At 63.9% G+C, this 55,451-nt stretch carries 59 protein-coding genes (1 of these 59 running past the window's edge); 34 read left to right on the top strand and 25 right to left on the bottom strand.

The genetic code is table 11. The features are described 5' to 3' along the window. Positions 1-535 carry the 3' portion of a YhdP family protein gene (locus MWN76_RS19205; protein ID WP_250464504.1) on the top strand. Its footprint begins 3,671 nt before the window's first position, so only the last 535 of its 4,206 coding nucleotides appear in the window; the start codon falls outside the window, past its left edge; the stop codon is at positions 533-535. Between the two features lie 142 nt (positions 536-677). Then, positions 678-1,508: a hypothetical protein gene (locus MWN76_RS19200; RefSeq protein WP_250464502.1), complete on the top strand. Its 831-nt coding sequence runs from the start codon at positions 678-680 to the stop codon at positions 1,506-1,508. Between the two features lie 342 nt (positions 1,509-1,850). On the opposite strand, the gene yjgA is transcribed toward MWN76_RS19200, so the two are convergent. The 13 genes from yjgA to MWN76_RS19135 form a co-directional block, all read right to left on the bottom strand. Next, entirely contained in the window at positions 1,851-2,366 is a 516-nt protein-coding gene (gene yjgA / locus MWN76_RS19195) for a ribosome biogenesis factor YjgA (protein WP_250464500.1), read from the bottom strand. A 20-nt stretch (positions 2,367-2,386) separates the two neighbouring features. Next, positions 2,387-3,754, bottom strand: a complete 1,368-nt coding sequence (gene mgtE / locus MWN76_RS19190; protein WP_250464498.1) for a magnesium transporter — start codon at positions 3,752-3,754, stop codon at positions 2,387-2,389. A 155-nt stretch (positions 3,755-3,909) separates the two neighbouring features. Then, the gene (locus MWN76_RS19185; protein ID WP_250464496.1) at positions 3,910-4,179 is read right to left on the bottom strand and encodes an HPr family phosphocarrier protein; all 270 of its coding nucleotides are present in this window, start codon (positions 4,177-4,179) and stop codon (positions 3,910-3,912) included. Positions 4,180-4,207: 28 nt separating this feature from the next. Further along, positions 4,208-5,089, bottom strand: a complete 882-nt coding sequence (gene rapZ / locus MWN76_RS19180) for an RNase adapter RapZ (RefSeq protein WP_250464494.1) — start codon at positions 5,087-5,089, stop codon at positions 4,208-4,210. A gap of 110 nt (positions 5,090-5,199) precedes the next feature. After that, positions 5,200-5,661 (bottom strand): PTS IIA-like nitrogen regulatory protein PtsN, encoded by a 462-nt coding sequence (gene ptsN / locus MWN76_RS19175; RefSeq protein ID WP_250464493.1) that lies wholly within the window; start codon positions 5,659-5,661, stop codon positions 5,200-5,202. A gap of 3 nt (positions 5,662-5,664) precedes the next feature. Continuing rightward, positions 5,665-5,955 (bottom strand): ribosome hibernation-promoting factor, HPF/YfiA family, encoded by a 291-nt coding sequence (gene hpf, locus MWN76_RS19170; protein ID WP_250464491.1) that lies wholly within the window; start codon positions 5,953-5,955, stop codon positions 5,665-5,667. Positions 5,956-6,246: 291 nt separating this feature from the next. Further along, positions 6,247-7,701, bottom strand: coding sequence for an RNA polymerase factor sigma-54 (locus MWN76_RS19165; protein ID WP_250464489.1), 1,455 nt, complete (start codon positions 7,699-7,701; stop codon positions 6,247-6,249). Between the two features lie 144 nt (positions 7,702-7,845). After that, the gene (lptB, locus tag MWN76_RS19160; RefSeq protein ID WP_250464487.1) at positions 7,846-8,571 is read right to left on the bottom strand and encodes an LPS export ABC transporter ATP-binding protein; all 726 of its coding nucleotides are present in this window, start codon (positions 8,569-8,571) and stop codon (positions 7,846-7,848) included. Between the two features lie 41 nt (positions 8,572-8,612). Further along, positions 8,613-9,155 (bottom strand): lipopolysaccharide transport periplasmic protein LptA, encoded by a 543-nt coding sequence (gene lptA, locus MWN76_RS19155; RefSeq protein ID WP_250464485.1) that lies wholly within the window; start codon positions 9,153-9,155, stop codon positions 8,613-8,615. Beyond that, positions 9,142-9,708: an LPS export ABC transporter periplasmic protein LptC gene (gene lptC, locus MWN76_RS19150; RefSeq protein WP_250464483.1), complete on the bottom strand. Its 567-nt coding sequence runs from the start codon at positions 9,706-9,708 to the stop codon at positions 9,142-9,144. The genes lptA and lptC overlap by 14 nt, the downstream gene beginning before the upstream one ends. Continuing rightward, complete coding sequence (locus MWN76_RS19145) at positions 9,708-10,262, bottom strand: KdsC family phosphatase (protein ID WP_250464481.1); 555 nt, start codon at positions 10,260-10,262, stop codon at positions 9,708-9,710. The genes lptC and MWN76_RS19145 overlap by 1 nt, the downstream gene beginning before the upstream one ends. Before the next feature lie 216 nt (positions 10,263-10,478). Further along, complete coding sequence (locus MWN76_RS19140; RefSeq protein WP_250464479.1) at positions 10,479-11,450, bottom strand: KpsF/GutQ family sugar-phosphate isomerase; 972 nt, start codon at positions 11,448-11,450, stop codon at positions 10,479-10,481. A gap of 60 nt (positions 11,451-11,510) precedes the next feature. After that, positions 11,511-12,476, bottom strand: a complete 966-nt coding sequence (locus MWN76_RS19135; RefSeq protein ID WP_250464477.1) for a calcium/sodium antiporter — start codon at positions 12,474-12,476, stop codon at positions 11,511-11,513. 242 nt (positions 12,477-12,718) lie between these two features. Between MWN76_RS19135 and MWN76_RS19130 the strand changes: the two genes are divergently transcribed. From MWN76_RS19130 to hisD, 5 genes are all read left to right on the top strand, one after another. After that, positions 12,719-13,369 (top strand): MlaC/ttg2D family ABC transporter substrate-binding protein, encoded by a 651-nt coding sequence (locus tag MWN76_RS19130; RefSeq protein WP_250464475.1) that lies wholly within the window; start codon positions 12,719-12,721, stop codon positions 13,367-13,369. 89 nt (positions 13,370-13,458) lie between these two features. Next, positions 13,459-13,692 (top strand): BolA family protein, encoded by a 234-nt coding sequence (locus tag MWN76_RS19125; RefSeq protein ID WP_250464473.1) that lies wholly within the window; start codon positions 13,459-13,461, stop codon positions 13,690-13,692. Positions 13,693-13,704: 12 nt separating this feature from the next. Next, complete coding sequence (gene murA, locus MWN76_RS19120) at positions 13,705-14,967, top strand: UDP-N-acetylglucosamine 1-carboxyvinyltransferase (protein WP_250464471.1); 1,263 nt, start codon at positions 13,705-13,707, stop codon at positions 14,965-14,967. Between the two features lie 78 nt (positions 14,968-15,045). Further along, positions 15,046-15,675, top strand: coding sequence for an ATP phosphoribosyltransferase (gene hisG, locus MWN76_RS19115; protein WP_250464469.1), 630 nt, complete (start codon positions 15,046-15,048; stop codon positions 15,673-15,675). Next, positions 15,665-16,990 carry a histidinol dehydrogenase gene (gene hisD, locus MWN76_RS19110; protein WP_250464467.1) on the top strand — a complete coding sequence of 442 codons (1,326 nt, stop codon included), beginning with the start codon at positions 15,665-15,667 and terminating at the stop codon, positions 16,988-16,990. The genes hisG and hisD overlap by 11 nt, the downstream gene beginning before the upstream one ends. Positions 16,991-17,006: 16 nt before the next feature. On the opposite strand, the gene MWN76_RS19105 is transcribed toward hisD, so the two are convergent. Both MWN76_RS19105 and MWN76_RS19100 read right to left on the bottom strand, forming a co-directional pair. After that, the gene (locus MWN76_RS19105) at positions 17,007-17,444 is read right to left on the bottom strand and encodes a nuclear transport factor 2 family protein (protein ID WP_250464466.1); all 438 of its coding nucleotides are present in this window, start codon (positions 17,442-17,444) and stop codon (positions 17,007-17,009) included. A gap of 36 nt (positions 17,445-17,480) precedes the next feature. Further along, positions 17,481-18,620, bottom strand: a complete 1,140-nt coding sequence (locus MWN76_RS19100) for a S1C family serine protease (RefSeq protein WP_250464464.1) — start codon at positions 18,618-18,620, stop codon at positions 17,481-17,483. 204 nt (positions 18,621-18,824) lie between these two features. Here MWN76_RS19100 and sat point away from each other — a divergent pair, with 204 nt between their 5' ends. Then, entirely contained in the window at positions 18,825-20,015 is a 1,191-nt protein-coding gene (gene sat / locus MWN76_RS19095; RefSeq protein WP_250464462.1) for a sulfate adenylyltransferase, read from the top strand. A gap of 50 nt (positions 20,016-20,065) precedes the next feature. Here the strand turns inward: sat and MWN76_RS19090 are convergent, their stop codons facing one another. Continuing rightward, on the bottom strand, positions 20,066-20,512 hold the full coding sequence (locus MWN76_RS19090; RefSeq protein ID WP_250464459.1) for a Z-ring associated ZapG family protein: 447 nt from the start codon (positions 20,510-20,512) through the stop codon (positions 20,066-20,068). Positions 20,513-20,720: 208 nt separating this feature from the next. Here MWN76_RS19090 and zapE point away from each other — a divergent pair, with 208 nt between their 5' ends. The 9 genes from zapE (at position 20,721) to MWN76_RS19045 (ending at position 29,564) form a co-directional block, all read left to right on the top strand. After that, entirely contained in the window at positions 20,721-21,845 is a 1,125-nt protein-coding gene (gene zapE / locus MWN76_RS19085; protein ID WP_250464458.1) for a cell division protein ZapE, read from the top strand. Between the two features lie 351 nt (positions 21,846-22,196). Beyond that, positions 22,197-22,625, top strand: coding sequence for a 50S ribosomal protein L13 (gene rplM, locus MWN76_RS19080; RefSeq protein WP_250464454.1), 429 nt, complete (start codon positions 22,197-22,199; stop codon positions 22,623-22,625). Between the two features lie 14 nt (positions 22,626-22,639). Continuing rightward, positions 22,640-23,032, top strand: coding sequence for a 30S ribosomal protein S9 (gene rpsI, locus MWN76_RS19075; protein WP_250464452.1), 393 nt, complete (start codon positions 22,640-22,642; stop codon positions 23,030-23,032). A 394-nt stretch (positions 23,033-23,426) separates the two neighbouring features. Further along, entirely contained in the window at positions 23,427-24,026 is a 600-nt protein-coding gene (gene petA / locus MWN76_RS19070) for a ubiquinol-cytochrome c reductase iron-sulfur subunit (RefSeq protein WP_250464450.1), read from the top strand. Next, positions 24,023-26,224, top strand: coding sequence for a ubiquinol-cytochrome c reductase (locus MWN76_RS19065; RefSeq protein WP_250464448.1), 2,202 nt, complete (start codon positions 24,023-24,025; stop codon positions 26,222-26,224). The genes petA and MWN76_RS19065 overlap by 4 nt, the downstream gene beginning before the upstream one ends. Positions 26,225-26,408: 184 nt before the next feature. Further along, positions 26,409-27,035 carry a glutathione S-transferase N-terminal domain-containing protein gene (locus MWN76_RS19060; protein ID WP_250464447.1) on the top strand — a complete coding sequence of 209 codons (627 nt, stop codon included), beginning with the start codon at positions 26,409-26,411 and terminating at the stop codon, positions 27,033-27,035. A gap of 103 nt (positions 27,036-27,138) precedes the next feature. Then, positions 27,139-27,534, top strand: coding sequence for a ClpXP protease specificity-enhancing factor (locus MWN76_RS19055; RefSeq protein ID WP_250464585.1), 396 nt, complete (start codon positions 27,139-27,141; stop codon positions 27,532-27,534). Positions 27,535-27,617: 83 nt separating this feature from the next. Further along, positions 27,618-28,820: a GGDEF domain-containing protein gene (locus MWN76_RS19050; protein ID WP_250464445.1), complete on the top strand. Its 1,203-nt coding sequence runs from the start codon at positions 27,618-27,620 to the stop codon at positions 28,818-28,820. Positions 28,821-28,949: 129 nt separating this feature from the next. Further along, entirely contained in the window at positions 28,950-29,564 is a 615-nt protein-coding gene (locus MWN76_RS19045; RefSeq protein ID WP_250464443.1) for a Yip1 family protein, read from the top strand. Positions 29,565-29,569: 5 nt separating this feature from the next. Here the strand turns inward: MWN76_RS19045 and MWN76_RS19040 are convergent, their stop codons facing one another. Then, positions 29,570-31,534: a M48 family metallopeptidase gene (locus tag MWN76_RS19040; RefSeq protein WP_250464441.1), complete on the bottom strand. Its 1,965-nt coding sequence runs from the start codon at positions 31,532-31,534 to the stop codon at positions 29,570-29,572. 23 nt (positions 31,535-31,557) lie between these two features. Beyond that, positions 31,558-32,154 carry a LemA family protein gene (locus tag MWN76_RS19035; protein ID WP_250464439.1) on the bottom strand — a complete coding sequence of 199 codons (597 nt, stop codon included), beginning with the start codon at positions 32,152-32,154 and terminating at the stop codon, positions 31,558-31,560. 174 nt (positions 32,155-32,328) lie between these two features. On the opposite strand from MWN76_RS19035, the gene MWN76_RS19030 reads away from it, so the two are divergent. After that, positions 32,329-33,519: an acetyl-CoA C-acyltransferase gene (locus MWN76_RS19030; RefSeq protein ID WP_250464437.1), complete on the top strand. Its 1,191-nt coding sequence runs from the start codon at positions 32,329-32,331 to the stop codon at positions 33,517-33,519. 369 nt (positions 33,520-33,888) lie between these two features. Here MWN76_RS19030 and MWN76_RS19025 read toward each other — a convergent pair whose 3' ends face one another. Beyond that, positions 33,889-35,712 carry a DUF885 domain-containing protein gene (locus tag MWN76_RS19025; protein ID WP_250464435.1) on the bottom strand — a complete coding sequence of 608 codons (1,824 nt, stop codon included), beginning with the start codon at positions 35,710-35,712 and terminating at the stop codon, positions 33,889-33,891. A gap of 257 nt (positions 35,713-35,969) precedes the next feature. Between MWN76_RS19025 and MWN76_RS19020 the strand changes: the two genes are divergently transcribed. From MWN76_RS19020 to MWN76_RS19010, 3 genes are all read left to right on the top strand, one after another. Then, complete coding sequence (locus tag MWN76_RS19020) at positions 35,970-36,314, top strand: 4a-hydroxytetrahydrobiopterin dehydratase (protein WP_250464433.1); 345 nt, start codon at positions 35,970-35,972, stop codon at positions 36,312-36,314. A gap of 100 nt (positions 36,315-36,414) precedes the next feature. Then, complete coding sequence (locus MWN76_RS19015) at positions 36,415-36,645, top strand: DUF1272 domain-containing protein (protein WP_250464431.1); 231 nt, start codon at positions 36,415-36,417, stop codon at positions 36,643-36,645. Between the two features lie 64 nt (positions 36,646-36,709). Then, positions 36,710-37,171 (top strand): OsmC family protein, encoded by a 462-nt coding sequence (locus MWN76_RS19010; protein WP_250464429.1) that lies wholly within the window; start codon positions 36,710-36,712, stop codon positions 37,169-37,171. Between the two features lie 78 nt (positions 37,172-37,249). Here MWN76_RS19010 and MWN76_RS19005 read toward each other — a convergent pair whose 3' ends face one another. Then, positions 37,250-38,005 carry a TlyA family RNA methyltransferase gene (locus MWN76_RS19005; RefSeq protein WP_250464427.1) on the bottom strand — a complete coding sequence of 252 codons (756 nt, stop codon included), beginning with the start codon at positions 38,003-38,005 and terminating at the stop codon, positions 37,250-37,252. Between the two features lie 111 nt (positions 38,006-38,116). Between MWN76_RS19005 and nhaA the strand changes: the two genes are divergently transcribed. Continuing rightward, entirely contained in the window at positions 38,117-39,565 is a 1,449-nt protein-coding gene (gene nhaA, locus MWN76_RS19000) for a Na+/H+ antiporter NhaA (protein ID WP_250464425.1), read from the top strand. Here nhaA and MWN76_RS18995 read toward each other — a convergent pair whose 3' ends face one another. Beyond that, positions 39,566-40,309 carry an RES family NAD+ phosphorylase gene (locus tag MWN76_RS18995; RefSeq protein WP_250464423.1) on the bottom strand — a complete coding sequence of 248 codons (744 nt, stop codon included), beginning with the start codon at positions 40,307-40,309 and terminating at the stop codon, positions 39,566-39,568. Positions 40,310-40,327: 18 nt separating this feature from the next. Next, complete coding sequence (locus MWN76_RS21225) at positions 40,328-40,732, bottom strand: antitoxin Xre/MbcA/ParS toxin-binding domain-containing protein (RefSeq protein WP_250464422.1); 405 nt, start codon at positions 40,730-40,732, stop codon at positions 40,328-40,330. Between the two features lie 336 nt (positions 40,733-41,068). Here MWN76_RS21225 and MWN76_RS18985 point away from each other — a divergent pair, with 336 nt between their 5' ends. Both MWN76_RS18985 and MWN76_RS18980 read left to right on the top strand, forming a co-directional pair. Beyond that, entirely contained in the window at positions 41,069-42,346 is a 1,278-nt protein-coding gene (locus MWN76_RS18985) for a pectate lyase family protein (RefSeq protein WP_250464420.1), read from the top strand. Further along, on the top strand, positions 42,343-42,729 hold the full coding sequence (locus tag MWN76_RS18980; RefSeq protein WP_250464418.1) for a VOC family protein: 387 nt from the start codon (positions 42,343-42,345) through the stop codon (positions 42,727-42,729). Before MWN76_RS18985 ends, MWN76_RS18980 begins: the two co-directional genes overlap by 4 nt. Positions 42,730-42,734: 5 nt before the next feature. Here MWN76_RS18980 and MWN76_RS18975 read toward each other — a convergent pair whose 3' ends face one another. After that, the gene (locus MWN76_RS18975; RefSeq protein ID WP_250464416.1) at positions 42,735-43,475 is read right to left on the bottom strand and encodes a Mut7-C ubiquitin/RNAse domain-containing protein; all 741 of its coding nucleotides are present in this window, start codon (positions 43,473-43,475) and stop codon (positions 42,735-42,737) included. Between the two features lie 55 nt (positions 43,476-43,530). On the opposite strand from MWN76_RS18975, the gene MWN76_RS18970 reads away from it, so the two are divergent. The 4 genes from MWN76_RS18970 to MWN76_RS18955 all read left to right on the top strand — a co-directional run bounded on the left by MWN76_RS18970 (position 43,531) and on the right by MWN76_RS18955 (position 48,801). Further along, positions 43,531-44,412: a LysR family transcriptional regulator gene (locus MWN76_RS18970; RefSeq protein ID WP_250464413.1), complete on the top strand. Its 882-nt coding sequence runs from the start codon at positions 43,531-43,533 to the stop codon at positions 44,410-44,412. 77 nt (positions 44,413-44,489) lie between these two features. Continuing rightward, the gene (locus tag MWN76_RS18965) at positions 44,490-45,155 is read left to right on the top strand and encodes an ABC transporter ATP-binding protein (protein ID WP_250464411.1); all 666 of its coding nucleotides are present in this window, start codon (positions 44,490-44,492) and stop codon (positions 45,153-45,155) included. Then, positions 45,152-47,644, top strand: coding sequence for an FtsX-like permease family protein (locus tag MWN76_RS18960; RefSeq protein WP_250464409.1), 2,493 nt, complete (start codon positions 45,152-45,154; stop codon positions 47,642-47,644). Before MWN76_RS18965 ends, MWN76_RS18960 begins: the two co-directional genes overlap by 4 nt. Next, positions 47,641-48,801: a lipocalin-like domain-containing protein gene (locus tag MWN76_RS18955; RefSeq protein WP_250464407.1), complete on the top strand. Its 1,161-nt coding sequence runs from the start codon at positions 47,641-47,643 to the stop codon at positions 48,799-48,801. Before MWN76_RS18960 ends, MWN76_RS18955 begins: the two co-directional genes overlap by 4 nt. 42 nt (positions 48,802-48,843) lie before the next feature. On the opposite strand, the gene MWN76_RS18950 is transcribed toward MWN76_RS18955, so the two are convergent. Next, a complete protein-coding gene (locus MWN76_RS18950) occupies positions 48,844-49,740 on the bottom strand; it encodes a LysR family transcriptional regulator (RefSeq protein ID WP_250464405.1) in 897 nt (298 codons plus the stop codon). 125 nt (positions 49,741-49,865) lie between these two features. On the opposite strand from MWN76_RS18950, the gene MWN76_RS18945 reads away from it, so the two are divergent. From MWN76_RS18945 to MWN76_RS18920, 6 genes are all read left to right on the top strand, one after another. Continuing rightward, the gene (locus tag MWN76_RS18945) at positions 49,866-50,084 is read left to right on the top strand and encodes a hypothetical protein (RefSeq protein WP_250464403.1); all 219 of its coding nucleotides are present in this window, start codon (positions 49,866-49,868) and stop codon (positions 50,082-50,084) included. Positions 50,085-50,173: 89 nt separating this feature from the next. Next, on the top strand, positions 50,174-51,529 hold the full coding sequence (locus tag MWN76_RS18940; RefSeq protein WP_250464401.1) for a hypothetical protein: 1,356 nt from the start codon (positions 50,174-50,176) through the stop codon (positions 51,527-51,529). A gap of 5 nt (positions 51,530-51,534) precedes the next feature. After that, complete coding sequence (locus tag MWN76_RS18935) at positions 51,535-51,915, top strand: MmcQ/YjbR family DNA-binding protein (RefSeq protein WP_250464399.1); 381 nt, start codon at positions 51,535-51,537, stop codon at positions 51,913-51,915. A gap of 9 nt (positions 51,916-51,924) precedes the next feature. Continuing rightward, positions 51,925-52,749, top strand: coding sequence for a DUF4349 domain-containing protein (locus MWN76_RS18930; RefSeq protein ID WP_250464397.1), 825 nt, complete (start codon positions 51,925-51,927; stop codon positions 52,747-52,749). A gap of 39 nt (positions 52,750-52,788) precedes the next feature. Next, positions 52,789-53,643 (top strand): thioredoxin, encoded by an 855-nt coding sequence (trxA, locus tag MWN76_RS18925; RefSeq protein ID WP_250464395.1) that lies wholly within the window; start codon positions 52,789-52,791, stop codon positions 53,641-53,643. 135 nt (positions 53,644-53,778) lie between these two features. Beyond that, positions 53,779-54,108 (top strand): YqfO family protein, encoded by a 330-nt coding sequence (locus MWN76_RS18920; protein ID WP_250464393.1) that lies wholly within the window; start codon positions 53,779-53,781, stop codon positions 54,106-54,108. A gap of 3 nt (positions 54,109-54,111) precedes the next feature. Here MWN76_RS18920 and MWN76_RS18915 read toward each other — a convergent pair whose 3' ends face one another. Continuing rightward, positions 54,112-55,284, bottom strand: coding sequence for a sterol desaturase family protein (locus tag MWN76_RS18915; RefSeq protein ID WP_250464391.1), 1,173 nt, complete (start codon positions 55,282-55,284; stop codon positions 54,112-54,114). Positions 55,285-55,451 lie beyond the last annotated feature (167 nt).

Genomic DNA, 55,451 nt, shown 5'->3' with positions numbered 1-55,451 from the left:
GCGCCGCCTGCGGCTGGACTTCTCCGATCTGTACCAGAACGGCATGGCCTTTGACCAGGTGCGCGGTGAGGTCTTTTTCGAGGGCGATGGCGAGTTGCTGATCGCGGTGCCGATCCAGGTGGAGGGGCCCACCAGCGAGCTGCAGATGGCCGGGCGGGTCAACCTGAAGCGCGAGGACCTGAATCTGACCCTGGTGGCGACCCTGCCGGTGGGCAATAACCTGGCGCTGATCGCGGCGCTGGCGGGCGGCCTGCCGGCGGCGGCGGGGGTTTACCTGATCAGCAAGGCGTTCAAGAAGCAGGTGGATAACATGGCCAGTGTCAGTTACCGCATCAGCGGCAAATGGGACGAGCCGGAGGTGCGCTTCGACAAGCTGTTCGACGGCGATGGCGCGCAGCGCCAGGGATCCGAGGCGGAGGCCCGCCGGCGCCCGCCGCCCGACAGTACCGGGGCGCCGCCGGCGGTCTCGGACAGCCGTCCGCAGCCGGAAGCCGACCGTTTCCTGCCGGCGGCGCCGGCAGCCGGGGGCCGCTGATCCCGGGGCACCCCGGGCCCGGATTTTGTTCTCGCTATTGAAGAAACCGAATAATTATTCGATATTGTGTCTGTGCGCGGTGGCTTTGGCCGTGCGTGAGAGGTAGAACAATAATCAACAGAGGTCCGCGCAAATGTCTGAGGTGGCCAATTTGGCAGGGTTTCCCGTCAATCGCTATTTGCTCTTCCGGGTGTTCAAGTACACCGTCTATCTGTTACTCGCCTACAATGTCTACGCTTTCTTCGTCGAGAATCACGCCGCCGCCGGTGCCGTGTTTGCCGATGGTGTCCAGCTGGGCAAGGTGATCGAGGCCTACAACGACTCCATCGATACCCTGGCCTGGGTGCTGTTGCTGCTGGTGTTTGAGCTGGAGACCTTCGTGCTGGCGGACGAGAGGATTCGCGGTGGGGTCAAGTGGTCGCTGAACGCCATTTCCGCTTTCTGTTATCTGTTCATCATCTATTCGTTTTACGGCTACGTGGCGGAGATGCTATCGGTCACCGACCTGGCGCCGGTGGCCCGGGGTGCCTGTGACCTGGCGGCCAGCGGCGACTGGAAGCTGGTGGTCGAGCAGGACGATTATGTACCGCTGGCGGCGCAGAACTGTGCGGCGCTGGGCGATGCGCAGATGTTGAGGCTGATGGATGCGATGGTGGTCGGCGACGCGGCGACCTGGAGCGAGATCGAGTGGCTGGCGTGGGTGGATGTGATCAATGCCGGCACCTGGCTGCTGGTGGTGTTTATCCTGGCGTTCGAGGTGTGGCTGCAGCTGCGCCAGCAGCTGTCGGACAGGATCATGCGCTACGGCCAGGTGGTCAAGGTGCTGCTGTATTCCACCCTGTTGCTGTGTGCCATCTACTGGGGGGTCAACGGCAGCTTCCTGGATTTCTGGGATGCCTTCCTGTGGCTGGTGGCCTTCTTCTTTATCGAGCTGAACCTGTTTGAGTGGCAGGCGGAGACCAGTGGCGAGTGATTGGTGATTGGGGCGAACCTTTGTGCTCGCCCTTTATATTTGTGGCACTTCAGACTGATGCTTGTAAGCCAGCCCCGTGGCGGCAGGGCCTTCGCATCAGTTTCAGTGCTCCTTTTGAGCTATCCAGGTAGCCAGATAGAAATCCGATGTCGATGCGAAGGTGCTGATACCGATAGCGGTTTGCCAGACCTTATGAGACAGGGATGTCGATTAGAGCGTACAGGGATGTATTCACCGCGTGTCTGGCAAACCGCTATCGGTAGCAGCACCGCCACCAAGCTCTCTAACAACAGCCTGGAATGCCCCTAACAAACAGGGCGAACACAAGGCTCGCCCCGACAGTCAGGATACTTCCTGCATAAAGAAATCGCGCAGAAAGCGGAACAGCTTGCGCTGGTTGGTGGGCGGCTTGCCGTTCTTGATCTCTTTTTGTGAATCGCGGACCAGCTGGCGCAGTTGCTGGTGATCCGCCTGCGGATAGCGGTCGAAAAATTCGCTCTGTGCGGCCTTGCCTTCCTCCAGCAGTCGCTTGCGCCAGTCCTCGGCCATCCTGTCGAAGCGCAGGTGCTGCTGGTCGCGTTCCTTGAATCGGGTTAGCACAGCCTCGATCGCCTCGGCGTCGGTGTTGCGCATCAGCTTGCCGATATACTGCATCTGTCGGCGGCGCGCCTCGTTGGACTTGATCCGGTGCAGCGTTTCGATGGCCTCGCGCATGTCGGCTTCCAGCGGCACTTCCGCCAATTGGGCCCTGCCCAGTTCGGCGAGCTGCCGGCCCAGTTCCTGCAGTTCGTGCATTTCCTGTTTGACCCGCGTTTTGCTCTTCGGCAGGTCTTCGTCGAAATCGTCAAACTCTTCCATTCATCTTACCGTGTGATTCATTAACCAAAATACCAGGTGGCCAGGCCGAGGAATGCCATGAAGCCCACTACATCGGTCACTGTGGTCAGGGCCACGCCACCGGCCAGCGCCGGGTCGATGCGCATGGCCCGCAGCAATACCGGCAGTATGGCACCGGCCACGGCGGCGGTGATCAGGTTGATCACCATGGCCGCGACAATAATCAGCGCGATGCGACCGTCGTCGAACCAGATGGCGGCGACCCCGCCCATGACGGCGGACCACAGCAGCGCGTTCAGTGCGCCCGCGCCCAGCTCGCGGGACAGCAGCCAGCTCAGGTTGCTGCGCCCGATCTGGCCCAGCGCCATGCCGCGGATCACCACCGTCAGCGTCTGGCTGCCGGCCACGCCGCCCATACTGGCGACGATCGGCATCAGCACCGCCAGCGCCACCACCTTGTCCAGGGTGCCCTGGAACAGGCTGATGACCCAGGATGCCAGCAGTGCCGTGAGCAGGTTGATACCCAGCCACAGGGCGCGGCGGCGGGCGGTGCGGCGCACCGGCGCGAAGGTGTCCTCCTCCTCGTCCAGGCCGGCCAGGCTCATCAGCGAGTGGTCGGCGTCCTCGCGGATCACGTCCACCACGTCGTCGATGGTGATGCGACCGAGCAGGCGGTTGTTTTCGTCCACCACCGGCGCGGTGATCCAGTCGTACTTCTCGAACAGTCGCGCGACTTCGGTGTCTGCCATATCCGCCGGGATGGGCTCCACGTCGGTATTGACCACCTCGCGTACGGTGACGCCGGGATCGGTGGTGAGCAGCTTCGACAGCGGCAGCAGGCCGATGTACTGGCCCTTGCGGTTGATCACGAAGAGGCTGTCGGTGGATTCGGGCAGTTGCTCGTGGCGGCGCAGGTAGCGCAGCACCACATCCAGGGTCAGGTTGGGGCGCACGGAGATGGTATCCGTGTCCATCAGGCCGCCGGCGGTCTCCTCGTCGTAGGCGAGCACGCCCTCGACTCGCGCGCGGTCTGTCTCCTTCATCGCCGACAGGACCTCGCCCATGACCCGTTCCGGCAGGTCCTGGAGTATGTCGGCGACGTCGTCGGCGTCCAGCCCCTCCATGACTGCCACCATCTCCTCGGTATCCATGGTGGCCAGGATCTGGCTGCGCACTTCGTCGGTGAGTTCCTGCAGGACTTCGCCCTCTACCTCCCGGTCGACCAGGGTCCACAGCACCTGGCGGATGCGCGGCGGGGAGCTTTCCAGTAGCTGTGCGATGCTCTGCGGGGTGAGGGTTTGCAGCATGCGCCGCACCTCGCGCCCGGTGCCGCTGTCCAGCGCCGCCACCAGCTCGCTGAGCTGGTTCTGGGGGCGGAACTTGATGTCGGCGGGGGGCTGGCTGGGCACGGAAGGGGGTCTCGTCAATGCGGAATCTGCGATTCGGCCCCGCGACTGCGGGAGCGTCTACAGGCCGCGATCATACTATCAGCAGGCTCTGGAATCGATTGTGGTAATGGCTGCTGAGGGGGCGGGGAGGATATCCCTCTGTCTTCTTACGGGGGTCACTCCGCCTCGCCGAAGCGATCGGCGACCAGCTCGCACAGGGCTTCCAGGGCCGCCTGCTCGTCGGCGCCCTCCACCTCCAGGTCCAGTTCGGTGCCCTTGCCCGCGGCCAGCAGCATCAGGGCCATCACGCTCTTGCCATCCACGGACTTGCCCTGGCAGCCCACCCTGATATCGGCGGAGAAGCGGGCCGAGGTCTGTGCAAATTTGCTGGCGGCGCGGGCGTGAAGGCCCAGTTTGTTGATGATCTGTAGGCGGCTTTTCTGCATGGGGGGTGTTCGGCCTGGCTCGGTTGGTTTACTGCTGCTGTTCGCGGTGGCGGACCTGTACATTGTCGAAATGGCCGGCAAAGGCCCTGGCCAGTTGCTCGACCATGTAGACCGAGCGATGGCGCCCGCCGGTGCAGCCGATGGAGATACAGGTATAGCTGCGATTGCTCTTCTGGTAGGCCGGCAGCCAGCGCTCCAGGAAGCCGGTGATATCCCGCTCCATATCGTCGGTCTGCGGGTGGCTGCGGAGATATTCTGCCACTTCCGGATCCAGGCCGGTTTTCTGGCGCAGCTCGGCCACCCAGTAGGGGTTGGGCAGGCAGCGCAGGTCGAAGACCAGGTCCGCGTCCACCGGCACGCCGTGCTTGAAGCCGAACGACTGGAAGAGTATCGCCATTCCCGGCGATTCCTGCCCCACCACCCGCGTTTTTACCAGGTCGCGCAGCTGGTGCAGGCTGAGGCTGCTGGTATCGATCACCAGGTCGGCCATGGCCGCCAGTGGTGCCAGCAGTTCCTTTTCCCGGTTCAGGGCTTCCAGCAGGTGGGTGCGGTTGTCGGACAGCGGGTGTTTGCGGCGGGTTTCGCTGAAACGCTGTACCAGCACCGGCGAGCGGGCATCCAGGTAAATCACATCGCACTGCACGCCGCTCTCGCGCAGTTCCCCGATCACCCGCGGCGCCTGCTGCACATCCTGCCACAGGTTGCGGGCGTCGATGCCCAGCGCCAGGCGGGGGCTGCCGAGGGCGTTTGGGGTGTCGTCCCCGGGTGCCTGTTCGCGCACCCGCTTGACCAGCTCGGGCAGCAGGCTGGCCGGGAGGTTGTCGATGCAGTTGAAGCCGACATCCTCCAGCAGTTGCAGGGCGGAGCTTTTACCGGAGCCGGAACGGCCGCTGATGATCACCAGGCGCATTGTTCGAATACCAACTATCAATGATCAAATTATCAGAGACCAATGATCCGGGATTATGCGCTGTGACTCAATGTCCGGTTTTCGTTGTTTTTTGATATTCAATCGTGGCTTCAGGCGGCCGCGGCGCTGTCGATGGCCAGCGCATAGAGCTCGTCGCCGCTTTCGGCGCGACGCAGCTTCTCTCGCACGCGGCTGTCGGAGAAGAGGGCGGCGATTTCGGCCAGGGTGTCCAGGTGTTCCTGCTCCGAGTCCTCGGGTACCAGCAGCGCGAACAGCAGGTCGACCGGCTGGCGGTCGGCGGCGTCGAAATCGACGGCGGGTTCGGTGGTGCAGAGCACGCCGATGGGCTTCTCGCAGCCCGGCAGGCGGCAGTGGGGAATGGCCACGCCTTCGCCGATACCGGTGGAGCCGAGGCGTTCGCGGGCGATCAGCTGGTTGAAAATGGTATCGGCGTCGAGTTGTGGATACTGTTCGTCAATGGCCTGGGCAATATTGAGCAGCAATTTCTTTTTGCTGCTCCCCGCCAGGTGGCAGAGACTCAGGCGGGGAGAGAGTAATGCTTCCAATGTCATAACTTATCGGTGCTTTTGCAACTTCTCTTTGTGCTTCTTGAGCTGACGATCCAGCTTGTCGGACACAGCGTCGATGGCCGCGTACATGTCTTCGTCTTCCGAGCCCGCAACCAGGTCGTGGCCATTAATGTGTACCCGGGCCTCGGCCTTCTGTACCAGTTTTTCGACAGAGAGAATTACCTGGGCGGTGGTAATGTTGTCGTAGTGACGGGAGAGTTTTTCCAGTTTGCTTTCGCAGTAATCGCGGATCGGCGGGGTCACATCGAGATGATGGCCACTGATATTGATCTGCATGGATTTCTCCTCTTCGGGTGCATGCGGTACTCCGGCGGCACCCCCGTCAGGGCGGCAACCCTACTAGGAAGTTCGCCAGAATGGAAGGATACACTCAAAGTTCGGGGTTTGGTTGCCGGTCGGGTCGAAGGGGACGCCCAGGCCATTTATGACCAGGTGGTCGGTGCGGGTCTGAAAAGCTGGGCCTTCGCACGGATCTCGATATTCTTTTCCGACTGTAGGGTGCGCCGTGCGCACCATTGAAGCGCCCGGTGCGCACGGCGCACCCTACTGAAAGTCCCGGTCCCGCCGTCAAACCAGCCGCTTGCGCTCGCTGGAGGAAGGGATGCCCATGGATTCCCGGTACTTGGCCACGGTGCGCCGCGCCACCTTGATGCCCTGTTGGTCGAGTTCCTGGGTGATCTTGTTGTCGGACAGGGGCTTGCGCGGTTCCTCGCCGTCCACCAGCTTGCGGATCATGGCGCGGATGGCGGTGGAGGAGGCGTCCTCGCCGGAGTCGGTGCTGACGTGGCTGGAGAAGAAGTATTTGAGCTCGAACACGCCCCGCGGGGTGAGCATGTACTTCTGCGTGGTGACCCGGGAAATGGTGGACTCGTGCATGCCGATGGTCTCGGCGATATCCGCCAGCACCATGGGCTTCATCGCCTCCGGTCCCAGTTCGAAGAACCCCTGTTGTTTCTCGACGATACAGGACGCGACTTTGAGCAGGGTTTCGTTGCGGCTCTGCAGGCTCTTCAGGAACCAGCGCGCCTCCTGCAGGTTGTCGCGCAGGAAGTTGTTATCGCTGGAGTTATCGGCGCGCTTGATCAGGGAGGCGTAGTCGCCGTTGATGCGGAGCTTGGGGGTGGTCTCAGGATTGAGCTCCACCAGCCAGCGCTGCTGGCGGCGGCTGACGATGATATCCGGCACCACGTACTGGGGCTCTTCGCCGCCGAACGCCTCGCCCGGGTAGGGGTTGAGGGTCTGGATCAGCCGGATGGCCTCGCCCAGTTGGGCTTCGCTCAGGCGCGTGCGCCGGCTCAGTTGGCGGAAATCGCGCTTGCCGAGCAGTTCCAGGTGGCGTTCGACGATAATCTGGGCCTGTTCCAGCCAGGGTGTCTCGACGGGGAGCTGCTGCAGTTGCAGCAGCAGGCATTCGCGCAGGTCGCGCGCGCCGCAGCCGGCGGGTTCGAACTGCTGGATGATCTTGAGTACCGCCAGCACCTCTTCTTTTTCAGCGTCCAGCGCTGAGGCGAGATCCAGTGGACAGGATTCCAGCAGGCCGCTGGGGGCGATGCCGTCGATCAGGTTTTCCGCGATCAGCCGGTCCAGCGGCGTCAGGGGAGTGAGGTTGAGTTGCCACAGCAGGTGGTCGTGCAGGCTGTCGGGGGCGGTGTTGCGTTGGTCGAGCGCGTATTCGTCGGCTTCGACGCCGCTGTAGCTGCTGCTGCCGCTGCCGTAGACGTCGTCCCAGCGCGTATCCACCGGCAGATCCTCGGGGATATCCTGGTTCCAGTCGCTGTCGGTGGACGGATCGGTGCTGTTTGCGGTGTGCTGTTCTTCTGGCTGTGTCGCCTGGGTGTCCCGTTCCCGCGGTGCCTCGGGCTGTTCTTCGCCGTCCATCTCCAGCAGCGGATTGCTGTCGAGGGCGGATTGCACCTCCTGCTGCAGGTCCAGCGTCGACAGTTGCAGCAGGCGGATGGCCTGTTGCAGCTGCGGCGTCATGGTCAGCTGTGTGCCGAGTTTTAACTGGAGGGACTGCTTCATAATCAGAGGGTATGATGCCGATTCGGCGGATTATTCGTCTGCATATCAAGGAGGTTGCAGACTAACCCTCTGTCGGGACGATTACAAGCAATAAGTGTGCCGAAGACGCGTGTCCCGGTCGCGGCCAGCGCTCCGCCTGTGGCGTCAGATGGTAAATTCGTGGCCCAGGTAGACTTCGCGCACCTGCTGGTTGTTCAGCACCTCGGTGGGTGTGCCGGAGGCGATGATGTGGCCCTCGCTGACGATATAGGCGGTCTCGCAGATATCCAGCGTCTCGCGCACATTGTGATCGGTGATCAGCACGCCGATACCGCGGTCGCGCAGGTGGCGGACTATCTGCTTGATATCGTTGACCGAGATGGGGTCGACGCCGGCGAAGGGTTCATCCAGCAGCACGAAGGCCGGGTCGGTGGCCAGGGCGCGGGCGATCTCCACCCGGCGGCGCTCGCCACCGGACAGCGCCATACCGGGGCTGTTCTCGATATGGGTGATATTGAACTCGTTCAGCAGTTCCTGCACCCGGGCCCGGCGCTCGTCGCGGGACAGGTCTTTGCGGGTCTCCAGGATGGCGAGAATATTGTCGCGCACCGACAGGCGGCGGAACACCGAGGCCTCCTGCGGCAGGTAGCCGATGCCCTTGCGGGCGCGGCCGTGCATCGGCAGGCAGGTGATGTCCTCGTTGTCGATCATCACCTGGCCGGCGTCCGCCTGCACCAGGCCGGCGATCATATAGAAGCAGGTGGTCTTGCCGGCACCGTTGGGGCCCAGCAGGCCGACGATCTGGCCACTGGTGACGCTGACGGAAACGTCCTGTACGACCTTGCGCTTTTTGTACTGCTTGGCGAGATGTAACGCTTTCAGCGTTGGCATAGTGTGTTCCGAATCAATTCTGCGACGGCGGCCGCTCTATGTTACTGGTTTTGCCCGTCGTTGGCCGACTGCTGTTCCGTCGTTTTCTTTTCCGGCTTCCAGATCATTTCCACGCGGCCGTCGCCGGACTGGCCGTGGGCCTGCATCTGTTCGCTGGTGAGGTCGTAATCGATTTTTTCCGCCGTCAGGGTGTTGCCATCGCGGTCGACGTGGGCGTCGCCGGTGAGGTGCAGTTCATCCGAGGCGACGGTGAATTCGATGCGCCGGGCGCGGGCCTTGACCGGATTCTGGCTCTGTTGCACCTGCTGCTGGAAATGCGCCGGTTTGCCGATGGCCACCACGCGGTTGATTTCGCCGGCTTCGTTGCCGTGGACTTCCACGCGATCGGCGCGAATCTGCAGGGAACCCTGGGTGATGACCACGTCGCCGCTGTAGACGGACAGGTTTTCGCCGCGGTTGGCCTCGAGTTTTTTCGCCTGCACTTTGATCGGCTGGCTGCGGTCGTCCGGCAGGGCGGCGACCTGCGCGCTGAGGGCCAGCGCGACGGCGGCGGCGAGGGGCCGCAGAAATTCAATCGGTTTCATAGCTACTCTGTACCTCGGAGAGGATTTCCACCCGGTCTTCCTTCAGGAAAGCGCGCAGGCCTCTGCCCTGGGTGCGGTTGGGGCCGGCGGTAATGGTAACAATTTTGTCCGTCTCGGCGTATTCCTCGCGCGGTTTGATGGTTATGCTCTGGGTATCCAGGCGGATGCCACCCGGTTCCGGCAGTTCATTGATGACGACATCGCCTTTCAGGACCACGCGCTGCCCGTTGTTGTGCGCGACCCCGGTGCGGGATTCGGTGCGCCACTTGGGGCTGTCTTCCTGGTAAAAGAGTATACGCGGTTCGGTCAGGTCGGCGCGGTCGCGGCGGGCGAACTGGAAGAAGGTGATACGTTCGGCGTCCACGCGGTAGGCGAGGGTGCCGCCGGTGTTGAAGTGCCGGGTGCGCGCGTCGCGGATCACCAGGTCGGCGGCCCGGTCCTGCTGCTGGGGCGTGGGGCGCTTGCCCATCAGCTGTTCCGGTTCGCTCTCGGCAAACCAGAGTCCGGCGCTGATCAGCGCGACCACGATGACCAGAGGCAGCCAGCTGCGCATCAGTGTTCTCCTTCACCGGTGGCCAGGTAGGGGGCGAGTGCGGCGTCGAAGCTGCCCTGTGCCTGCATGATGCGGTCGCACACTTCCCGCACGGCGCCCTCGCCACCGCGGGTGTCGGTGATCCACAGGGCGCGCTCCCGCACCGGCGGCGCCGCATTGGGAACCGAGATGGGGCAGCCGATACGGGTCATTACCAGCAGGTCGGGGTAGTCGTCGCCGACGTAGGCGATATCCTCGAGGCGGCAGCTCTCGTCGCCGAGCAGTTCCTCCAGGGCGGCAAATTTGTCCTCACGGCCCTGGATCAGCTTGCGGACACCCAGGTCGTGCGCGCGGCGCTCCACCACATTGCTGCGGCGGCCGGTGATGATGGCCACCTGCACACCGGATTTCTGCAGCATCTTGATGCCGTGGCCATCCAGGGTGTGAAAGGTTTTCAGTTCGTTGCCGTTGTTGTCGAAATAGAGGCGGCCGTCGGTCAGTACGCCGTCGACGTCCAGTACCAGCCAGCGCACTTTTTTCAGCGCCTGGTTCAGTTGTTCTTCTGTTGCAGTCACAGTCTGTCCTTCAGATATTCCTTTCGCAGTTCGGGGGCGCGGTGCCCGTAAGTCGGTTGTGGGGCGGCAGCGGCGTCTTTGCTTTGAGCTTCGGTATTCTTTCAAATCGTAGGGCGCACCGTTAACCTGGCGGTGCGCACGGCACACCCTACCTGGAGTCCCGAGTCCCGAGTCCCGAGTCCCGAGTCCCGAGTCCCGAGTCCCGAGTCCCGGCAATCAAATCACCCCGGCCCGCAGTATATCGTGCATATGCAGCAGCCCGACCGGGTGGCGCGCGTCGTCCTCGACCACCAGCGCGGTGATTTTGTTGTCCTCCATGATCCGCAGTGCCTCGGCGGCCAGGGTTTCGCTGGATACCGTTTTCGGGCGGCGGCTCATCACTTCTTCCATGGTAGCTTTGTCCAGTTCCACCTTGTGGTCGATGACCCGGCGCAGGTCGCCGTCGGTGAATACCCCCAGCAGGGAGCCTTTATCGTCGACCACGGTGGTCATGCCGAAGCCCTTGCTGGTCATTTCCAGCAGGGCCTGGGACAGCAGCGTCCGTGGTGCCACCTGCGGCAATTCGTCGCCGGCGTGCATTACATCTTCCACTTTCAGCAGCAGCCGTCGCCCCAGGGCGCCGCCGGGATGTGAGAAGGCAAAATCCTCGGCGGTAAAGCCGCGGGCCTCCAGCAGTGCTACCGCCAGGGCGTCGCCCATCACCAGGGTGACGGTGGTGGAGGAGGTCGGCGCCAGGCCCAGCGGGCAGGCCTCGGTTTCCACCGAGATGTCCAGGTGGACATCCGCCGCCTGTGCCAGCGGCGAGTCCGCCTTGCCGGCCATGCTGATCATCGGGACGCCGAGGCGCTTCAGCAGCGGCAGCAGGGTCAGCACCTCGGCGGAGGAGCCGGAGTTGGAGATGGCGATTACCAGGTCGTCGCGGGTGATCATACCCAGGTCGCCGTGGCTGGCCTCGCCCGGGTGCACGAAGAAGCTGGGGGTGCCGGTGCTCGCCAGGGTGGCGGCGATCTTGCGGCCGATATGGCCGGATTTGCCCATGCCGGTGACGATGGCGCGGCCGCGGCACTGCAGGATCAGTTCGCAGGCGCGCTTGAAAGCTCCGTCGATACGGTGTTCCAGCGCGGCCACGGCTTCCGTTTCCATCAGTACGGTGCGCCGGCCCGCTTGCAGAATCAGGTCTTGGGTCATTCGGTTACTCTGGTGTCAGGTTCTTGGTTTGAGAGTGCAGGAGCTTCCGCGGGTTCGCTGTCAGTGGTGAAACAGCAGCCAGTAGTAGGCCGCGTAACAGGCCAGCAGCAGCGCGCCCAGGCGCCGGCCGAGATGCGCACCGACGGGGCGGCGCCACAGGCTGGCTGAGATCGCCGCTACCAGCAGCAATGTCATGGCCAGCATCGCCAGGTAGTCGCGGGAGAAAACGGCCTGCTCCATTTCCAGGGTGTGAATGATACCCGGTACGGACATGACCGCGAGTATATTGAATACATTGGAGCCGATGATATTGCCCAGGGCCAGGTCGTAGTGGCCGCGCAGGGCGCTGGCGATCGATGCCGCCAGTTCTGGCAGGCTGGTGCCTACCGCCACCACCGTGAGGCCGATGACCAGCGGGCTGACACCGGCCGCCGTGGCCAGGTGTTGCGCCCCCCAGACCAGGATCTCCGAGCTGGCCAGCAGCGCGGCGAGTCCGGCCAGGAACCAGGCGGTGGCGCGGAAGCGGCTGTAGTCGCGGATTTCGACATCTTCCTCTTCCTCGCCGTGGTGGCGTTTCTTGTAGCGCACCGTCAGCCACAGCAGGGGCACCAGCAGGCCCAGCAGGATCAGGCTCTCGACCGCGGTCAGGCGCGCATCGCGCAACATGAAACCGGCCAGGGCCGTCACTACCAGCAGCAGCGGGATCTCCTGGCCGATCAGGTGGCGCTGGACGGGCAGCGGGGCGATCAGCGCGGTGGCGCCGAGCACCAGGCCGATATTGGCCAGGTTGGAACCGATGGCGTTGCCGACGGCCAGTTCGCCGGCGCCGCGCAGCCCGGCACTGACGGCGACCATGATTTCCGGTGCGGAGGTGCCGAGGGAGACGATGGTGAGACCGATGACCAGTTTGGACAGGCCCAGACGCTGCGCGAGCGCCGCACTGCCGGCGACAAAGCGGTCGGCACTCCAGACCAGGCCGGCAAATCCCGCCACGACCGCCAGCGCCGCCAGCCACACTTCCGACATGCTAACCTCTTATTGGGAGTAAAAAGGCCTTCCGGTGCGACGGATCACGGCGTGCTTGCGACGCGTCGCCGCATCATGGGGCGCGGCCATGGTATAGTCTGGCGCCGCCGCTGTCAGCTCCAGCGATTAACGGACGATCGGGGGAAGTCTTTTGCGGTCCGCAACCGCGAGTGGCGGCGGCACCATGGCACTTTTGTACGCCATGGGCGTCCAAGGATCGATTTACCAATGGGAGATGAGTTGTGAATACATCGATGAACGGGGGCCGCAGGGGCCTCATGCAGTGGGTCAAGGTTGCCGCCTGTGCGCTGATGGTTTCCGCCTGGGCGCCTTTTGCCAGCGCGGCCGAGAACCCTTATACGATGATCGAGGGGGTGTCCCAGAACCTGCTGGGTGTCATTCGCACAAACGCCCAGTACATGAATTCCGATCCGCAGCGCTACTTCAGCGAGGTGGAAAGTGTGCTGACGCCGGTGGTGGATTTTGACTTCATCGCGCGGGGCGTCATGGGCCGCTATGCCAAGCAGGCCACGGCAGCGCAGCGCGCGCGCTTCTCCAAGGCATTCCGCCAGGACCTGATTTCCACCTTTGCCCGCGGTGTCGCCACCTTCGGCGATATGGACGTGCGAGTGGTCAACCCGGGTTCGGCGCCGAGTGGCAACCGGGTCAATGTGTTGCAGGAAGTGCGCAGTAAAGAGGGGGTCACCAAGGTTTCCTATACCCTGGTGCGCAACCGCGCCGGCCAGTGGAAGCTGATCAATGTGATCCTCAATGGCGTCAACCTGGGCAAGACGTTCCGCAGCCAGTTCGCCCAGTCCATGCAGACGCACGGCGATCTCGACAAGGTGATCGCCAACTGGTCCTCGGATCGCGTCGCCGACCAGGTGGGCTGATCTGTGCGGCGGGCCGCCGAGGCTGCGCGGCCCGCCGGTTTCCAGTACACTTGCGCGCTGTTTTCAATCCAACAACGCACTTCCCACCTATGCAACCAGAAGAAATCAAGGCCCTGATCGAGGGGCATATTCCCGACAGCCACGCCGATGTCGCCTTCGAGGGCAGTCATCTGATGGTCACCGTGGTGAGCAGTGCCTTCAACGGCCTGACTCGCCTCAAGAAACAGCAGCTGGTTTACGCGGCGCTGGGCGAAAAGATCGCCGACGGCACCCTGCACGCGGTTCAGATGCAGACGCTCACCCCGGAAGAAGCCGGACACTAAGGCCCCGACTGAATGGACAAGCTGATTATCGAGGGCGGTAGCCCCATTTCCGGCACGCTGAAAATCTCCGGCGCGAAAAACGCCGCGCTGCCGATCCTGGCCGCCGCGCTGCTGGCGGATGGCCCGGTGCATATCCACAACCTGCCGCACCTGAACGATATCACCACCATGATCACCCTGTTGCGGTGCATGGGCTGTGAGGTCACCGTCGACGAGAAGCTGGGGGTGGAGATCGATCCGCGCTCGGTCAACGACCTCACTGCGCCCTACGAGCTGGTGAAGACCATGCGCGCGTCCATCCTGGTGCTGGGGCCGCTGCTGGCGCGCCACGGTGTCGCCAATGTGTCCTTTCCCGGCGGCTGCGCCATCGGCAGCCGCCCGGTGGATATCCACCTCAAGGGCCTGGAAGCCATGGGCGCGGAGATCACCATCGACGAGGGCTTTATCCGCGCGCGCTGCAACGGCCGCCTGAAGGGCGCCAATATCGTGATGGAAAAGGTGACCGTGGGCGGCACCGAGAACCTGTTGATGGCCGCGGCGCTGGCCGAGGGCACCACAGTGCTGCACAACGCCGCGCGCGAACCGGAAATCGTCGACCTGGCGGAGTTCCTGATCGCCATGGGCGCGCAGATCGAAGGGGTCGGCACCGATACGCTGCGGGTACACGGTGTACCGCGCCTGAATCCCTGCACTTTTTCCGTGATGCCGGACCGCATCGAGACCGGCACCTTCCTGGCCGCCGCTGCGGCGGCGCGCGGCAAGGTGCGCCTGACCCACACCCGCGCCGACATCCTCGACGCGGTCATGGTCAAGTTCGAGGAGGCCGGTGCGCATATCTCCACCGGCGACGACTGGATCGAGCTGGACATGAAGGGCAACCGGCCGAAGGCGGTCAGCTTCCGCACCGCGCCCTATCCGGCGTTTCCCACCGATATGCAATCCCAGTTTATGGCCATGAACGCGGTGGCCGAGGGCAAGGGCGCGGTGGTCGAGACCATCTTCGAGAACCGCCTGATCCAGGTGCACGAACTGAACCGCATGGGCGCCGATATCCTGCTGGAGGGCAATACCGCGATTGTCACCGGGGTGGAGCAGCTCAAGGGGGCGCCGGTGATGGCGTCGGACCTGCGCGCCTCCGCCAGCCTGGTGATCGCCGGCATGGTGGCCGAGGGCACCACGGTGGTGGATCGTATCTACCATATCGATCGCGGTTACGAGTGTATCGAGGAGAAGCTGCAGCAACTGGGGGCGAATATCCGCCGGACTGCCGGTTGAGCCCGGGCCCTGCGGGGCCGTTTCAATTCCCGGGCGGCGCGCCCGTCGCGCCGCCAAATCGATAAAACGATAATCGCCATGCAAATCACCATTGCCCTGACCAAGGGGAGAATCCTCAAGGAAACCCTGCCGCTGCTCGCCGCCGCGGGGCTGGAACCGCTGGAGGATATTTCCAGGAGCCGCAAGCTGATATTCCCCACCAACCGGGAGGGCGTGCGCCTGTTGATCCTGCGCGGGGTGGATGTGCCCACTTATGTCCAGCACGGCGCCGCCGACCTGGGCGTGGCCGGCAAGGACACATTGCTCGAGCACAGTGCCGACGGTATCTACGAGCCACTGGATCTCGGTATTGCCCGCTGCCGCCTGATGACCGCCGGCATCAAGGGGGCCGAGTTGCCGCGGGGGCGCATCAAGGTGGCGACCAAGTTTGTGCACAGCGCCAAGCGCTACTATGCGGCCCAGGGGCGCCAGGCGGATATCATCAAGCTCTACGGCGCCATGGAGCTGGCGCCGCTGATGGACCTGGCCGACGAGATCGTCGATATCGTCGATACCGGCAATACCCTGAAGGCCAACGGCCTCGAGGCGCGGGAGACCATCGCCCCGATCAGCAGCCGCCTGATCGTGAACAAGGCGTCGATGAAAATGAAGTATCGGCCGATCGACGCCCTGATCGAAAAACTCGCCGCAGCAGTCAATGAGCAGTAGCCATCCAGCCATGATCAATATTCGCCGGTTAGACAGTCGCGATACGGATTTCGACCGCCAGCTCGACGAGCTGCTGGCCTGGGAGTCCGTCGCCGATACGCAGGTCGAGGCCACGGTTGCGGAAATACTGCAACAGGTGCGCGAGCGCGGGGACGATGCGGTGATCGAGTACACCAACCGTTTCGATCGCCGCGAGCTGCGCAGTGCAGCGGATTTCAGCCTGTCGCAGGTGGACCTGCAGGCGGCTCTGGAACGCATCCCCGCAGCGGAGCGCACCGCGCTGGAGGCGGCCGCGGGCCGCATTCGCGACTACCACCGCCACCAGTTGCAGGAATCCTGGCAGTACCGCGAGGCGGACGGCACCGTGCTGGGGCAGCAGATCGCGCCCATGGAGCGGGTCGGTATCTATGTGCCCGGCGGCAAGGCCAGCTATCCGTCCTCGGTACTGATGAATGCCATTCCGGCCAGCGTGGCCGGTGTCGACTCCATTACCATGGTGGTGCCGGCCCCGGACGGCCAGTTGAATGACCTGGTGCTGGCGGCCGCTGCAATTGCCGGTGTCGACCGGGTCTTCACCGTCGGCGGCGCGCAGGCGGTGGCGGCACTGGCCTGCGGCACGGACAGTATCCGGCGGGTGGACAAGATCGTCGGCCCCGGCAATATCTTCGTCGCCGCGGCCAAGCGCGCCGTGTTCGGCCGCGTGGCCATCGATATGATTGCCGGCCCCTCGGAAATCCTGGTGATCTGCGACGGCAAAACGGATCCGGACTGGATCGCCATGGACCTGCTGTCCCAGGCGGAGCACGACCAGCAGGCGCAGTCCATCCTGTTGAGCCCGGATACCGCATTTATCGATGCGGTGGCCGCGTCCCTGGAAAAGCTGCTGGGGGATCTGCCGCGCCGGGATATCGCCGGTCGCTCGCTGCAGGACCGCGGCGCGCTGGTACGGGTGGATTCCATCGAGGACGCGATCGCAGTCAGTAACCGCATCGCACCGGAGCATCTGGAGGTTTCGGTGGAGGCGCCGGAAAAATACCTGCCGCAGATCCGCCATGCGGGTGCCATTTTTCTCGGGCGCCATACCGCGGAGGCGCTGGGCGACTACTGTGCCGGCCCCAACCACGTGCTGCCCACCAGCGGTACGGCCCGCTTCTCCTCGCCGCTCGGGGTATACGATTTCCAGAAGCGCAGTTCGATCATCTACTGTTCGCCCGAGGGTGCGGACCGGTTGGGGCGCGTCGCCGGCACCCTGGCCCGCGGCGAGGGACTCGAGGCCCACGCCCGTTCGGCCGGGTACCGGGTAAAAGAAAAGTAAAAGGGACGGGCCGGAATCAGTCGGTGTCGACCGGAATCCTGGTCGCCTGCCAGGCTACCGCGCGCCACTGGCCGTCGCGTTTTACGAAGGTGCCGGTGTTGAAGTAGTTGTTGGTCACCGGTTTGTTCGAGCTCCGGTCGTCGCCCACCAGCCGGAAGGCCACCACCGCGGTATCCCCGAACAGGCGGATATCGATATCCTCGGCGCGATAGCTTGTCGCCACCGGCTCGCCGCCGCTTGCAAATCCCCGCAGGATCTCCGCCTTGCCGAAACGCTGGCCGGAGGAGCTGGTGTAGATCAGGTCCTCGGCCCAGAAGCGCCGGTGGACCGACACATCGTCGGCGGCGCCGGCGAGAAACCTGTTTAGCAGACTTGCAAGCTGTTCGCGGTCGCCACTGTCGGCGCTGGCCGCCGCGGCGCAGAGTAGCAGGCTGGCAATGATCAGCGTGCGCACGATTCCCCCTGTTTTATTGTCGTGACAGCCCGCGGCTCAGCTCTGCCGCTGGGGCCGCGGTTTCTCCGATACCGTTGCCGACACGGTCTGTGTTTCGCCTTTGCGCACAAAGGTGATGGAAACCGTATCGCCCGGGCGCAGTGTCGCCATGGCGGCGACACCGCGCTTGCCGTCGTTGATCGGCAGGCCGTCGATATGGGTGATGACATCGCCCGGTTTCAGCCCTGCGTCGAAGGCCGGACCTTGGTCGTAGATGGCGGTGATGATGACGCCGTTGCTGCTGCCCAGGTCGAAGGCGCGCGCCAGCTGCGGTGTTACCGCGCTGGCCTCGATGCCCAGCCAGCCTGGCACCACGCGACCGAATTCGATGATGTCCTGCATCACCTTGAAGGCGATATTGGCCGGTATGGCAAAGCTGATACCGCCGGAGTAGCCGCTCTGGTTCAGTATCGAGGTGTTGATGCCGAGCAGCCGGCCGCGGGCGTCCACCAGGGCGCCGCCGGAGTTGCCGGGGTTTACCGCCGCGTCCGTCTGCAGGAAGTTCTGCAGGTAGCTGCCGGTACCGCTGTTCTCCAGGTAGCGGCCGGTGGCGCTGATGATGCCCTGGGTCACTGTCTGGCCGACGCCGAACGGGTTGCCGATGGCGAGCACCACGTCGCCCACCTGGGTTCGCTCCGGATCGCCCACTTCGATGGTGGTCAGGTTGGGCAAGTCGATCTTGAGTACCGCCAGGTCAAAATCCGCGTCCGAGCCCACCAGTTGCGCCTGGGCCTCGCGGCCATCCGCCAGCAGCACGACGATGGCCTCCGCCTGGTCCACGACGTGGTGGTTGGTCAGGATATAGCCGTCGTCGCTGACGATGACGCCGGAGCCGAGGTTGGACTGCATGCGCTCCCGCTGGGGCACGTTCATGTTGTCGAACAGGTGGCGGAACAGGGGGTCGTTGAACAGCGGGTGGCGCCGCTGGGGTACCGCCTGGCGGGTATAGATGTTGACCACGGCCGGGCCGGCCAGGCTGACCGCCCGCGCATAGGAAACCGGCCCCTGCCACTCGTCGGCCTCCGGGGTGCCGGGTCCGCCGCGCAGTTGGGGGAAGAACAGCAGCAGGGCGCCGGCCACGGCCAGCCCGATGACTGCCGGCGCGGCCCAGTCTTGCAGAATCTGTTTCGGTGACACTCGCAACTCCTCAATTTGCGCGCATTATACACGCGCAGGCGGTATTGGTCGGCGGTTGTGAGCCGGGATTGGCGCGGTCGTGTCACCTGCGGCCAGGTGCCCGGTAAAGCCTGCCGGGCAGGGGCGTTGGTCATCGGCGCCAGATCCGTATAATGGCGGGTCCAAAATTCCAAGATCCCTAGCAATCAGTATTTGGAGACCTCTATGTCCCTGGTTCGTCCGCACGGCAGCATGGAGCTGCAGCCCCGTTTCGTCTACGACAGTGAACGACATCACCAGCTGATGCACGAGGCGGAATCGCTGCCGTCCATCGTCGTCAGCTCCGCTGCGGCGGCCAATGCCGTGATGCTGGGGGCGGGCTACTTCAATCCGCTGCACGGTTACATGAACCTGGCGGATGCGCTGAGTGTCTCCGAGAGCCTGCGCACCAAGGATGGCCTCTTCTGGCCGGTGCCGGTGGTGAACATGGTGGAGGACACCAGTGCCATCGAGGGCGCCTCGCGTATCGCCCTGCGCGACCCGAACGTCGAGGGCAACCCGGTGCTGGCGATCATGGATGTGGAGGCGATCGAGACTGTCTCCGACGAGCAGCTGGATACCATGGCCGAACAGGTGTTCGGCACCCTGGACGAGAAGCACCCGGGCGTGGCGACCTTCAAGTCCACCGGCCGCAAACTGATCTCCGGTGCCATCGAGGTGCTGAACTTCAGCTATTTCCAGAACGACTTCCCGGACACCTTCCGCACCGCGGTGGAGATCCGCCACGAGTTCGCCGAGCGCGGCTGGAACAAGGTGGTGGCCTTCCAGACCCGCAACCCGATGCACCGCGCCCACGAGGAGCTGTGCAAAATGGCGCTGGAGGGTGTGGATGCGGATGGTGTGCTGATCCACATGCTGCTGGGCCAGCTGAAGCCGGGCGATATCCCGGCACCGGTGCGCGATGCCTCCATCCGCAAGATGGTGGAACTGTATTTCCCGGCCAACACCGTAATGGTGACCGGCTACGGTTTCGACATGCTCTACGCGGGCCCGCGCGAAGCGGTACTGCACGCGGTCTTCCGCCAGAACTGCGGCTGCAGCCACCTGATCGTGGGCCGCGACCACGCCGGTGTGGGCGATTACTACGGCGCTTTCGATGCGCAGGCCATCTTCGATGAGAAGGTTCCGGAGGGGGCGCTGGAGATCGAGATCTTCCGCGCGGACCATACGGCCTACTCAAAGAAGTTGAATAAGGTGGTGATGATGCGCGATGTGCCGGATCACACCAAAGAGGACTTTATCCTGCTGTCCGGCACCAAGGTGCGCCAGATGCTGGGTGACGGCATCGCGCCGCCGCCGGAGTTCTCGCGCCCGGAAGTGGCGCAGATCCTGATGGACTACTACCAGAAGCAGTGACCATAAAAAAGGCCGGCAGATATGCCGGCCTTTGTTTTTTCGGGGTTCTGTTATTTGTTGTTTGAGACCAGCGGCTCTTCATCCAGGCCGAAGTCCTCGTCCAGGGTGCCCTTGGCGCCCGGCTCTTTCGGGGCCCAGTCCCGCGGCGGCGTGACCTTTTTCAGGCTCTCGTCGTTATCGCTCAGCTTGCCGCTGCCGGCCTCCAGCATCTGGCGGCCGATATCCTGGCTGGAGAGGCGCATCGCGCTGTTGGCCAGGTATTCGTGAACTTCGCGATAGCTCTCGGTCAGGTTGTGAACCAGCTGGGAAGTCTGGTCAAAGTGCTCGTTGACCTGCAGCTGGAAGTCCTCCAGCTTGTTGTTGGCTTCGCGCAGGCGCAGCTCCAGTTCCTGGGTGCGGTCGACGTTTTTGCGGCCGCGCACAGCCAGGAAAGCCAGCAGGGCGCCCAGGGCCAGGCCGAGAATGCCGACCAGAATCAAAACCGATGTTGAGTGCACGAATACATCCTCCTCGACAGTGAATATTGCACCGACCATCCGTGACGGTGAGAACAGTATACTCAATTCTACCCCGGACCGGACATAGAAGAGCTTAAAGGGCGGAAGGATGCGCGCAGGCGCCGGTCTTTCCGGTCTGGCGAAAACGGCGCTCGATTTTGGTAGAGTGGCGCCCTTCACAGCAGTCAGTCGGTTTTTCCAGCCAGTCATGTCGCCAGCCAGCCCTTCGTTGCTATCGCCCGCAGAGCGCTACCAGCGCGATCTGCAGCACCCGGATTTTGTCGCCGACCCGGCGCAGGCCGCAGCCGTCGAAGCGTTGCAGGATCTGTACGAGCGCCTGTTGTCGGCGGGCGGCAGGGGCGGCCTGTGGGGAAGGATCCGCGGCTTCTGGCGTGGTGCGGCGCAGCCCGAATGCGGCCTCTATTTCTGGGGCGGGGTGGGGCGCGGCAAGACCTACCTGATGGATGCCTTCTACGAGGCGCTGCCGTTTGCACAGAAACAGCGCACACATTTCCACCGTTTCATGCGCGAGGTGCACCGCGAGCTGAAGGACCTGGCGGGCGAGAAGAATCCGCTGGAGCAGGTGGCGGAGCGGATTGCGGCGCGAACCCGGGTGCTCTGCTTTGACGAGTTTTTCGTGTCCGACATCACCGACGCGATGATCCTGGCCGGCCTGCTGGAGGCGCTGTTCCGCCGCGGTGTCACGCTGGTGGCGACGTCGAATATCGAGCCCGAGGGGCTGTACAGGGACGGTCTGCAGCGGGCCCGCTTCCTGCCGGCGATCGCGTTGTTGAAGCAGCATACCCGGGTGATCAATGTCGACGGTGGCACCGACTACCGCCTGCGCGCGCTGGAAAAGGCGGAGCTCTATCACGCTCCGCTGGGCGCCGACGCCAGCGCCAGCCTCGAACGCAGCTTCCAGCGGCTGATCGTGGAGGGCTGCGAGGTCGAGACCAGGGTCGACCTGGATATCGAGGGGCGGCGCATCCGCGCATTGAAGGTGGCCGACGATGTGGCCTGGTTCGATTTCAGCGATCTCTGTGACGGTCCCCGCTCGCAGAACGACTATATCGAGCTGGCGCGGGAATACCACACAGTGCTGCTGGCGGAGGTGCCGCAGTTCGACGAGCGCATGGAGGCCCAGGCGCGGCGCTTTATCAACCTGGTGGACGAATTCTATGACCGCTGCGTCAAGATGGTGATCTCGGCGGAGGTGCCGGTGGAGCAGCTCTACGCCGGCAAGCACCTGAAGTTTGAATTTGAACGGACGGTCAGTCGGCTGCTGGAGATGCAGTCGCACGAGTATCTGGCGCGGCCGCATCGGCCTGAGTGAGTAGGGGCGGGTGGCAGTAAGTTGGCTTCGGGGCAGCAGGGCCTTCGCATCGACCTATGGTGATTTTATCGGCAGTTGGTACAGAACTCAGAGGTTAAATGCGAAGGCTTCGATGCCGGGGGCGCCTTGCGGGACTGTCTGCGAGAGGGACCTCGCGGACAAGCCTCCAAGGATGGATTCACGGCGTGTCCCGCAAGGCGCCCCCGGTAGCGGAGCCGCCACCGCGCCAGCTTAGGTGGCTGGCTGATGGGATCACCCCAAAATCGCTTGAAAAGCGTACACTCCTTATGTACTATCCGCGCTCTTTTGTGGGACGGCCCGGTTCGCGGGCCCTATTGCAGGTTTTATAACATGAAGACTTACAGTGCCAAGCCGGAAGCGGTCAAACGCGACTGGTATATAGTTGACGCTGCAGACAAGACCCTGGGTCGCATCTCCGCCGAGATCGCCCGCCGTCTGCGCGGCAAGCACAAGCCTGAGTACACGCCCCACGTTGACACTGGTGATTACATCGTTGTGATCAACGCGGAAAAGGTTCGTGTTACCGGAAACAAAGCCAAAGACAAGATCTACCACAGCCACTCCGGCTACCCCGGTGGTCTGAAGTCCATCAGCTTTGAAAAGCTGATCGACAAGGCGCCCGAGCGCACCATCCAGAGTGCCGTCAAGGGCATGCTGCCGAAGGGTCCGCTGGGTCGCGCCATGTTCAGGAAGTTGAAAGTCTACAAAGGCAGTGAACATCCTCACGCGGCGCAACAGCCGATCGACCTGGCGATCTAAACGGAAAGATTCTTATGGCAACTACTCAATACTACGGTACCGGCCGCCGCAAGACCTCCACCGCGCGCGTATTTATCGAGCAGGGTGAAGGCAAAATCACTGTGAACGGCCGTTCTCTGGACCAGTACTTCGGTCGCGAAGTGGCTCGCATGATCGTGCGTCAGCCGCTGGAATCCGCAGACCTGGTCGACAAGTTCGACATCAACGTCACTGTCAAGGGTGGTGGTTCCTTCGGCCAGGCGGGCGCTATCCGCCACGGCCTGACCCGCGCCCTGATGCAGTACGACGAAGCGCTGCGCCAGCCGCTGCGCGCTGCGGGCTACGTGACCCGCGACGCCCGTGCAGTGGAGCGGAAGAAGATCGGTCTGCGCAAAGCGCGCAAGAGACCGCAATTCTCCAAGCGTTAAGCTGCTTGCAAAAAACCCGGCGATCGCCGGGTTTTTTATTCGCCCGCTTTCGGCTCCCGCGCTGCAGATTGCCCCGGCACTGTGGGTGCGGGCTGCTGCGGGTGGCGGTCGGTCCCGGTGCTGCCGGGGTTATGGACCGCTAACCGCAGGCCGCATGCTGCGAGCAGATCTGCTTATTTTCTCGCCAGTTCGACGCGCGATTCCCGACGTTCCCTGCGTCGCTGCCTTGTATCAACTTGGCATTTTCTTTAACATTGCGCGAATTTGTATCCGCTTGATTTATGGGGTTTATTTGCGCCGGCAGTACGCCGGGCGGGACTTCTCCGTAGGTACAGTTTTTGGGTTTGGGTCAGCGCGTATCAATGAAGAGCCGCTGTGATGGGAGAAAAACGTCATGAGTGATGACGGTGTAAACGTAGGACGGCGCCGTTTCCTGACCGCCGCTACCTCGGTGGTTGGCGGTGCCGGTGCCGTTGGTGTCGCCGTACCTTTTGTGAAATCCTGGAATCCGAGCGCCAGGGCCAAGGCTGCCGGTGCGCCGGTCAAATACAACGTCGGCAAGCTGGAGCCGGGCCAGATGGTCACCGTGGAGTGGCGCGGCAAGCCGGTCTATGTCGTGCGCCGCAGTGAAGAGGCCCTGGAAAACCTGGTCAAGGTTGAGCCGCAGCTGCGCGATCCCATGTCCGAGGAATCCAACCAGCCGCCTTATGTGGACCCCGAGAACCGCGCCATCAAGCCGCAGTTGCTGGTGATGGTGGGGCTCTGTACCCATTTGGGCTGCGCGCCCATGTATCGCCCGGAAGTGGGCGCCGCCGACCTGGGTGGTGCCGACTGGCTGGGCGGTTTCTTCTGCCCCTGTCACGGTTCCAAGTACGACCTGGCCGGCCGCGTATACAAAGGCGTTCCGGCTCCCACCAATATGGATATTCCGCCGTATTCCTATGACAGCGACGACGTAATCGTGATTGGCGTGGATCAGGAGGGCAGCGCATGAACTGGTTAACCGCTTTTGGTGATTGGGTCGACCAGCGCCTGCCGATATACCAGGCCTGGGACAAACACATGGGCAAGTACTACGCGCCCAAGAACTTCAACCTCTGGTACTTCTTCGGCGTGCTGTCGATGCTGGTACTGGTCAACCAGCTGCTCACCGGCATCTGGCTGGTGATGAGCTTCAATCCCTCCGCCGAGGGCGCCTTCGCCTCGGTCGAGTACATCATGCGCGATGTGGAGTGGGGCTGGCTGATCCGCTACCTGCATTCCACCGGGGCCTCGGCCTTCTTCGTGGTGGTCTACCTGCATATGTTCCGCGGCCTGATGTACGGCTCCTACAAGCCGCCGCGCGAGCTGGTGTGGATCTTCGGCATGTGCATCTACCTGGTGCTGATGGCCGAGGCCTTTATGGGGTACGTGTTGCCCTGGGGCCAGATGTCCTACTGGGGTGCCCAGGTGATCGTCTCCCTGTTCGGTGCGATACCCGGCATAGGCGAGGACCTGGTGCAGTGGATTCGCGGTGACTACCTGATCTCCGGTATCACCCTGACCCGTTTCTTCTCGCTGCATGTGATCGCGCTGCCGCTGGTGCTGGTGTTGCTGGTGGTACTGCATATCCTGGCGCTGCACGAAGTCGGCTCCAACAACCCGGACGGCATCGAGATCAAGAAGAACAAGGACGAGAACGGTATCCCGAAAGACGGTGTACCCTTCCATCCCTACTACACCGTGCACGACCTGGTGGGCGTGGCCGTGTTCCTGTTCATCTTCTGCGTGGTGGTATTCTTCTTCCCGGAGATGGGTGGTTTCTTCCTTGAGCACGCCAACTTCGAAGAGGCCAACCCGCTGAAGACCCCGGAACACATCGCGCCGGTCTGGTACTTCACGCCCTTCTACGCCATCCTGCGCGCAGTGACCATCGATATCGGCCCGCTGACCGCCAAGTTCCTGGGGCTGGTGGCCATGGGCGCGGCGATCGCGATCCTGTTCGTGTTGCCGTGGCTGGACAAGAGCCCGGTGCGCTCCATCCGCTACAAGGGCATACTGCCGAAGGCGCTGCTGCTGGTATTCGCCGCGGTGTTCATCATCCTGGGTTACCTGGGTGTGCAGGCGCCGACGCCGGGCCGCAACTTCCTGGCGCAGGTGGCGACGCTGTTCTATTTCGCCTTCTTCGTGACCATGCCCATCTGGAGCAACCCGACCGAGCGCAAGGGCGTCGCCTCCTGGATTGTCAGCGGCCTGTTCGCACTGATGTTCCTGTGGATGGCAGTCGGCGGTTTCAAGGCGAGTGTGTATATCGGTGTCGCGGCGCTGGTGCTGGCGGCCTTCTTCGCCGCACTGCCGTGGTTGACCGGTCGCGATGAAGTCCATCCGGAGCCGGAACGCGTCACCAGCCCGTCCGGTGGCAAGACCTTCGGTGTGCTGTTCGGTGGTATCGTTATCGTCGGCCTGCTGGCCTTCCTGCCGATCAAGGCGGTCGGTGCCGAGAGCGGGGTACCGCTGGACCACATCAACATCGACCTGCAGGACAAGCCGTCCCTGCAGCGCGGTGCCAAGTACTTCGTCAACTACTGCATGGGTTGCCACAGCGCCAACTTTTCCCGCTGGGAGCGGGTGGCGCGCGATCTGGAGATTCCCAACGAACTGATGATGCAGAACCTGGTACTGGGCGGCGACAAGATCGGCAACCTGATGAAAATCGCCATGCGCCCGGACGATTCCCAGGACTGGTTCGGCGCCGCGCCGCCGGACCTGACGCTGGTGGCCCGGGCCCGTTCACCGGAATGGCTCTACACTTACCTGCGCAGTTTCTACAAGGATGACAGCCGCCCGACCGGTGTGAACAACAAGGTGTTCCCCAGCGTGGCCATGCCGCACGTGTTGATGGAACTGCAGGGGCTGCCCGAGTGCGCCCCCGGCCCCAAACGCGAGCACGGCCATGTTGTGCGCGATGAACTGGGCAACCCGATCATGGATGCCGACTGCGGCAGCCTGGAAGTGAAGAACGTCAAGGGCTCCATGTCGCCGGAAGAGTTCGACAAGGCCATGTACGATCTGGTCAACTTCATGGAGTACATCGCCGAGCCGATGGCAGAGGACCGCAAGCGCGTCGGTTTCTACGTGCTGGCGTTTATCCTGGTGTTCTTCATCTTCGCCTGGTTGCTGAACCGCGAATACTGGAAAGACGTGGGCCATTAATCGGCGCGAGCGTTTCCTGGATCTCCGGGTGGTGGAGCTGTTTCCGCCGCCCTTTTTGAAGTACAGACCAGTGCTTCACCCCCGGGTCAGCAGAAGGCTGGCCAAAAGCGCCACTGGCGCTTTTGTGCGTTTATTGACACAGGCCGGCATTGTTGCCGGCCGATTAGTTCGAGGTAGTTAGAAGATGGGTGTGCCGACCAACAAGCGCTCCTCCATGACCTTCTTTTCCGATGGTCGCAATCATTACAGCCACCGCGTGCGCATCGTGCTCGCGGAAAAGGGGGTTTCCGTCGATATTATCGATGTGGATCCGGACGACAAGCCCGCGGAGCTGGCTGACCTCAACCCGTACAACTCCCTGCCGACGCTGGTGGATCGGGACCTGGTGCTGTTCGAAACCAAGGTTATGATGGAATATCTGGACGAGCGCTTCCCGCATCCGCCGTTGTTGCCGGTCTATCCGGTGGCGCGGGCTCAGAGCCGCCAGATAATGCACCGCATCGAGCGGGACTGGTGCCCGCTGGTGGAGAAAATCGAAGCGGGGGGCAAAGATGTCGCCGCGGCTCGCAAGGACCTGCGCGACAGCTTCGTCGGCATTGCCCCGCTGTTTACGGACCTGCCGTTCTTCTTCAACGAGGAGTTTTCCCTGGTGGATTGCTGCATGGCCCCGCTGCTGTGGCGCCTGGAGCACTTCGAGATCAGTCTGCCGAAGACCAAGCAGGCCAAGCCGCTGCTGGATTATATGGATCGCCTGTTCACGCGCGACGCCTTCCAGCAGAGCCTGACCGAGTACGAACGGGAAATGCGCTGACAGGCGGACCGCCCCAGGGCGCGGATTGGCGCCCTGCCGCGGACGGCGGGCACAGATCCCCTCGCAGGCAACTTTAATGGAGAGTGACTTGAGTAAACCGGACATGACATCCAACCGCCCGTATATCCTGCGGGCGTTTTACGAGTGGATAACCGACAACCGGTGCACTCCCTATATTCTCGTGGACACCCACCTGGCCGGTGTGCTGGTGCCGCAACAGCACGTCAACGAGGACGGCCAGATAGTGCTCAACGTGTCCGAAACCGCGGTCGCGGGCCTGACGATGGACAACTACGCCATCCGCTTCAACGCCCGCTTCGGCGGGGTGCCCACGGATATCCAGGTACCGGTGGGGGCCGTGGTGGGCATCTACGCGCGCGAGAATGGCCAGGGTATGGTGTTCGAGGCGGAGGAGACGCCCGAGCCACCCGAGCCCACGCCGCCCACCAGCCTGGGCAGGAAGTCCTCCAGGAAGCCCTCTCTGCGGGTCGTCAAATAATTGCCGGACACCGGTGGCTCCGCCGCCGGTGTCCGGAGCCCCGCCGTGTCCGGGCGGGCCCGATTCAGAAAAATAACACCAACATGCTTTCTATCACGCAGTGGCTGCGCCACGGCTGGCTGCCGGTTCTGCCGCTGGCGGCACTGGTTGCGCAGCATTTCCAATGGCTCGATCTCGATACACTGCCGCTGCCGGCGCTGCCGTTGGCCCTGCTTGGTAGTGCGGCGGCCCTGGGCGTGTTCTTCAAGGCCAGCCGTGTGGGGGTTGCCGCGCTGCTCGTGCTGGGCTGCTACCTGGCGCTCGATACCTCGTTCATCGATGCGGCGGAAGCCGAGCTGCTGCTGGCCCTGCTCGCATTCAACCTGGCGGTACTGGCCTGGACGCGCGACCGCAGCCCGCTGAACGGCTTCGGTCTCCTGCTCGGGGCGCTAGTCGCTGCGCAAGTGGCCGCCTTCTTCTTCCTGCGCCAGTGCTGTGCCCGCTGGCTGACGGGCGGACTGCCACTGCCGGGCAGCGGCCTGCCGGCATCCCTGCTGGATGGATACACCGCGGCGGACCTGCTTCTGGCCGGCGCCGTGCCGGTTGTCCTGGCGGCCTGGATACGCCGTGCCGACCAGACCGGTGCCGCGCTGCTCACCTGTATCCTGCTGCTCGTGCTGGGTTCCGTGTTCGGTGGGATGCCGGCGTCGCTGCCCCTGTTTGCGCTGGTGATCGGCGGCCTGTTGCTGATACTGGCGGTGCGCACTGTGTACGAGCTGGCGTTTCGCGACGACCTGACCGGTATCCCGTCGAGGCGGGCCTACAGCCGCTACCTGCTTACGCTCGGGCGCCACTTCAGTATTGCCGTGGTGGATATCGACCATTTCAAGAAGCTCAACGACCGCCACGGCCACCAGGTGGGTGACCAGGCGCTGCGGATGGTCGCGGCGCAGATCGCGCGCCACGGCGGTGGGCACGCGTTCCGCTACGGTGGCGAGGAGTTCGTGGTGGTGGTGCCCGGCCGCGATCGCGAGCGGGCGCAGCAGTCGCTGGAGCGTATGCGCGAGAAGATCGCCGACTACCCGCTGCGGCTGCGTTCGGCCGGTCGCTCGCGCAAGAGCGACGCCAAGGCCCGCGGTCGCCGGGGGCAGGGCGGCGGCAAGGTGATCAGGACGACGGTGAGTGTCGGCATCGCCTCCAGCAGTGCCGGGATGAAGTCGCCCACCGAGGTGCTGCAGGCTGCCGACAAGGCGCTGTATCGGGCCAAGCGCGGTGGCCGCAACCGGGTCTGTACCGCCAAATCGTGATCGCCGGACAACTTGCTTGGGGGCAGGGAACAGGCGCGCGACAAAATGGCGTCTTATTCCTGTTTTCCATTGGTGAATCTGTTCCCGGGCCCCGATACTGCTAGCAGGGCCAGCAAAGGGAGAGACAGTGTGCGCCTGCTCAGCCATACCATCGGTATCTTCACCAACCCCGACAAGGAGTGGGAAGCGATCCGCGCCGACCGGCACTCCTTCCTCCAGGTGTATCTCAGCCACGTGCCGATCCTGGCTCTGATCCCCAGTGTGGCCGCTTATATCGGTGTCACCCGGGTGGGGTTCGAGCTGGGCGGGCACCTGAGCCGGCTGACCCCCAACAGCGCCGCGGTACTGGCCGTGGTCATGTACTTCGCGATCCTGCTCGGGGTCTATCTGCTGGGCGAATTCATCAACTGGATGGCCCGCTCCTACGGTGTCGAGGATGACGAGGCAACGCGCCACTATGAGGGCACGGCCCTCGCGGTATTCGTCACCACGCCGATTTTTATCGCCAGTCTCATTCTCCTCTACCCCCATGTGTGGCTCGCGGTCGCAGTGATCGGCCTGGCGGGGATTTACTCCGTCTACCTGATCTACGAGGGAATTCCGATCCTGATGAATATGGGCAAGGAGCGCGCCTTTCTCTACGCCGGGGCGGTCATCACCGTAGCGCTGGTCATGATGGTGACCGTGATGGTCGGCTCAGTGATCCTGTGGACCATGGGCATAGGACCCGTCTACCAGCATTGATCCGTTCAGTGGTCGACGTTGGCGGCATCGCCCTGCCGCCGGCGCGCGTTCCGGTCCGCCGGTAATGGCGTATTGCCCGGAATCGGAGGTATCGGGCAGTCCAGGCTGTCGGCGACCGCCCGCAGCAATTCCACCTCCCGCGCTTCGATGATGCCGTCGTGTGCTGCGGTGGCCGCCATGGCTTTCAGCAGCGCCGGTTTGCGCAGTGGTGTCGCCGCAGCCGCGATGGCCAGGGCCTTGTCGAGTCGCTGCAGGGTGATATCGGCGGCCGCCGGCAACGGCGTGATTGCCTGCCGCAGGCTGTTCAGGCCTGTCTCGTAAGCGCGTTTGGCGTCGAGGTAGTGAGCCTGCCCGGTGTGGGCGATGGCGGCGAGCAGGAAGGCGTTGGCGTCCCGCTGCGCATTGCTTTTCCCCGACAGGCGCTGCCGGTCCGGGGTGCCCTCGAGGGCGTGCATCAGTACCCGGTACAGCGCCCATTCCCAAAGCTCCACGCGGTTGTCGCTGCGCAGCAGCCTGATCAGGTTGCGCTTGAACACCTGGTACTGTTGCGGAACCAGCGATTTCAGTGCCGGTACGCAGAGATCGAGCAGCGGCAGGCGCGCATTGGGCGGCAGCGTCGCCAGCGCCGGTTCCAGTTTCTGCATCTCGCGGAAAACCGCGGGGTGGGTCATTCCCTGTAGCAGTTGCCACTGCTGTTCCCGCTGCTGTGGATCTTCGCAGAGCAGCAGGTGGTAGATCAGGGCGCGCGCGGCAAACGGATCGTGTGCGGCCTGTTTCAGCGCGGCGGGTACGCTCGCGAGCAGCTGGCGGCCGTAGTGCACCTGCTGTTCGTCCGGGTTGCCGATACGGTTGTCGATGGCGCTGGCGATCGTGTCGAAGGTCGCCGCTCCCGGGGACCCCGGCGCCACTCCCATCACCTGGGCATCCTGCGCCGTGCTCACGGACAGGCCCGCGCCCTCGCCGGTGCGGGAAAAATGGCCGTTCCAGTGGGGATCCAGCCGCCCGATGCGGTCCGCCAGTGGCGGGTGGGTGGAAAACAGGTTGGCAAACGACTTTTTCAGGCCGCTGGCGAAATACAGATGGCTGAATTCCGCCGCGCGGCCGGCTTTCAGCTGCGAGCCGCCGCTGTAGCCGCCGATTTTTTTCAGCGCACCGGCGATACCGGCGTTGTTGCGGGTAAACTGCACGGCCGAGGCATCGGCCAGGTATTCCCGCTGGCGGCTGACGGCGGATTTGATCAGGTTGCCGAAGAAGGTGCCGGTGTAGCCGATTGCCACCAGGCCGGCGCCGATGCCGAGCAGTGCCACGCGGCCGCGGTTGCCGCGCCCGGAGCCGAAAGTGCTGCCGCGCAACAGCCAGTAGCCCAGCAGGCCGATGATCAGGATGCCGTTCAGGAGGCCGACAATACGGATATTCAGGCGCATATCGCCGTTGAGGATATGGCTGAACTCGTGCGCCACCACCCCCTGCAGTTCATCGCGATCCAGTTGCTCGATACAGCCGCGAGTCAGGCCGATCACGGCATCGCCGGGTTGGTAGCCGGCGGCAAAGGCGTTGATGGCATCGTCGTCGAGCAGGTACACATCCGGTACCGGGGTGCCGGACGCGATCGCCATTTCCTCCACCACATTCAGCGCGCGCCGCTCGGCGGCCGAGTGCTGCGATACATTGATCTTGCGCCCGCCGAGGGATTCCGCCACCGCGCGCCCGCCGGCGGCCAGCTGGCGCAGCTTGTAGAGACTGCCCAGGGCAATCACCGCGGCGATAGCCAACGCGATGGATGCCACCGCGTCCCAGCCCAGTATCCGCCCGATACCGGACAGCGAAAAGGCCTGGCCGCGGGACCAGGCCACCATGGCCGCGGCGAGCAGGGTGGTGATGCTGATCAGCAGCGTCACGGCCAGTGCGAACAGGCCCGTCAGCAGGCCGCTGTTGCGGCGCGCCCTGTGTTGGTATTCGAAAAAATTCATTTAAAACCCCGGTGCTTCCCGAATCAGAACTCGATCCTGGGCGCGGCCTGCATGGCCTCGGAATCGGCGAATTCCAGCAGCCGGGCATCGGCGCGATGGCCGAAGAAGCCGGCGAAGAACACCGGCGGAAAACTCTGCTTGTAGATGTTGTAGGCCATCACCGAGTCGTTGAAGGCCTGGCGCGCGAAGGCGACCTTGTTCTCGGTGCTGGTCAGTTCCTCGGTCAGCTGCATCATGTTCTGGTTGGCCTTCAGGTCCGGGTAGGCCTCCATGACGACATTCAGCCGCCCCAGGGCGCCGGCCAGTGCCCCCTCGGCGTGACCCAGGTCGGCGATGGCGTTCGGGTTGCCCGGGTTGTCGGCGGCGTGCCTGAGACCGGCCAGGGCGCTATTGCGGGCACTGATCACCGCCTCCAGGGTCTCGCGCTCGTGTTTCAGGTAGCCGCGGGCGGTCTCGACCAGATTCGGGATCAGGTCGTAACGGCGTTTCAGCTGCACCTCGATCTGCGCAAAGGCGTTTTCATAACGGTTTTTCAGGGAAACCAGTTTGTTGTGGATGCCGACTGTGTAGAACAGCAGTGCGGCGATGGCGACCAGCCAGACAACGGTTGAAATCTCCATATTGCATTTCGCCCTTATTGTGTTTGCTGGCACCGATATTATCACGATGGCGAGACGGACATACTGCCAAGGGCGGATAGCCGCGGAGGGGACCGCTTCGGTTATAATGTCGCGGCAATAACGATTACTGCCGGCGCCGAATCCGCGGCGGCACAGATTTTGGGAGCAGCCAGTATGAGCGATGTAACTTCAGATCCGGTAGTGATAGTCGGTTTGGCGCGCACGCCGATGGGCGCCATGCAGGGTGCCCTGTCCGCGGTGAGTGCGCCGGAACTGGGCGCCGCGGCCATCCGCGCGGCGCTGGAGGATGCGGGTGTGGCCGCGGCCGATGTCAGCGAGGTACTGATGGGTTGTGTACTGCCCGCCGGTCTCGGCCAGGCGCCGGCACGCCAGGCGGCACTGGGGGCCGGTATCCCCGCCGGTACGCCCACCAGCACCGTCAACAAGGTGTGCGGTTCCGGCATGAAGACGGTAATGATGGGCCGCGATGCGCTGCTCGCCGGCGATGCCAAAGTCGTGGTCGCCGGTGGTATGGAGAGCATGAGCAACGCGCCCTACCTGTTGCCCAAGGCCCGCGGCGGCATGCGCCTGGGTCACGGAGAGGTACTGGACCATATGTTCCTGGACGGCCTGGAAAACGCCTACGACGGTAAGCTGATGGGCACTTTCGCCGAGTGCACCGCGGACAAGTACAGTTTTACTCGCGAGGAGCAGGACAATTTCGCGATCGAATCCCTGGCCCGCGCCAACGGGGCGATCGAGAGCGGTGCTTTCGAGCGCGAGATCGCGCCGGTGACGGTTTCCACCCGCCGCGGCGATACGGTTGTCAGTGTCGACGAGGGCCCGGGCAGCGCGCGCCCGGACAAGATCCCGCAACTGAAACCCGCCTTCCGCAAGGACGGTACCGTGACGGCCGCCAACGCCAGTTCCATTTCCGACGGCGCGGCCGCGCTTGTGCTGATGCGCGAGAGCGAGGCGAAGGCCCGCGGCCTGAAGCCGCTGGCGGTGCTGCGCGGCCAGACCCAGTTCGCCCAAGAACCGGAGTGGTTCACCACCGCGCCGGTGGGTGCGATGCAGGCGCTGCTGGAGAAAACCGGCTGGTCCGCGGACGAGGTGGATCTGTACGAAATCAACGAGGCCTTCGCCGTGGTCACCATGTCCGCGATGCGCGAGCTGGGCCTGCCCCACGACAAGGTCAACGTCAACGGCGGCGCCTGCGCCCTCGGCCACCCGCTGGGGGCCAGCGGGGCGCGTATCCTGGTGACGCTGCTGGCGGCGCTGGAGAAACGCGACCTGAAGAAGGGGGTTGCCAGCCTGTGTATCGGCGGCGGTGAGGCGACTGCGGTGGCTATTGAGCGGGTTTGATTTTTCGCGGGGGCTTTGTTCCCCGCACAGTGGCGCCCGTAATGTCGACTTCTCGTATTCGTCGTTTTTTAAATGGGCAGGGTAGTTTGGCTTAGTGCTGGTAAGCGAACTCAGCGCCTTCGCATCGGCTTGTTGATTCTTATCCCCCGGCCCGATAAAAATTCCAATGCCGATGCGAAGGCCCTGGTGCCGGGAGCTATTTGCGGGACTGTCGGCGAGAGGGACCTCGCCGACAAGCCTACAGGGATGTATTCACGGCGTGTCCCGCAAATAGCTCCCGGTACCAGGGCCGCCACCGCACTGTCTAACGAGAGGGTGGAGACACAGCACAAGGGTGAAGCGTTTTTACGCCGTCTCCCTTTTATCTAATCAGCTTTTTACGTCCAGTTTCTCCAGCATCAATCCCCGAATCACCGGCACCGGCGCACTGCCGTAACTGAGGAACTGCTCGTGGAAGGCCTTCAGGTCGAAGTTCTCGCCGAGCTGCTCTTTCATTTCCTCACGCAGCGCCAGGATATCCGCATAGCCGGCAAAGTAGCTGGTCAATTGCACCTGGCTCAGGGTGGCGCGCCGCCACTTGCCCGCAGCCTCGGCCTTCTGCTGGAAGGCGTCCTTGACCATCAGCTCCATGGCCCGGTCTTCGTCGATACCCTTCACCTGGATCTCGTAGTCGAGAATGGTGTTGGTCACCGTGCGCAGGTTCCACTTGTAGTACATCAGCCACAGCTCCGGCGAGAAATCGCCATAGCCGGCCTCCAGCATCATACGTTCGGCGTACACCGCCCAGCCCTCGATCATGGCGCCGTTGCCGAGGATGCTCTTGATCAGGCTCGGCGAGCGATTGGCGTACACCAGCTGCGTATAGTGACCGGGAATCGCCTCGTGGATATTCAGGATCTGCATCAGGTAGCTGTTGTACTCGCGCAGGAAGCTCTCGGCCTGCTCGTCACCGAGCTCACCGGTCGGCATCACGTTGTAATAGGTATTGGCGCCTTTGTCGTAGGGGCCCGGGGCATTGATCGAGGCGACGGAAAAACCGCGCATGTAGGGCGGCGTGGTGCGCACCACCAGCGGCTTGCCGGGGTCCAGGGACAGCAGGTCGTGTCTGGTCACGAACTCGGCCAGTTCCGGGATCTGCTTTTCCACCTCGGCCTTGAAAGTCTCCTTTGTGGCGTGGTGCAGGGAGAGCTTTTCCAGGACTGCGGCAATCCGCTCCAGCCTGTCCTGCGGCGGCTGGCGGTTCGGGAAGTATTCCGGCCACAGCTTGTCCGCCAGCCCGGCCATCTGTTCGTGCAGCCTGGCCTTTTCCTGCAGCGCGCGCTGGTAGAGCTGCTCCGCCGTCATATCGATCTGGATCTCGTAGTGGAACTTTTCCTCATAGAGCTTTTCGCCTATGCGGAAATCCCTGTATTGCCGGGTTTCATCCAGTTCCTTCTGCCTGTCCTGCAGGAAGGCGATGTAATTGCGGATGGCGGAGCGGGTGGCTTCAAGGCGTCGGTTGAATTGCGCTTTTTCCCCGGCGTCCAGGCCGCTGCCGGCCAGCTTCTGCTCCAGCGACTCGTCGAATACGCTCAGCGCGCCTTCGTTCTGCTGGATCGCGAGAGCCAGTTGCGGAGCCGCCGGCGTGCCCAGCGACTGCTCCGCCGCGGCATAGTAGTCGGGGACCTTTGCCATGCGTGTGCTGAAGGTGCGCAGGCGTTCGTCCAGCGGCGCGTAATCGGCCTTCAGGATCACGGCAAAGGTACTGGAGACGTTGTACTGGGCGGGGTTCCATTGATAGCCCCTGAACTCGGTGATTTCCCACTCGGTGCGGTCGAGGAAATTCCGGATCAGCGACAGGTCGCTGCTGGCATTGGCGTCGAGCCCGCTGCTGTCTATCTCCCCGAACTGTCTGCGGTAGTCGCGGACGAACGCCAGCACGCGTTCCCGATAGGCGTCGTCGGGAACCTGCAGCCGGTCGGCGGCGGCGTAGTAGCCCTCGTGTACCGCCCAGGAGGGAAACAGTTGCCACAGATCTTCCACCATGCGCTCTGACAGTTGCTGGAAGGCGACACTGTCCGAAGCATCGGCCGGTGTGCCGGCGGCGGATTCCGGAGTGGTGGCTGTATTGGCCGGTCGGGGACTTGGGGTGTTCTGGTGGTCGCAGGCGGCCAGGCCCAGCAACACGGCGAGGGCGGGAATCGCGGGTTTCATGGAATACCTCTAATCGGGGGAGTCAGGCGTCGAAATTACCATATTTGTACTAGGGTTTCGCAATTTCCTGCGCTTCGGAACCGATGCCCCGGGGTGGCTCGGCGAGCTGTCTGTTTTTAGGACTCTGTCCCATAACCGGCTTCGGAAACCACATAAAATGCGTTTTTTCCCGGTGTGCTTGTCTCGCTCCGGGGGCGCGGTTAGAGTGAGGTCCCGCACAAAATAGAAAATAATTAAAACTATTTGAGGACCTTTTCATGACTGAACTTGCCCAACAGGCGTGTGAAGCATGCCGCGCAGACGCACCGCTGGTCAGCGATGAAGAATTGGCGGAGCTGCTTCGGGAAATTCCCGACTGGACGCCGGTCACCCGCGACGGAATCATGCAGCTTGAGCGCGTGTTCAAGTTTCGCAATTTCAAGCAGGCCCTGGCGTTCACCAACCGCGTGGGTGCGATCGCGGAAGAAGTCGGCCACCACCCGGCACTGTTGACCGAGTGGGGCAAAGTGACTGTGACCTGGTGGAGCCACGAGGCCGGCGGGTTGCACAAGAACGATTTCATCATGGCCGCACGCACTGACAAACAGGTAGAGGCGGAGTAAGCCAGGCGGCAGCCCGTCTATACCCGAGTGGCGGTCCGGTTTCCGGACCGCCGTAAACGGCGTGGAATACGCCAGGAATCCGGATAGACACGGGGCTGCCATGTTGCGAATGAAGTCGACTTGCGAGCGCTGCAGCGCCTCGCTGGGGCTGGCCGATCAGGCCTATATCTGCTCCTTTGAATGTACCTACTGTCCGCGGTGTGCGGAACAACTGTCGCACAGCTGCCCCAATTGCCAGGGCGAACTGGTGACACGCCCCCCCCGCACCCGGTCCCCCACCGAGGTGCCCGACCACCGTTTCAAGGCCAAGCTGGAGAAACTGCTCGGCTGAAGATATCCCTATCCGCCACCCGGTAGTAAAATCCTTTTCTGTTTGCTGCGAGGAGGGCGTGGTTATGTCCGAGTATTTTGCGAGAGTGCTTTGGCAAAGGGGCGATCAGCCGTTCGGTGACAACCGCTACAGCCGCGGTCATCTGTGGCAGTTTGATGGTGGCCTCGAGGTGCCGGCCTCGTCGTCGCCGCATATCGTGCCGCTGCCGGGTTCGGTGGCGGAAAACGTCGATCCGGAGGAGGCCTTCGTCGCCTCCCTGTCCAGTTGCCACATGCTGTTTTTCCTGGCGATTGCGGCCAGGCGCGGTTTTGTGATCGACGAGTACAGCGACGATGCGGTGGGCGCAATGGAAAAAGACGAGCGGGGACGCATGTCGATCACCCGCGTTACCCTGCGTCCGCAGGTGCGTTTTTCCGGGGAAAAAGTGCCCTCCAGGAAGCAGTTGGAGAAAATGCACCACCAGTCCCACGAACAGTGTTTTATCGCCAATTCTGTCAGGAGTGAGGTGGTGACGGAAATTCCGTAGTGTGCCGGTTGATGCCAGGAAGCTGACCCAATTGCAATCAGGGACACCCGGATAGCGAGGGGGCAACCATGTGTGCCCCTAAGCGCGCACTGCCCACAGCAGGAATTCGCGATTGCCGTCGCCGCCGCGGATCGGGCTGTCGATAGTGTCCCGCACTTCGAACCCCAGCTCGAGGCAGAGCCCGGTGATTTTCTCTCGAACCTTGTTATAGAGACTTTCGTCGCGCACCAGCCCGCCCTTGCCGATATGTTCGGGGCCCACCTCGAACTGGGGCTTGACCAGGCTCAACAGCTGCCCGCCGCTTTTCATCAGCGGCGGCAGTTGCGGCAGTATCAGGGTCTGCGAGATAAAGGACACATCCATCACAACGGCATCGAAACCGGCGTCGCCATAAGGGGACAGCTGCGCCTTTTGCAGGTAACGGGCGTTGACGCCCTCGAACAGTTGCATGCGCGGGTCGTCGCGCAGTCGGGGCGCCAGCTGGTTGCGTCCCACCTCTACACCCACCACCTGCGCGGCGCCGCGCTGCAGCAGGCAGTCGCTGAAACCGCCGGTGGAACAGCCCACGTCCAGGGCTTGCCAGCCGCGCGGGTCCAGGCCCGTATGGTCGAGAATCGCCGCCAGTTTCAGCCCCGCCCGGGACACATAGCGATCCTCCGGCAGCGGTTCCACCCGCAGCGCCGTTTCCCCGCCCACCGACTGGCCGGGCTTCCTGGCGACCTGCCAGTCACCACCTGACGACAGCTGCACCCGGCCGGCATCCACCAGTTTTTTCGCGTGGGTGCGGGAGTTGGCGAGATTACGCTGTACGAGCAGTTGATCCAGGCGCGTCATGGTGTGCTGTTCACTGTAGGCAGGGTGGGGGACGAGGCGCCATGCTAACGCCTGGTCCCCCTTTGTAGAACCTCTATTCTTGAAGGAAGAGGTTCCCGGTTTAGAGGCGGTATGGCGAAGAGCGTTCTGGACAAATTCAGGATCCGCAAGGGCAAGGTCTTTGAGGCGCCGCTCGAGAGCGCTTTCGGCCGCCTGGTCACTCCATTCGAAGAGTTTATACACCGCCAGAGCAGCAGTGGCATCCTGCTGATGCTGTGCGCGGTGGTGGCGCTGATTATCGCCAACTCGCCACTGCAGGAGGGCTACAAGCACCTGTTGCACCTGCCTGTCTCGCTGAGCGCCGGTGACTGGGAGTTCTCGCTCAGCCTGCATCACTGGATCAACGACGGCCTGATGACGATCTTCTTTTTCCTGGTCGGCCTGGAGCTGAAGCGGGAATTCCTGGTGGGAGAGTTGTCGGACCTGAAACAGGCGATCCTGCCCGTGATGGCGGCCATCGGCGGTATGGTGGTGCCGGCGCTGATCTACGCCGCATTCAATGCCGGTGGTGAGGCGGAGCGCGGTTGGGGGATCCCGATGGCCACGGATATCGCCTTTGCGGTCGGCTGTATCGCGCTGTTGGGCAACCGGGTGCCGCGGGCCGTGGTGACCTTCCTGGTGGCGCTGGCGATTGTGGACGACCTCGGCGCCATCCTGGTGATCGCCATCTGGTACACAGAGAAAGTGAACATGACCGCACTGATGGCCTCCGGGGCCCTGGTGGTCATCATGTGGTTGCTGAAGGCCGCCGGTGTGCGCCGCTCCCCGGTGTTTATCTTTGTCGGGATACTGCTCTGGTATGAACTCTATATCACCGGCGTACACGCCACGCTGGCCGGGGTGATCACCGCCATGGCGATGCCGGCGCGGCCCAAGTATGACCCGGTGGCGTTCAGTACCTTCGTCAAGGATATCATCCGCAGCTTCGATCGCTGTTTCCGGCCCGGTGACAAGATCATCGCCAACGACGCCCTGCGCGCGCGGGTGATGGCGCTGGACAACGGTGTGAACCTGGCGCAGTCGCCGCTGCAGCGCATGGAAACCCGCCTGCACACGCCGGTGGCATTCCTGGTGGTGCCCATCTTTGCGCTGGCCAATGCCGGTATCCCGATCGACAGCTTTACCAGTGGTGATGCGGTGCTCAACCCGGTCACCATGGGGGTCATCAGCGGCCTGGTATTCGGCAAGCTGGTGGGGATTGTCGGCGCCACCTGGATCGGCTGGAAGCTGGGCCTGGGGCGTTTACCCAAGGCCGCCAGCTTTCACCATATCATCGGCGTGGCACTGCTCGGTGGGATCGGCTTTACCATGTCGATCTTCATCTCCGAACTGGCATTTGCCGGTCGGCCGGAACTGCTCGTGCAGGCCAAGGCCGGTGTGCTGCTGGCCTCGGTGATCGCCGGGGGAGTCGGCTTTATCGTATTGAGCCGGGCGCCGCTGTCCGAGGATGAGGTGGTGTCGACGGGCGAAGAGGCTTTCTCCGGCAGCGAGGCCGGGGAATCTGGTGAGTCGTCCAGATAATTACCCCGGGGGCAGCGGCAGGTGGCCGTCCACCTCGAACTCGCTGCGCTCGAAGCGATACAGGCGGCTACCGACCTTGAACTCCACCTGCTCCGGTGTCGCCTGCGAGTAGAAGCCTGTCTCGCGGCCCGGCCGCCGCGATGCCAGTGCCGCAGGGTCGAATACCGCCACATTGATACCCCCGTTGCCGTCCCGTGCCGAGCGGAACTGGGCCAATTGCACCCGGTTCTCGCGCATTTCGGTTCCCAGTGCCTGGCTGTCGCGATAACTGCTGGGAGAACTGAGCGACGGGTAGGCGTCGAACGGTGGCCGCTGCAGCAGCACCGCCCGCTCGCAGCGGTAGCGCAGCGTGAAAGCGGTGTGCTGTGAATTGATGCGATTGGGCGGCGGCGTCTCCATGCCCGACAGATAGACGAAGCGGTAAAAGGCGCACTCCGACAGCGCCGTGTCCAGCTTCACCGCACCGTAGAAAATACCGGGCTCAAAGCGCCGCCCGAAGCGCGATCCCCACAGCAGCGGCGGGTAGCGGAATGGCGAACCGAGCAGGTAGTGCAGGTCTGCGGCCGCCGGCGGCAGCGGTGGCTTGCTGTGCGCTTCCAGCAATTCCTCCAGTACCGCCTGGCTCTCCAGGCTGCTGGTGATGGCCACTGTCGCCACCTGGCGCTGGCTTTCCACCACGCGCCAGCACTGTCCGTCCAGCGGCTGCACGTAGTTGGTGCCGCCGGTTTCTCTCCAGATACTCATCCCTGTACAGCGGCCGTATCAGGCCGCGCCCCGCAGGGCGTCGAGGTAGTTACAGGTCAGGGCCAGACCGTCGATGCGCTGGATCAACTCCACCGGACGCCCGCCAAGGTGGCGGTTGTAGGTCTGCATGAAGTGGCGAATGTTGTCGGCATCGCCGCCGTTCAGCGGCACCAGGGAGCGGTAGATGCGGATGACCAGCATGGCGATCTCGCCGGTCTTGGAGCGGGGGTCGATGGTGCCCGATTGTTTCAGGCGTCCGAGGGAGGAGCGGCTCAGGCCGAGTATGGCCATCAGTTCACTGTTGCCCAGGCCGAGGGCGGCGGCGGCGCCGAAAAAGCCTTCGGCCAGGGCCTGGTCCGGGGCGACCTGTATCTTGTGCACATTCAGCTCCTGTTGCTGCTTGCGAACTCTATCGGTGACCACTTCAGTACTTTCCGGTAGTCAATGCCCGATTTGGTCCTTGAATAATTACCGATATGGGCAATTTAATCAAATAATTCCCATGTTGCAATGGGTTGCGGAAATGGAAGCCGGATTCGTGTGGGGTCGCGATCGGCGGCTGTGCCGCCAAAGTTCGTTTTGCACCTCGCAGTGAGCCGGTAGAGTAGAAACAGGTTTTGGCCTGTCCAAATCGCTGTTCAAAAATAAAATTGGTATGTTAAAGTCTGGTGTTGATAGATTTGGTAAGGCCAATAAGGGCAGGGTCAGTAACACTGATTATTGCTGCCGAAACAATAAGATTGCCTGGGGAGTGATGCGATGACCTGGCTCCGCCGTTTTTACCTGTCGGCAGCCCTGTGGGGCGCGGCCTGTTCCCTGGTTGCACAACCGAACCTGGACCTGCGCGGCCTGCAGGGCTTTGGCCTGGATACCGCGGGCGGGCGCGGCGGCGAAGTGATCCGGGTGACCAATCTCAACGCCGCCGGCCCGGGCTCGCTGCGCAGTGCGCTGGCAGCGGTGGGACCGCGCATCGTGGTGTTCGAAGTGGGCGGCGTGATCGACCTGGCACGCCGCAATATCCCGGTCGACGAACCTTACCTGACGATTGCCGGGCAGACGGCACCGTCGCCGGGGATCACCCTGATCCGCGGCGGGCTCTCCATCCGCACCCACGATGTGCGCGTGCAGCATATCCGCGTGCGGCCCGGCGACGCGGGGCAGCCGGCGCGCAGCGGCTGGGCCCCCGACGCCATCTCTGTTTCCGGCGCCGGGGCCTACAATGTGCACATCGATCACTGCTCCACCAGTTGGGCGGTGGATGAAAATATGTCCGCCTCGGGGCCGCGCACCCTCGGTGCCGGGCAGACTTCGCACCGCGTCACCATCAGTCATTCCATCATCGCCGAGGCGCTGGACTACGCCAGCCATAAAAAGGGTCGCCACTCCAAGGGCGTGCTGGTACACGATTTCAGCACCGAGATAGCGCTGATCGGCAACCTTTTCGCCCACAACGACCGCCGCAATCCCTATTTCAAGGCCCACGCCACCGGCGTGGTGGTCAACAACCTGATCTATAACCCCGGCTCCGCCGCGGTGCAACTCGGCTATATCGACGACGAGTGGCGCGATGCCCGCTTCGCCCCGGCCAATCCGCGGGTCAGTGTGGTCGGTAACCTGCTCTATTACGGTCGCGATACCTACAGCGACCTGGCGCTGGTGTCCTACCGGGGCGACGCCTTTCTCGGCGACAACCGGGTTTACAACCTGGATGGCGAACCGATGAACCTGACCCAGGGCGCTGTCCGCCTGCTGGCGGAAAAACCGCAATGGCCGGCGGGGCTGCAGCCGCTGCCGGCGGAGGCGGTGGCCGGCTACCTGCTCGCCAACGCCGGTGCGCGCCCGGCGGATCGCGATCCGGTGGACCGGCGTATCGTGGCGGATTTTCGCGCGCGCCGCGGGCGCATTATCGACAGCCAGGAACAGGTGGGCGGTTATCCGCGCGCGGAACCGGTGCACCGGCCGCTGGAAATCCCGGATGACACAGAGGCCTGGCTGCAGCGGCTGGCCGGGGAAGTTGAGCGAGGAGCATCGCCATGAAAATCGAACATTTTGCCTTCAATGTGGCCGACCCGGTGGCCGTTGCCGGCTGGTACACGAAACACTGTGATATGCGTGTGGCGCGCAGCCTGGACCGGCCGCCGTACACCCATTTTCTCGCCGATTCCAGCGGCCAGGTGATGATCGAGATCTACAACAATCCCAGTGATCAGGTGCCCTCCTATGGCGATATGAACCCGCTGCTGCTGCACCTGGCATTCGTCTGCCCGGAGCCGGAAACGCGCCGCGCGGAACTGGAAAAAGCCGGGGCCACGTTTGTCGACGAGGTGTGTCTCGATGATGGCTCGCACCTGGTGATGATGCGCGATCCCTGGGGTTTGGCAATCCAATTGTGCAAGCGCGGCCAGCCGATGCTGGTGTAGTTCGTTCAGCGCGCGGCCAGCTCCCGCACCAACTGCTGCATGCGCTGGTAGTGGCTGCCTTTCCAGTAAACCCTGGCGCAGTCGGTGCACTGGAAAAAGTCGCGGAAATAGCGCCGGGTATTTTCCGGCAGCCGCTGCAAGACCGCCTCCCGGTCCACGGCAGACAGCAAGCCGTTACAGGCGAGGCAGCGACTGAAGGGCGTGAATCTGTGCCGCAGTTGCAACCGCTCGACCACTTCCGTGATCTGCAGCTTTGGCGCGGTCGCGCGAACGAAATAGCCGCGCTGCAGGCGCCCGTGTTTCAGCAGACCGCGGTCCCGGGACAGCAGTATGCGCCGCTGCGAGACGGAGATCTCCAGCAGCGTATCGTCGTCGCAGTGGCGGTAAAACAGGGTGTCGAAACCGAGCATGCGCAGGTGGCGGGCCAGCCTGCCCAGGTGGCAGTCGAGCACAAAGCGTGGCCTGCGCAGCGGCGCCGGTCGCAGTCGGGTCAGCGGGCTGATGTCGGGGGATTCGCATAGCGGGTAGACCGCGATGCGATCGCCGTCGCCGAGCCGGTAGTCGAAATCGACCGACACGCCATTGGCGAGAATCAGGTCCACCTCTATGTGCGGCACGCCGAGATTCTCGATCGCATCCTTGACCGACCCCGGCAGTGGGTATTGCCGCGCAAACTCCCGCTGCCGCCACTGTTTTGGCAGGAAATCGTTCAGTTCGCGGTAGAAGTGGAAAGAGACGCTGAGCATGGTTCGCTGCACCTGCGGTGTGGCAACAGTTTAATCAATCCGGAGGGGGAGCAACTTGCAGGTCAACGACTGGAATCACGTGCACTACGCGCTGGCGGTGGCCCGCGCCGGCACTCTCTCCGGCGCCGCCGAGCAACTGGGGGTGTCCCACTCCACGGTGCTGCGGCGGGTGGATACACTGGAGAAATCCCTGCGCACGCGCCTGTTCTACCGCCACGCCCGCGGCTATGTGCCCACCGAGGCCGGACGCAAATTGATGCGCGCTGCGGAATCCATGCAGGCGCAACTGAATACCCTGGTGGGCAGTGTGCGCGGCGCCGACGAGCAATTGAGCGGCACGCTGGTGGTCAGTGTGCCGGCCAGCCTGCTGGCGCCGGTGGCGCCTTTGTTACAGCGTTTCCAGCGCCGTCACCCGCGCGTTGCACTGGAGCTGGAGTGCGGCACCGGCGCGCCGTCCCCCGGTCGCGGTGAGGCCCATATCGGTATCCGCTGCGGTGCCGGGCCCGATGCGCCCGACTGTGTCGTGCAGAGTGTGATGCCGCTGCGCTACAGCCTGTTCGCCTCCCCCGACTACCTGCGCGAAAAGGGTAGTTTCGACAGCCTGGAGCGCATCGGCCACCACCGCTTTATCGGCCTCGGCCGCAGTGCGGCGCCGGACCCGCTGGCGCAATGGGTGGATCGCTGGGTGCCGGACAAACAGATCGCGTTGCGCTGCAGCAGCGTCGACCAGTTTGCCGATGCCGTGCGCGCCGGTTTCGGTATCGCGCCGCTCGCCCTGTGGCAGGCGCGCGGCGACGATCGCCTGTGTCGCCTGCTGCCGCCACCGGACGACTGGACCTCGGAACTCCGCCTGCTTACCCACCGCGACATGTGCGATACCCACAGGGTGCGCGCGCTGTGCAGTTTTATCGGCAAATGCCTGCAGCGCGATCTATAGACCGCGCGGCTCACCTTGCCCCATAGTCCGTTGTGGCAGCGGGCATTATGCTCGTATCGGAATCGCAAGGAATCGCCATGCTGGAACTGCGCGGGATCCGCAAGTCCTATCCCACACCCCAGGGTCCCCTGCCGGTATTGCGGGGTGTCGACCTGTGCCTGGCCGCCGGCGAGAGCCTGGCGCTGATGGGCGAATCCGGCAGCGGCAAGTCGACGCTGTTGCACCTGGCGGCGGGGCTGGATACGCCCGACAGCGGTGAAGTGCGCCTCGACGATCGGCTGCTGTCGGCGCTGGACGAGCCCGCGCGGGCGGAATGTCGCCGCCGGCGGCTGGGGCTGGTATTCCAGCAGTTCCACCTGGTGCCGAGCCTGGATGTGCTCGACAACCTGCGCCTGCAGGCGCGGCTCGCCGGGCGCGAGGAGACCGCCTGGACCCGGGAGTTGCTGCGGCGCCTGGGGCTTGCGGACATGGCCGGGCGCTACCCGGAACAGCTCTCCGGTGGCCAGCAGCAGCGCCTCGCGATCGGCCGCGCGCTGGCGGCGCGACCGGCGCTGCTGCTGGCCGACGAACCCACCGGCAATCTCGACGAACGCAGTGCCGACAGGGTGCTGGCGCTGTTGCTGGAGCTGGTCCGGGACAGCGGCTGCGCACTGTTGATGGTGACCCACAGCCCGCGGGTGGCGGCGCCGCTCGACCGCTGCCTGCGGCTCAGCCGCGGCCGCATTGCGGAGGCCGCGCTGTGACGGTCGCGCCGCTGCGAACTGCACTTCAGACCCTGCTTTCCCATTACCGCCGCCATCCGGGCCAGCTCGCCATGCTGTTGCTGGGGCTATGGGTGGCCGGTGCGCTCTGGAGCGGTGTGCAGGCGATCAACGCCTCGGCGCGCGACAGCTACGCCCGCAGCGAGGCGCTGTTCGGCAACGACCTCGACCGCATCGAACGCCGCGACGGCCGCCCGCTGTCGGCGGACGACTACCTGTCGCTGCGGCTGGCGGGCGCACCGGTGTCGCCGCTGGTCACCGGCGAGGTGGAACTGGCCGACGGCAGCCGCCTGGAGGTGATGGGTATCGATCCGCTGACTCTGCCGCAGGGCAGCGGCTTTGACAGCGCCGGCGGCACCGCGTCGCTGGCGGCGTTCCTGCTGCCGCCCTATGTGGCGCGCGCGGCGGCCGACACCCGCGCCGCGATCCGGGCCGGCGGCGCGCCACCGGCGCTGGCCGACGGGCGCGGGCTGCCACCGCTGGAAACGGCCCCGGCGCTGCCGCTGGGCCTGTTGGTCATGGATATTGCCGCCGCGCTGCAACTGCTGGGGCGCGAGGGTCCCGATCAACTGCTGCTGGCGCCGGATGCCCGGCTGGAACTGCCGGACTTCCTGGTGCGCAATGCGGCCGCCAACCGGGCCGGTCCCGGCCAACTGAGCGACAGCTTCCATCTCAACCTGACCGCCATGGGCCTGCTGGCGCTGGTGGTGGGGCTGCTGATCGTGCACGCCGCCCTCAGCCTGGTGCTGGAGCAGCGCCTGGGCGCAATGCGCACGCTGCGCGCGCTGGGTGTCTCCGCGCGCGGGCTGGTGGGTTTGCTACTGGTGGAGTTACTGCTGTTGGGACTGTTGGGGGCCGCGCTGGGGATTGTCAGCGGCGTGGGACTGGCCCGCTGGCTGCTGCCGGATGTGGCCGCCAGCCTGCAGTCCCTCTACGGCGAGCGGGTGGGCAGCCGGCTGGTACTGCCGTGGCACTTCTGGCTGGGCGGGCTGGCGGTGACCCTGGGCGGGCTGCTGACCGCCGGGCTCGGCACCCTGTGGCGGGCGGCGCGGCTGGATGTGCTGGGCCTGGGGCAGGCGCAGGCCTGGCGCGGGCGGTTCGTGCGCCAGTTGCGCGCCATGGCGCTGGTCGGCGGCCTGTCCTGGCTGCTGGCCGCGGGCCTGCTGCTGTGGCTGGCACAGCGGCCGCCGGCGCAGGGACTGGTGCCAGGGTTTGCGATGGTCGCGGCGGCGCTGTTTGGCAGCGCGCTGTGGCTGCCGCCACTGCTGGCCGCGATCGTGGCCGGCGCCGGCCGGCTGCTGCGACGGCGCCCGCTGGCGCAGTGGGCGATGGCCGACCTGCAACTGCAACTGCCGCGCCTGTCGGTGGCGATGATGGCGCTGCTGCTGGCGCTGTCGGCCAACCTGGGTGTCGGCGGCATGGTCGGCGGTTTTCGGCTGACGTTCCTCGATTGGCTGGACAAACGGCTGCTGGCGGACCTCTACCTGCGAGTGCCCGCCGCACAATACCAGGCGGCCCGCGACTGGCTGGCGGCGCGCGACGATATCGCCGTGCAACTGCCGCGCAGCGAGGCCGGGAGCACCCTGCTGGCGGGGGAGGGCTATCTGGCACAGCCGGTCGGCGTCCACGGCATTACGCCGCACCCGGCCGTGACCGGGCGCTGGCCGCTCCTGGATGCCGGCGGGGATCCGGCATCGGCGTGGCGGCAGTTTGCCGGTGGCGCGGCGATGATCAACGAACAGCTGGCCCTGTCCACCGGGCTGGCGCCGGGGCAGCGGCTGCAGCTGTCGAGCCCCGCCGGCCCGCTGCCACTGGATATCGTCGCCATCTACCCCGACTACGGCAATCCGCGCGGCGAGGTGCTGTTGAGCACCGCGCTTGTCGGCGAACGCTTTCGGGCGCCGCCGGAACGGATCGACCTGCTGCTGGAGCCCTCATTGCCAGCGGAAGCCATTGACACACTGCGGCGGGATTTGCGCAGTGCGCCTGGAATCGATGGCGCCCGCCTGACCGACCAGCGCCAGGTGCGGCGCCTGGCCACCGATATGTTCGAACGCACTTTCGCCATCACCCGCGCGCTGAATGCGCTCACCCTGGGCGTGGCGGCGCTGGCACTGCTGTCGAGCCTGCTGGCGCAGAGTGGCCAGCGCCGCGGCCAACTGGCGCCCCTTTGGGCGCTGGGAGTGCCGCGGGGACCACTGGTCGGGGTCGGCTTTGTGCAGCTGGGCGCCGCGGCGCTGGTCACGGCGCTGCTGGCGGTACCGCTCGGCATCGCCCTGTGCTGGAGCCTGGTGGCGGTGATCAACGTCGCGGCTTTCGGCTGGCGCCTGCCGCTGCATCTGTTCCCGCTGCAGATTTTGATGGCGCTGCTGCTGGCACTGGGAGTGGCACTGCTCGCCGCACTGCTGCCGGCCTGGCGCCTGTGGCGGACATCGCCGCGCCGGTTACTGGCGGAGTTCGAAGCGCCATGAGTTTTGCCGCACACCGGAAATCGATGCTTGCCACGCTCGGGATTGCGGCGCTGTTGCTCGCAGTCGCGGCACTATTGCTGCGCGATAGCGGGCGGCCGGGCCCGGAGAGTTTTGCCGGGCTGGCAGGCGGGGCGGACGGCTATACCCGGGCCCGGCCGGGTGCGAAACTGCATTTCCCCGCGGACCACGGTTCCCACCCGGGCTACCGCATCGAGTGGTGGTACCTGACCGCCAACCTCGAGGACGCCGACGGCACGCCGCTGGGCATTCAGTGGACGCTGTTTCGCCAGGCGCTGGCGCCGCCCGGCGACGATACCGGTGGGGACTCGCCCTGGACCAGCCGCCAGTTGTGGATGGCCCACGCCGCGGTATCGACGCCGGACGCACACCTGGTTGCCGAGCGCTTCGCCCGTGGCATGGCATTTCCCGATCGCCGCGGCCAGGCGGGTGTGCGGGCCGAGCCCTTCCGGGCCTGGCTGGATCACTGGCAACTGCAAAGTCGCGGCAACGAGGCCGGCGGCGATGCGCTCGAACGGCTGCAGGTCTCGGCCCGTGGCAGCGATGGCGGGCGCGATTTCGGTTACCGCCTGCAGTTGGATGCCGACGGCCCGCTGGTATTGCACGGCGAGGCGGGCTTCAGCCGCAAGTCCGCGGCCGGCCTGGGCTCGCACTATTACAGCCAGCCGTTTTACCGCGCCCGCGGCTGGCTGGAGATCGACGGCGACAGGCACCGCGTGCGCGGCGTCGCCTGGCTGGATCGAGAGTGGAGCAGCCAGTTGCTGGGAGCGGACCAGCCGGGTTGGGACTGGTTTTCGTTGCACCTGGACGGCGGCGCCAGGCTGATGGCGTTTCGCCTGCGCGGGGCCGGCGAGGGCGGCGGCGACTTTATCGGCGGCAGCTGGATTGCGCGCGACGGGCACACCGTCGCGCTCGATGGCGATGACCTGCAATTGATACCGCAGGGCTACAGCACCGTGGCCGGGCGGAAACTGCCCACCCGCTGGCGGCTGCGCCTGCCGGCCCGGAACCTGGACGTGACGGTAACGGCGCAGAGCGAGAATCGCTGGATGGACACGGTATTTCCCTACTGGGAGGGCAATGTCGCGGTGGCGGGTAGCCACACCGGTGTCGGTTACCTGGAGATGACCGGCTACTGAGCAGTTGAGACGAGAGGCGGGGAAATGGCGTATTCCCTGTTGCTAAATGCCGCGGAACGCCTCCGCCATATGCTCGGCCAGGGCCTCCGCGGCCTGTCCCGCCCCGCGTCGCTGACGCAGAGCGATATGGTATTCGCCCAGCGGCGGCAGGCCGGCGTCTGCCCCCAGTTTCCGCAGTGGCGCCCGCACCAGGCTGAGTGGAAAGGGCGCGATCGCCAGGTCGGCCAGTATCGCCGCCTCCTGGGCCGCGCAGTGTTCGCTGGTATAGGCGATCCGGTAGCCGATGCCGGCCCCGTCCAGGGCCGCCAGTGCCATGCCGCGCCAGGCGCAGTCGGGGCCGGCGAGCGCCAGCGGCAGCGGCTTGTGCTGTGCGGCGACACCGCCCTCGCGCGCCGCCCACACCAGCGGCTCCGTGTGGATCAGCCGGCCGCCTTGCCCCGATTGATCGGTATTGCCGGCGGTGATCAGTACCACATCGAGTTTGCCCGCATCCAGCTGCTCCGACAGCGCCGAGCTGCGCCCCAGGGTCACATCCACCTGCACGGCCGGGTGGGAGCGGGCGAACTGGGTGAGCGCCCGCGGCAGGACGCGCGTTCCCACATCGTCGGGGGTGCCGAGCCGCAGCCGGCCCTGGAGGGTCGGGGAGAGGAAGCGGCCCAGCGCCTCCTCGTTCAGCTTCAGCAGGCGGCGCCCGTAGCCCAGCAGTATTTCGCCATCCGGCGTCAGTCTTACCCGGCGCGCCTCGCGCACGAACAGCGTGCGTCCCAGGGTCTCTTCCAGCCGCTTGATCTGCATGCTCAGGGCCGACGGTGTCCGGAATACCTGGCGTGCGGCCCGGGTAAAACTGCCGCACTCGGCGATGGCGACAAAGGTGCGCAGCAGTTCGCTGTCCAGTAGTGGGGTGGCAGTACCCGGTGTTGCCGGATCGGGGGTGGTCATGCTGTACCTTTCAATTTTTCTGAAAGGTCAATGTAGATGTTTTCGCTGTATTTAACAATTGCGTCGGAGCACTCTATCTCCCGACTTGACCTGAAGCGGTCTCACCGGTGAGAGAGGAGAATCCGATGTCCGATGCCAAACGCCCCGGGGCATGCAACTGCAAGCTGAAACTGCGTCCGCGGCCCGCGGAACCGCCGCTGTATATGCCGGCCATGCCACCGCTCGGATTGCTGACGGCAATCGGCAACGGGATCCGTATACTGATCCATTGCCTGCGCTGCCGCCGGTGTGCCGAGTGCCACGACAAGGCCCGCGGTCGCGGTGCGACTTGGGCGGGGCAGTGACACTGCGGCGCGATTTCGCCTAGGATTACCGGCACTTGGTTCTCGGGCCCGCCGAGAACCGATAATGATCATAAAGCATGGATACCGGTATGAAATTCTTACAGCCTCCGCCCAGGTTCCTGGCCGCGATGATAATGTTCCTTGCCCTGGCCGGCTGCGGCGGTGAGCGACAGTCTGCGGCGGCACCGGAAAACAGTGCAGGGGCCGGTTCCGCGGTGGAAGAGGCCCCGGATATGGATCGCCTGGCGCGGGACTATGTACTGCTGGTACTGGAACTCGGCAACCACGACGACAGCTATGTGGACGCCTACTACGGTCCGGAAGAACTGAAACAACAGGCGGCCGCCAGTGACGCGACGCCGGCCGCAATCGCGGAGCGCGCCAGAGCGTTGCGACAGCAGCTGCCGGCGGAGATCCCGGCGGACGGTGATCTGGAAAACCTGCGCCGCCACTACCTGAAAACCCAGCTGCGGGCGGTGATCGCCCACGCCGAGAGCCTGGCCGGTGCCGCCGGGCCCAGTTTCGAGCGCGAGACACAGCTCCTCTACGACACCCGGCCGCCGCAACGGAAACTGGCGGACTTCGAACCGGTGCTGGCGGAGCTGGACCAGCTGTTGCCCGGCGACGAACCGCTGCACCTGCGCGTACAGGCTTTCAAAAAACAGTTCGTGATTCCCGATGACAAAATGGAAGCGGTATTCGATGCCGCCATCGATGCCTGCCGCGAGCGCACCAAAAAACACATCCAACTGCCGGCGGACGAACATTTCGTGCTGGAGTATGTCACCGACAAACCCTGGAGCGGTTACAACTGGTATCGGGGCGGCGCCCGCAGCCTGATCCAGATCAACACCGAACTGCCGGTGATGATCGACCGCGCCATCGATCTCGGCTGCCACGAGGGTTATCCCGGCCACCACACCTACAACGCACTGCTGGAACGGGCACTGGTGGACGACCGCGGCTGGATCGAGTACAGCGTCTACCCGCTGTTCAGCCCCCAGTCCCTGATCGCCGAGGGCAGCGCCAACTACGGCATCGAACTGGCGTTTCCCGGTGAGGAAAAAACACGGTTTGAAAAGGAAGTACTCTATCCGCTGGCCGGCCTAGATCCCTCGCAGGCGGAGAAATACGATCGCGTGCTGGAGCTGATCGAGCAACTGGGCTACGCCGGCAACGAGATCGCCCGCCAGTATATCGACGGCGAGATAGAGGGCGACCAGGTGGTGGCGCTGTTCCAGAAATACACCGTCAAGAGCCCGGAGAAGGCCGCCCAGCGCAAGCGCTTCGTGGATACCTACGGCGCCTACGTGATCAACTACAACTGGGGCAAGCAGCTGGTGGCGGATTACGTGGAGCAGGGCGTGGCCTCGCCGGACGAGCGCTGGCAGCGCTTCGCCACGCTGCTGTCCTCGCCGCGCTTGCCGTCGTCGCTGGACTGGTGACGCGCATGGACTACCAGGCAGCGCGCGGCTATCTGCTCTCCCGTCCGGAAGCGGTGGAGGATTTTCCCTTTGGCCCCGGGGTGGCGGTGTTCAAGGTCAAGGGCCGGATGTTCGCGACCCTGGGCGTTGAAAACACCGTGGCCCGCACCAATCTCAAGTGCGACCCGGACGAGGCCCAGGCACTGCGGGATATCTTCAGCGGTGTCCTGCCTGGTTACCATATGAACAAGAAACACTGGAACACGGTGCTGCTGGACGGCAGCGTGCCGGATGGTGAAATTGAACGGATGATGGATCGCTCCTACGGGCTGGTGGTCAAGGGCCTGCGCAAAGTGGAGCGGGAGGCGCTGGAGCTGGCTTATGGCAGCGGGGCTATTTACCGCTAGGTAGAGTGAATGAAAGTTGCAGTCAAACTGATGGGGTTGGCACTGCCGGCGATCGCCCTGCTATGGGTTGCCGGCTGCACCAGTCGCGATTCCGACGATGCGGTGATGGCCATGGCAGAGCCGTCAGCCTTCAAAGCGGAACTCAAGGTGGCCGAGGCGCAGCGGACCAGGTCCAGGTACCTGGCCTACCGGCACCGGGTGACGACAGAGTTGCCGGTCGGCCGGGTGGAAGCGCAGTACAATCGCATCCTCGATTGGTGTGCGGCAGATACTGAGTACCGCTGCACGGTGCTCGGCAGCCGCCTCAGTACCGACAACTATGTGCACGGCAGCATCAACCTGCGCATCCTGCCCAAAGGGGTGGCAGAAGCGCTGAGCCTGGCGGCGGAGGGCGGTGAGACGACCCAGAAGTCGATCGAGGTCGAGGACCTCGGCGATGCCATCGTCGACAACCAGAAGCGCCTGGAGATGCTGCAGGACTATCGCGGCAAGCTGGAGGCGTTGAATGACAGGGCGGACACGGATGTGGAATCGCTGGTCAAGATCGCCGAGAAACTGGCCGAGGTGCAATCCGACCTGGAGTTCGCCCAGGGGCGGAGGCAGAAACTGCTGCAGCGGGTGGAGATGGACCTGGTGGACATTTCGCTGGTGTCCCATTCCCAGCAGTCGTTTATGCAGCCGATCCGGCTGTCGCTGCGCAGCTTCGGCTCGCGCCTGTCCAGTGGTATCTCGGATGTCATCGCGGCGATCGCCTACTTGCTGCCGTGGCTGCTATTGCTGGCGGTTGTCCTGTATATTCTGCGCAGAATCTGGATCCGCGTCAGGAAACGGTAGAATTGGCTGTAGGGGCCAACGGAAGAATCAGGAGCAGTTGTGAACGAATTTATTGTCGATGTAACCCAGGAAAATGCCCAGCAGGTGCTGATCGAGGAGTCGATGATGCGCCCGGTGGTGGTGGATTTCTGGGCGGACTGGTGCGAGCCGTGCAAACAGTTGATGCCGGTGCTGGAGAAGCTGGCGGCGGAGTACGACGGCCAGTTCCTGCTGGCGAAGGTCAATGCCGATACGGAGCAGATGCTGGCCGGCCAACTGGGGGTGCGCAGCCTGCCCACGGTGATGGTATTGAAAGAGGGCCAGCCAGTGGATGGCTTTGCCGGCGCACAGCCGGAAAAGCAGATCCGCGAAATGCTGGACAAGTACCTGCCCAAGCCCTGTGACCTGAAGTTCGAGCAGGGCAAGCAACTGGTGGGTGAGGGCAAGCTGGATGAAGCGTTGCCGGTGTTGCGTGAGGCCTACAGCGAATCCGGCGAACGCCAGGATATCGCCAAGCAGCTGGCCGCGGTACTGCTGGAGCAGAACCGGGTACAGGAGGCGGAGACGGTGCTGGGCAAGATACTGTTGGCAGACCAGGACAGCGACTACCAGCAACTGATGTCGCAGCTGGAGCTGAAGCAACAGGCCGCAGAGTCACCGGAGATCAAGGGCCTGCAGCAGGCGCTGGAACAGAACCCGGGCGATTTCGATGCCGCCTACAAACTGGCGGTCCAATACAGCCAGGCCCACCGCCCGCAGGAGGCGCTGGACCTGCTGCTGAATGTACTGCGCAGCGACATGAACTATGCCGACGGCGCCGCCAGGCAGGCCTACCTGGATATCGTCAAGAGCCTCGGCGCCGGCGATCCACTGGCAACCCAGTACCAGCGCAAGTTGATGACGTTGCTTTATTGATTTTTCGGTGGGGTTTGTATTGGCCGTGGCTGCTGGTGGCACCTCCGGCCGGTGCCCGTAAGCCTGAGGTTCAGGGAAAAGCAGCGCAAACACAAGGTTCAGCCGAACGGCAGGCTGATAAAACCAGGAAAAACCATGTACAAACTCTGCGTCTATATTCCGGAAACCCACACCGAAAAGGTCAAGCAGGCGCTGTTTGCCGCCGGCGCCGGCCGTATCGGCGATTACGATTCCTGTTGCTTTCAACTCAAAGGCACCGGCCAGTTCCGGCCGCTGGATGGCAGCCAGCCGTTTATCGGCCGGACCGGCGAAGTGGAAAAGGTGGACGAATACCGGGTGGAAATGGTCTGCGCGGATGAAGTGGTGGATGCGGCGCTGGCTGCCCTGCGCGAGTCACACCCCTATGAAGAACCCGCGTTCGACCTCTGGCAACTGGACCGCCGTTGCAACAGTAGCCAGGGTTAGGTCTCAGTGCGGAGGTGGCGCGCCGCGTGATCTTTTCACCAGGGCGGTAATCGGGTAGAGCATCTGGCCGATCACGGAACGGGGCAGCCGACGGGTGGTGCCGTACTCCGCAGGCCAGTGCTCTTCCGGCATGTGGTAGCTATTGAAAAGCCGGTCGAACAGCACCGTGTGCGCAGAGTAATTGGTGTCGATTGCGGGCTTTTCCGAGCTGTGGTGCCAGTGGTGGAATTGCGGGGTCACAAACACGTATTTCAATGGCCCGAAGGTAAAGCGCAGGTTGCTGTGGATCAGCACCGCCTGCAGCGCGGCGAATACTACATAAATATCCAGTGCCGCCTGGTCCGGCCCCAGCAGATAGAGTGGCACCAGCACCATCGCGCGCTCGGAAAATACCTGCAGGAAATGTCCGCGGGATCCCGCCAGCCAGTCCATATGCTCAACCGAGTGATGCACCGCGTGCACCGGCCACAGCCACGATACCTCGTGGTACAGGCGGTGTTCCCAGTAGAGCACGAAATCCGCACACAGTATGATCAGCGCCACCTGTAACAGCAGCGGGATTGACTGTACCGACTGCTTTACCGCCGGGCTCACTGCCCAGTGGAAATGGCTGGCGTGGTAGTTGCCGTAGATGAGGATGGCGGAGATCAACAGGTGGTTCAGGCAAAAATAGAACAGGTCCAGATCCCATTCCGGGCGCATGATCACCTGGTTGCGGTATTTGGGAAACAGCTTTTCCAGGGTCATGAAGACGAATACGGATCCCAGCAGCGCGAGGATCAGCCAGTCCACGCCGAGGGACAGCCGGCGCGGCTCTACCGGCCCCACCGGTATCGAATAGCCGCCCAGGGCAAACGCGATCAGGGTCAGGCCAATGCCGGTAATTCCCAGGCGTTTGTGGCGGCGCAGGACCAGTGTCAGGACACCGAACAGCAGTGAAAAGTACATGCCGTATTTCAGCACTTTCTGCAGTGCCCCGGCATCGTACACCTGGCGCAGTTCGATAGTGGTGAGGTAGGACGGGTAGAGGTAGGCGAGCACGGCCAGCAGGCTGAGTGCTCCGAGGAAGACGGAACTGTATCCACTGATGCGCCCCTCACCGAGGCGGAACTCCCGTTGCCTGTCCAGCTTTACCCGTCGTTTTCGGTACCGGTAATCGGATTCTGCGTTGCTCATGATCCCTGAGATACTGTATCTAATCGGTGCCGCATTCGGCGCGGCGGACTGTTACCTGATTTGTATAGAGCCTATTACTCAAGTTACGGAGTGCACAGTGATTGGCAGGGCGCATCCCGTCCCGGATTCCGCTGCGCTCCATCCGGGCTACGCCTTTCGATCCGCCG

It is taken from the genome of Microbulbifer litoralis, assembly GCF_023634065.1.
Lineage (GTDB): Bacteria > Pseudomonadota > Gammaproteobacteria > Pseudomonadales > Cellvibrionaceae > Microbulbifer > Microbulbifer litoralis.
The sequence above is the reverse complement of the archived record's forward strand: the minus strand, read 5'-3'. Positions and strand labels throughout refer to the sequence as shown.

Excerpts from the sequence above, each read along its gene's own strand:
- yjgA (WP_250464500.1), bottom strand. The coding sequence starts at position 2,366 with ATGGAAGAGTTTGACGATTTCGACGAAGACCTGCCGAAGAGCAAAACG.
- MWN76_RS19185 (WP_250464496.1), bottom strand. The coding sequence starts at position 4,179 with ATGCAGAAAAGCCGCCTACAGATCATCAACAAACTGGGCCTTCACGCC.
- rapZ (WP_250464494.1), bottom strand. The coding sequence starts at position 5,089 with ATGCGCCTGGTGATCATCAGCGGCCGTTCCGGCTCCGGTAAAAGCTCC.
- ptsN (WP_250464493.1), bottom strand. The coding sequence starts at position 5,661 with ATGACATTGGAAGCATTACTCTCTCCCCGCCTGAGTCTCTGCCACCTG.
- hpf (WP_250464491.1), bottom strand. The coding sequence starts at position 5,955 with ATGCAGATCAATATCAGTGGCCATCATCTCGATGTGACCCCGCCGATC.
- MWN76_RS19165 (WP_250464489.1), bottom strand. The coding sequence starts at position 7,701 with ATGAAGCAGTCCCTCCAGTTAAAACTCGGCACACAGCTGACCATGACG.
- lptB (WP_250464487.1), bottom strand. The coding sequence starts at position 8,571 with ATGCCAACGCTGAAAGCGTTACATCTCGCCAAGCAGTACAAAAAGCGC.
- lptA (WP_250464485.1), bottom strand. The coding sequence starts at position 9,155 with ATGAAACCGATTGAATTTCTGCGGCCCCTCGCCGCCGCCGTCGCGCTG.
- lptC (WP_250464483.1), bottom strand. The coding sequence starts at position 9,708 with ATGCGCAGCTGGCTGCCTCTGGTCATCGTGGTCGCGCTGATCAGCGCC.
- MWN76_RS19140 (WP_250464479.1), bottom strand. The coding sequence starts at position 11,450 with ATGACCCAAGACCTGATTCTGCAAGCGGGCCGGCGCACCGTACTGATG.
- MWN76_RS19135 (WP_250464477.1), bottom strand. The coding sequence starts at position 12,476 with ATGTCGGAAGTGTGGCTGGCGGCGCTGGCGGTCGTGGCGGGATTTGCC.
- MWN76_RS19125 (WP_250464473.1), top strand. The coding sequence starts at position 13,459 with ATGCAACCAGAAGAAATCAAGGCCCTGATCGAGGGGCATATTCCCGAC.
- murA (WP_250464471.1), top strand. The coding sequence starts at position 13,705 with ATGGACAAGCTGATTATCGAGGGCGGTAGCCCCATTTCCGGCACGCTG.
- hisG (WP_250464469.1), top strand. The coding sequence starts at position 15,046 with ATGCAAATCACCATTGCCCTGACCAAGGGGAGAATCCTCAAGGAAACC.
- hisD (WP_250464467.1), top strand. The coding sequence starts at position 15,665 with ATGAGCAGTAGCCATCCAGCCATGATCAATATTCGCCGGTTAGACAGT.
- sat (WP_250464462.1), top strand. The coding sequence starts at position 18,825 with ATGTCCCTGGTTCGTCCGCACGGCAGCATGGAGCTGCAGCCCCGTTTC.
- zapE (WP_250464458.1), top strand. The coding sequence starts at position 20,721 with ATGTCGCCAGCCAGCCCTTCGTTGCTATCGCCCGCAGAGCGCTACCAG.
- rplM (WP_250464454.1), top strand. The coding sequence starts at position 22,197 with ATGAAGACTTACAGTGCCAAGCCGGAAGCGGTCAAACGCGACTGGTAT.
- rpsI (WP_250464452.1), top strand. The coding sequence starts at position 22,640 with ATGGCAACTACTCAATACTACGGTACCGGCCGCCGCAAGACCTCCACC.
- petA (WP_250464450.1), top strand. The coding sequence starts at position 23,427 with ATGAGTGATGACGGTGTAAACGTAGGACGGCGCCGTTTCCTGACCGCC.
- MWN76_RS19065 (WP_250464448.1), top strand. The coding sequence starts at position 24,023 with ATGAACTGGTTAACCGCTTTTGGTGATTGGGTCGACCAGCGCCTGCCG.
- MWN76_RS19060 (WP_250464447.1), top strand. The coding sequence starts at position 26,409 with ATGGGTGTGCCGACCAACAAGCGCTCCTCCATGACCTTCTTTTCCGAT.
- MWN76_RS19055 (WP_250464585.1), top strand. The coding sequence starts at position 27,139 with ATGACATCCAACCGCCCGTATATCCTGCGGGCGTTTTACGAGTGGATA.
- MWN76_RS19050 (WP_250464445.1), top strand. The coding sequence starts at position 27,618 with ATGCTTTCTATCACGCAGTGGCTGCGCCACGGCTGGCTGCCGGTTCTG.
- MWN76_RS19040 (WP_250464441.1), bottom strand. The coding sequence starts at position 31,534 with ATGAATTTTTTCGAATACCAACACAGGGCGCGCCGCAACAGCGGCCTG.
- MWN76_RS19035 (WP_250464439.1), bottom strand. The coding sequence starts at position 32,154 with ATGGAGATTTCAACCGTTGTCTGGCTGGTCGCCATCGCCGCACTGCTG.
- MWN76_RS19030 (WP_250464437.1), top strand. The coding sequence starts at position 32,329 with ATGAGCGATGTAACTTCAGATCCGGTAGTGATAGTCGGTTTGGCGCGC.
- MWN76_RS19025 (WP_250464435.1), bottom strand. The coding sequence starts at position 35,712 with ATGAAACCCGCGATTCCCGCCCTCGCCGTGTTGCTGGGCCTGGCCGCC.
- MWN76_RS19020 (WP_250464433.1), top strand. The coding sequence starts at position 35,970 with ATGACTGAACTTGCCCAACAGGCGTGTGAAGCATGCCGCGCAGACGCA.
- MWN76_RS19015 (WP_250464431.1), top strand. The coding sequence starts at position 36,415 with ATGTTGCGAATGAAGTCGACTTGCGAGCGCTGCAGCGCCTCGCTGGGG.
- MWN76_RS19010 (WP_250464429.1), top strand. The coding sequence starts at position 36,710 with ATGTCCGAGTATTTTGCGAGAGTGCTTTGGCAAAGGGGCGATCAGCCG.
- MWN76_RS19005 (WP_250464427.1), bottom strand. The coding sequence starts at position 38,005 with ATGACGCGCCTGGATCAACTGCTCGTACAGCGTAATCTCGCCAACTCC.
- nhaA (WP_250464425.1), top strand. The coding sequence starts at position 38,117 with ATGGCGAAGAGCGTTCTGGACAAATTCAGGATCCGCAAGGGCAAGGTC.
- MWN76_RS18995 (WP_250464423.1), bottom strand. The coding sequence starts at position 40,309 with ATGAGTATCTGGAGAGAAACCGGCGGCACCAACTACGTGCAGCCGCTG.
- MWN76_RS18985 (WP_250464420.1), top strand. The coding sequence starts at position 41,069 with ATGACCTGGCTCCGCCGTTTTTACCTGTCGGCAGCCCTGTGGGGCGCG.
- MWN76_RS18980 (WP_250464418.1), top strand. The coding sequence starts at position 42,343 with ATGAAAATCGAACATTTTGCCTTCAATGTGGCCGACCCGGTGGCCGTT.
- MWN76_RS18975 (WP_250464416.1), bottom strand. The coding sequence starts at position 43,475 with ATGCTCAGCGTCTCTTTCCACTTCTACCGCGAACTGAACGATTTCCTG.
- MWN76_RS18965 (WP_250464411.1), top strand. The coding sequence starts at position 44,490 with ATGCTGGAACTGCGCGGGATCCGCAAGTCCTATCCCACACCCCAGGGT.
- MWN76_RS18955 (WP_250464407.1), top strand. The coding sequence starts at position 47,641 with ATGAGTTTTGCCGCACACCGGAAATCGATGCTTGCCACGCTCGGGATT.
- MWN76_RS18950 (WP_250464405.1), bottom strand. The coding sequence starts at position 49,740 with ATGACCACCCCCGATCCGGCAACACCGGGTACTGCCACCCCACTACTG.
- MWN76_RS18945 (WP_250464403.1), top strand. The coding sequence starts at position 49,866 with ATGTCCGATGCCAAACGCCCCGGGGCATGCAACTGCAAGCTGAAACTG.
- MWN76_RS18940 (WP_250464401.1), top strand. The coding sequence starts at position 50,174 with ATGAAATTCTTACAGCCTCCGCCCAGGTTCCTGGCCGCGATGATAATG.
- MWN76_RS18935 (WP_250464399.1), top strand. The coding sequence starts at position 51,535 with ATGGACTACCAGGCAGCGCGCGGCTATCTGCTCTCCCGTCCGGAAGCG.
- MWN76_RS18930 (WP_250464397.1), top strand. The coding sequence starts at position 51,925 with ATGAAAGTTGCAGTCAAACTGATGGGGTTGGCACTGCCGGCGATCGCC.
- MWN76_RS18920 (WP_250464393.1), top strand. The coding sequence starts at position 53,779 with ATGTACAAACTCTGCGTCTATATTCCGGAAACCCACACCGAAAAGGTC.
- MWN76_RS18915 (WP_250464391.1), bottom strand. The coding sequence starts at position 55,284 with ATGAGCAACGCAGAATCCGATTACCGGTACCGAAAACGACGGGTAAAG.